General features: G+C 62.6%; 39 protein-coding genes (1 of these 39 cut by a window edge). 29 read left to right on the plus strand and 10 right to left on the minus strand.

From position 1 onward, the window contains the following. From I8J29_RS19260 to I8J29_RS19270, 3 genes are all read left to right on the plus strand, one after another. Positions 1-163, plus strand: the 3' portion of a protein-coding gene (locus I8J29_RS19260; protein WP_208849139.1) for a carbohydrate ABC transporter permease. 743 nt of this gene lie to the left of the window's left edge; the window shows 163 of its 906 coding nt (coding positions 744-906); its start codon lies beyond the left edge, outside the window; it ends in the stop codon at positions 161-163. 69 nt (positions 164-232) lie between these two features. Next, positions 233-1960 carry an extracellular solute-binding protein gene (locus I8J29_RS19265; RefSeq protein ID WP_208849140.1) on the plus strand — a complete coding sequence of 576 codons (1728 nt, stop codon included), beginning with the start codon at positions 233-235 and terminating at the stop codon, positions 1958-1960. Continuing rightward, positions 1948-7593 carry a DUF6528 family protein gene (locus tag I8J29_RS19270; protein WP_208849141.1) on the plus strand — a complete coding sequence of 1882 codons (5646 nt, stop codon included), beginning with the start codon at positions 1948-1950 and terminating at the stop codon, positions 7591-7593. Before I8J29_RS19265 ends, I8J29_RS19270 begins: the two co-directional genes overlap by 13 nt. A 114-nt stretch (positions 7594-7707) precedes the next feature. Here the strand turns inward: I8J29_RS19270 and I8J29_RS19275 are convergent, their stop codons facing one another. Next, positions 7708-7893: a hypothetical protein gene (locus I8J29_RS19275; protein ID WP_208849142.1), complete on the minus strand. Its 186-nt coding sequence runs from the start codon at positions 7891-7893 to the stop codon at positions 7708-7710. A gap of 186 nt (positions 7894-8079) precedes the next feature. Between I8J29_RS19275 and I8J29_RS19280 the strand changes: the two genes are divergently transcribed. Next, positions 8080-9381, plus strand: a complete 1302-nt coding sequence (locus I8J29_RS19280; RefSeq protein WP_208849143.1) for a potassium channel family protein — start codon at positions 8080-8082, stop codon at positions 9379-9381. Positions 9382-9390: 9 nt separating this feature from the next. On the opposite strand, the gene I8J29_RS19285 is transcribed toward I8J29_RS19280, so the two are convergent. Further along, on the minus strand, positions 9391-9969 hold the full coding sequence (locus I8J29_RS19285) for a TetR/AcrR family transcriptional regulator (RefSeq protein WP_208849144.1): 579 nt from the start codon (positions 9967-9969) through the stop codon (positions 9391-9393). Positions 9970-10262: 293 nt separating this feature from the next. On the opposite strand from I8J29_RS19285, the gene I8J29_RS19290 reads away from it, so the two are divergent. From I8J29_RS19290 to I8J29_RS19360, 15 genes are all read left to right on the plus strand, one after another. After that, positions 10263-10742 (plus strand): DUF6530 family protein, encoded by a 480-nt coding sequence (locus I8J29_RS19290; RefSeq protein WP_208849145.1) that lies wholly within the window; start codon positions 10263-10265, stop codon positions 10740-10742. Positions 10743-10993: 251 nt separating this feature from the next. Beyond that, positions 10994-11977: a sugar ABC transporter substrate-binding protein gene (locus tag I8J29_RS19295; protein ID WP_208849146.1), complete on the plus strand. Its 984-nt coding sequence runs from the start codon at positions 10994-10996 to the stop codon at positions 11975-11977. Then, positions 11974-13413: a sensor histidine kinase gene (locus tag I8J29_RS19300; RefSeq protein ID WP_208849147.1), complete on the plus strand. Its 1440-nt coding sequence runs from the start codon at positions 11974-11976 to the stop codon at positions 13411-13413. Before I8J29_RS19295 ends, I8J29_RS19300 begins: the two co-directional genes overlap by 4 nt. Then, on the plus strand, positions 13410-14993 hold the full coding sequence (locus I8J29_RS19305; RefSeq protein WP_208849148.1) for a response regulator: 1584 nt from the start codon (positions 13410-13412) through the stop codon (positions 14991-14993). Before I8J29_RS19300 ends, I8J29_RS19305 begins: the two co-directional genes overlap by 4 nt. Before the next feature lie 28 nt (positions 14994-15021). Beyond that, positions 15022-16152 (plus strand): D-xylose ABC transporter substrate-binding protein, encoded by a 1131-nt coding sequence (gene xylF, locus I8J29_RS19310; RefSeq protein ID WP_208849149.1) that lies wholly within the window; start codon positions 15022-15024, stop codon positions 16150-16152. 407 nt (positions 16153-16559) lie between these two features. Beyond that, positions 16560-17663 (plus strand): sugar ABC transporter substrate-binding protein, encoded by a 1104-nt coding sequence (locus tag I8J29_RS19315; protein ID WP_208849150.1) that lies wholly within the window; start codon positions 16560-16562, stop codon positions 17661-17663. Between the two features lie 49 nt (positions 17664-17712). Then, positions 17713-19233, plus strand: a complete 1521-nt coding sequence (locus I8J29_RS19320; RefSeq protein WP_208849151.1) for a sugar ABC transporter ATP-binding protein — start codon at positions 17713-17715, stop codon at positions 19231-19233. Between the two features lie 12 nt (positions 19234-19245). Next, a complete protein-coding gene (locus tag I8J29_RS19325; RefSeq protein WP_208849152.1) occupies positions 19246-20421 on the plus strand; it encodes a sugar ABC transporter permease in 1176 nt (391 codons plus the stop codon). Positions 20422-20588: 167 nt separating this feature from the next. Further along, positions 20589-22160 (plus strand): histidine kinase N-terminal 7TM domain-containing diguanylate cyclase, encoded by a 1572-nt coding sequence (locus I8J29_RS19330; RefSeq protein WP_208849153.1) that lies wholly within the window; start codon positions 20589-20591, stop codon positions 22158-22160. 202 nt (positions 22161-22362) lie between these two features. Next, a complete protein-coding gene (locus I8J29_RS19335; protein ID WP_208849154.1) occupies positions 22363-22677 on the plus strand; it encodes a phasin family protein in 315 nt (104 codons plus the stop codon). Between the two features lie 13 nt (positions 22678-22690). After that, positions 22691-24358, plus strand: a complete 1668-nt coding sequence (locus I8J29_RS19340; protein ID WP_208849155.1) for an ABC1 kinase family protein — start codon at positions 22691-22693, stop codon at positions 24356-24358. Between the two features lie 254 nt (positions 24359-24612). Next, the gene (locus I8J29_RS19345; RefSeq protein ID WP_420831135.1) at positions 24613-25266 is read left to right on the plus strand and encodes a DUF7002 family protein; all 654 of its coding nucleotides are present in this window, start codon (positions 24613-24615) and stop codon (positions 25264-25266) included. 243 nt (positions 25267-25509) lie between these two features. Next, positions 25510-26523: an ABC transporter substrate-binding protein gene (locus I8J29_RS19350; RefSeq protein ID WP_240546326.1), complete on the plus strand. Its 1014-nt coding sequence runs from the start codon at positions 25510-25512 to the stop codon at positions 26521-26523. 25 nt (positions 26524-26548) lie between these two features. Next, positions 26549-27343 carry an ABC transporter ATP-binding protein gene (locus I8J29_RS19355; protein WP_208849157.1) on the plus strand — a complete coding sequence of 265 codons (795 nt, stop codon included), beginning with the start codon at positions 26549-26551 and terminating at the stop codon, positions 27341-27343. Continuing rightward, the gene (locus I8J29_RS19360) at positions 27324-28124 is read left to right on the plus strand and encodes an ABC transporter permease (protein WP_208849158.1); all 801 of its coding nucleotides are present in this window, start codon (positions 27324-27326) and stop codon (positions 28122-28124) included. Before I8J29_RS19355 ends, I8J29_RS19360 begins: the two co-directional genes overlap by 20 nt. Positions 28125-28556: 432 nt before the next feature. Here the strand turns inward: I8J29_RS19360 and I8J29_RS19365 are convergent, their stop codons facing one another. Next, positions 28557-30248 carry a family 10 glycosylhydrolase gene (locus I8J29_RS19365; RefSeq protein WP_208849159.1) on the minus strand — a complete coding sequence of 564 codons (1692 nt, stop codon included), beginning with the start codon at positions 30246-30248 and terminating at the stop codon, positions 28557-28559. Positions 30249-30600: 352 nt separating this feature from the next. Between I8J29_RS19365 and I8J29_RS19370 the strand changes: the two genes are divergently transcribed. After that, the gene (locus tag I8J29_RS19370; protein WP_208849160.1) at positions 30601-32958 is read left to right on the plus strand and encodes a putative bifunctional diguanylate cyclase/phosphodiesterase; all 2358 of its coding nucleotides are present in this window, start codon (positions 30601-30603) and stop codon (positions 32956-32958) included. A gap of 126 nt (positions 32959-33084) precedes the next feature. Here the strand turns inward: I8J29_RS19370 and ytxJ are convergent, their stop codons facing one another. From ytxJ to I8J29_RS19390, 4 genes are all read right to left on the minus strand, one after another. After that, on the minus strand, positions 33085-33432 hold the full coding sequence (ytxJ, locus tag I8J29_RS19375; RefSeq protein ID WP_208849161.1) for a bacillithiol system redox-active protein YtxJ: 348 nt from the start codon (positions 33430-33432) through the stop codon (positions 33085-33087). A 97-nt stretch (positions 33433-33529) separates the two neighbouring features. After that, positions 33530-35455 (minus strand): glycosyl hydrolase family 18 protein, encoded by a 1926-nt coding sequence (locus I8J29_RS19380; RefSeq protein WP_208849162.1) that lies wholly within the window; start codon positions 35453-35455, stop codon positions 33530-33532. 205 nt (positions 35456-35660) lie between these two features. Continuing rightward, positions 35661-35939 carry a YxcD family protein gene (locus tag I8J29_RS19385; RefSeq protein ID WP_090635962.1) on the minus strand — a complete coding sequence of 93 codons (279 nt, stop codon included), beginning with the start codon at positions 35937-35939 and terminating at the stop codon, positions 35661-35663. A gap of 2 nt (positions 35940-35941) precedes the next feature. Continuing rightward, positions 35942-36367: a hypothetical protein gene (locus I8J29_RS19390; protein ID WP_208849163.1), complete on the minus strand. Its 426-nt coding sequence runs from the start codon at positions 36365-36367 to the stop codon at positions 35942-35944. A 131-nt stretch (positions 36368-36498) separates the two neighbouring features. Here I8J29_RS19390 and I8J29_RS19395 point away from each other — a divergent pair, with 131 nt between their 5' ends. Then, positions 36499-37041, plus strand: coding sequence for a DUF309 domain-containing protein (locus tag I8J29_RS19395; protein ID WP_208849164.1), 543 nt, complete (start codon positions 36499-36501; stop codon positions 37039-37041). A gap of 139 nt (positions 37042-37180) precedes the next feature. Here I8J29_RS19395 and I8J29_RS19400 read toward each other — a convergent pair whose 3' ends face one another. Together I8J29_RS19400 and I8J29_RS19405 are read right to left on the minus strand one after the other, a co-directional pair. Further along, on the minus strand, positions 37181-37744 hold the full coding sequence (locus I8J29_RS19400; RefSeq protein ID WP_208849165.1) for a beta-class carbonic anhydrase: 564 nt from the start codon (positions 37742-37744) through the stop codon (positions 37181-37183). Between the two features lie 63 nt (positions 37745-37807). Then, positions 37808-38125, minus strand: coding sequence for an iron-sulfur cluster biosynthesis family protein (locus I8J29_RS19405; RefSeq protein WP_090635971.1), 318 nt, complete (start codon positions 38123-38125; stop codon positions 37808-37810). A gap of 132 nt (positions 38126-38257) precedes the next feature. Between I8J29_RS19405 and I8J29_RS19410 the strand changes: the two genes are divergently transcribed. Continuing rightward, positions 38258-39775, plus strand: coding sequence for a carboxypeptidase M32 (locus I8J29_RS19410; RefSeq protein WP_208849166.1), 1518 nt, complete (start codon positions 38258-38260; stop codon positions 39773-39775). A 66-nt stretch (positions 39776-39841) separates the two neighbouring features. Here I8J29_RS19410 and I8J29_RS19415 read toward each other — a convergent pair whose 3' ends face one another. Then, positions 39842-40702, minus strand: coding sequence for a helix-turn-helix transcriptional regulator (locus I8J29_RS19415; RefSeq protein ID WP_208849167.1), 861 nt, complete (start codon positions 40700-40702; stop codon positions 39842-39844). A gap of 123 nt (positions 40703-40825) precedes the next feature. Between I8J29_RS19415 and fabF the strand changes: the two genes are divergently transcribed. The 7 genes from fabF to mutL form a co-directional block, all read left to right on the plus strand. Next, complete coding sequence (fabF, locus tag I8J29_RS19420; RefSeq protein WP_208849168.1) at positions 40826-42073, plus strand: beta-ketoacyl-ACP synthase II; 1248 nt, start codon at positions 40826-40828, stop codon at positions 42071-42073. Positions 42074-42143: 70 nt separating this feature from the next. Beyond that, entirely contained in the window at positions 42144-43190 is a 1047-nt protein-coding gene (locus tag I8J29_RS19425) for an aromatic acid exporter family protein (RefSeq protein WP_208849169.1), read from the plus strand. 228 nt (positions 43191-43418) lie between these two features. Beyond that, on the plus strand, positions 43419-44711 hold the full coding sequence (locus tag I8J29_RS19430; RefSeq protein WP_208849170.1) for a beta-propeller fold lactonase family protein: 1293 nt from the start codon (positions 43419-43421) through the stop codon (positions 44709-44711). Positions 44712-45038: 327 nt separating this feature from the next. Beyond that, positions 45039-45593: an outer spore coat protein CotE gene (locus I8J29_RS19435; protein WP_090635978.1), complete on the plus strand. Its 555-nt coding sequence runs from the start codon at positions 45039-45041 to the stop codon at positions 45591-45593. A 125-nt stretch (positions 45594-45718) separates the two neighbouring features. After that, entirely contained in the window at positions 45719-47176 is a 1458-nt protein-coding gene (locus tag I8J29_RS19440; protein ID WP_208849171.1) for a putative amidoligase domain-containing protein, read from the plus strand. 71 nt (positions 47177-47247) lie between these two features. Further along, positions 47248-50040 carry a DNA mismatch repair protein MutS gene (gene mutS, locus I8J29_RS19445; RefSeq protein ID WP_208849172.1) on the plus strand — a complete coding sequence of 931 codons (2793 nt, stop codon included), beginning with the start codon at positions 47248-47250 and terminating at the stop codon, positions 50038-50040. 52 nt (positions 50041-50092) lie between these two features. After that, a partial coding sequence (gene mutL / locus I8J29_RS19450) for a DNA mismatch repair endonuclease MutL (RefSeq protein WP_208849173.1) occupies positions 50093-51339 on the plus strand: 1247 nt, incomplete at its 3' end.

Here is a 51339-nt window from a genome sequence, read left to right on the forward strand (position 1 = left end):
GGGCGACGTGAATGACGGGAATACGATGGCGCGCATGCTGGAAATTGCCGAATCCGTTAAGTATGTCGTAGCGCTCGTGGCTTGTTTGCCTATTATGCTGGTGTTCCCGTTCGTAGATAAATATTTTGTGAGAGGCATTATGGTGGGAGCGATCAAAGGCTAGTCGACGCATGATTTTAAGACAAATTGTCTTGGAATAGAAGTGCCACATTGGGTAGGGAGGAAACGATTCATGAATCCGAGAAGACCGCTAGCCGTCCTTACGTCCGCCGCGGTGCTGGGCATGCTCGCCGCTTGCGCTAACGGGGGCGAAAATACCGGCGCCAGCAACACGGAAACGAGCGCTGCAGCAGCGAACAACAGCGGCCAAACAACCGAAAACGGCAGAACGCTGGAGGGGAATCTGTACCTAGGAGAAGGGCTTCCGATCGTGAAAGAGCCCGTTGACTATTCCATGATGATTTCCTATACGCTGGGGAAAAGAGACCCCAACGATATGGCGCTCTACAAGGAAAGGGATGAAAAAACGGGGGTCCGTATTTCCTATGATTACGTCCTGGCTACGGCTGTCAATGAAAGAAAAGCCACTGCGCTCGCATCCGACGATATGCCGGATATGATCGCAAACATCCTGACGAACGATGATATCAGTACCTACGGCGGGTCAGGCATGCTGGTTGAACTCGATGATTACATGGACAAGTATATGCCGCGCCTTAAGAAAATGTTGGCCGATAATCCCGAGGTGGAAAAGGCATCCCGCACGCCTGACGGCAAATTATACGGGTTCCCGGCTCCCAATGCCTATTCCCTCTGGCCGGGAGACGGAAAATATATTCGCACGTCCCAATTAATCAATAAAAAGTGGCTGGACGAGCTCGGGCTTGCCATGCCGGAAACGACCGACGATCTGGTTAACGTTCTGACGGCATTCCGGGATAAAGACCCTAATCACAACGGGAAGCAAGATGAAATTCCTTATTCTTTCCAATATTCCGATACATGGGCGGGGAATTTCGGCGAAACCGTCTTCGGTCCGTTCGGCGTCATTGGACCGGGAACGAATAAATTCATTCAAGACGGCAAAACGGTATTGGCCATTCAGGCAAACGGCTATAAAGAAGCGATTACTTATGCCAAAAAGCTGTATGCCGACGGGCTGATCGATCCGGAAGCGTTTACGCAGGACGCATCCCGCTACCGGGCGAAAGGAAGCGCCGAGACGCCCGTGTACGGACTGTTGAACGGATGGACCGGAGATTTGGAAGTCGGCCCTACGCGCATCGGCATGGAGACCTCCGACACGGTGGAATACGTTCCGCTGCCTCCGTTGAAAGGCCCGGCCGGTACCCGGCTGTGGAATAACAGCATCTCCGGTCTCAACACAAACCGTTTGGTTATCACGACGTCGGCCAAAAATCCCGAAGTACTGATGCGTTACGTGGATGAAATGTACGAAGCGGACAATTCCATTCAGGAAGTCTATGGCATGTTCGATCATCAGACCAAAAAGTTGGGAGACGGAAAATGGCAGGGAATCCAAAGTCCCGAAGGATGGAATGGAGAAGAATGGCTAAGGGATACGACGACCCGCGTCCTTCCCAGCTATATCTCCAATGAGATGGCGGAGAACTTCCTGGGTCCCGAAACGCCGGCGAAGCCGGATGGCGAAACGAAAAAGGACAGTTTGAAATACCGGTTTGCCGAGGTCTTCGCACCGTACGCGATGGATGCGGGCAACGTGTATCCTCCGGTTATGATGTCCCGGGAGGAAGCCGAAGAGATTGCCCGGATTTTGCCGCAAATCGAAAATGCGATCAAGGAACAGGAAGTGAAATGGATTACGAATAAAGGCGACATTACGACCGAATATGACGGCTTCATGAAGAAGCTGGACGGATTGCAGCTTCCAAGATTGATGGAGATTTACCAAGGCGCGTATGAGAGATGGATCAAATAAACCGCGGACTTGAAGGCGCGACGAAAAGGGAGCGTACCATGCAAAAAATGAATAAAGAAAAATGGGTGAAACCGTTGTTGAGCATCATCATGTTATTTTCATTAATCGTGACGGTTATCCCGCCGGTCACGACGGCATCGGCCGAATCGGCCGAGGAAGCAATAAGCCTTGCTGGTAACGGCACGCCGCAAGATCCGTTTCAAATCGGCAACGAAGAGGAATTATTGTTCGCCGTCGCCAAAATGAATGCCAACGACGCGACTTACAGCAGTTCGAAGGCTTATGCTTTGGTCAATGAAATTACGTTGACTCAAAATTTCCCGATGATTAACGTTTTCAGCGGGATGTTCGACGGCCAAGGCCATAAGATCGTTGGGTTGAATATAGCAGTGCCTAGCGGCGTGACGGGCAATGCCGGGTTTATAAAACAAGCCAAGGGCAGTGCGTTAATAAAAGACCTGATTCTTGAGAATGCTTCGCTTACTCGCAGCTTCTCGTCGTTGGTCAGAACGCAGGACGGGATCCTTGTCGGTTATTTAAGCGAGCAAAGCATGGTATCCGGCGTTCAGGTCACCGGCTCGATTGCCGTGACGGTTAACGGGGCTGCGGGCGATAACGATCATGTGGTCGGCGGCATTGTGGGCTCAGCCTATACCGGCACGGCCAACGGAACGGTCATCGAGGATAGTTTCTTCAACGGGAGCGTTAAGCTGGATGGCGACGTTGCCTTTAAAGTCGCTCAGGTAGGTGGGATCGTCGGGTTTACAACGAATACGGTCGTACGTCGCAACATCGCGATGGGAGACATCTATAATCAGGTCACCCCAACCGCTAACGCGACCTACTTCAACGCAGCGCTGGTTGCGGGATTACTGTCGGCCAACTCGACGCTCCAAAACAACGTGGCCTACGAAGGGACGATTCATTACAAATGGGATGTCTTAACGGGCAGCGCCGCCAATAAAGACATTGGCAGCCTCTACGGCAATACGCTGACGACCGTCATCGGCGGCAACAACCTTGCGAACGAAGACATTCAGATGCAGCGGGACGAGGGAGCGGATCAGAACCCATCCCGGATTACAACGAAGCCTAACGCCGGCAATGTGATCCATGCATCGATTACGCCCAAGACGCTTGCAGAGCTTACGCAGCAAAGCGCCTATGAAGCGACTGGCTGGGACTTCAACACCCGCTGGAAGATGGACGCCGAGAACGGATATCCCGTTTTGACGTTTGAGGAAGATCCATCCGGTTATCAGCTTTTTGGCGACGGCAGCGCAGCCGACCCTTTTCAAATCGAGAATGAACAAGATTTGTTGTTTGCCGTGCAAAAAATGAATGATAACGACATCATTTACAGAAATTCGAAGTCTTACGTCCTGACCGACGATATTGCGCTGAGTCAGACCTTCCCGATGATAGACACCTTCAGCGGCGTTTTCGACGGGCGAGGACATAAACTTACCGGACTGAAGATCGTAGCCGGCGATACGGGGGGCAATGTCGGGTTTATCCGAACAAGCTCCGGCAACGCGCTAATTAAAGACTTGATTATTGAGGATGCATCGGTGACTCGCGTGCTAACGTCGGCGGTAAGATCGCAAGACGGAATCCTTGTGGGGTACTTAAGCCAGACCAGCCGGATATCCGGCGTTCAGATCACCGGCTCGATTGCCGTGACGGTTAACGGGGCTGCGGGAGATCATGATCATGCGGTCGGCGGAATCGTAGGCTCGGCCTATACCACCACGGCCAACGGAACGGTCATCGAGGATAGTTTCTTCAACGGAACCGTTAAGCTGGATGGCGACGCAGCGTTTAAAGTCGCTCAGGCAGGCGGAATTGCCGGGAATACGACCAATACCGTGTTGCGTCGCAACATCGCGATGGGAGACATCTATAACCGGGTCACTCCCGCCGCTAACGCGACCTACTTCAACGCAGCGCTGGTTGCGGGATTCTTGTCGGCCAACTCGACCCTTCAAAACAACGTGGCCTATGAAGGGACGATTCATTACGAATGGGATGTCTTAACGGGCAGCGCCGCCGATAAAGACCTTGGCAGTCTCTATGGCAATACGCTTACGACCGTATTAGGCGGCAATAACCTTGCTAGCGAAGATATTATGATGCAGCGGGAAGAGGGAGCGGATCAGAATCCATCCCGGATTACAACGAAGCCTAACGCCGGCAACGTCATCCATGCATCGATTACGCCCAAGACGCATGCAGAGCTTGCGCAGCAAAGCAACTACGAGGCGATCAACTGGGATTTTGACACCCGGTGGAAGATGGACGCCGAGAAAGGGTATCCCGTCTTGCGGTTTACCAGTGACGGCCAGGAGCATGAAAAGCCGCTGTACACCATCGCGACATTCTCCGATATGCACCTTGACTATGGCTTGCAAGATAAGGATGACACGATCCGGGAGCAGACCCGCAAAGCGATGGCAAAAATCAAAGCGGAAGAAAACCCCGACGTCGTGCTGGTGTCCGGCGATACGATCAGCACCCATGGAGCACCCGTATGGGATACGGAAACGGTAAACAAAGCGACCTCGCAAATCACGCAAGCTTTCGAAGACACAAGCAAAGACGGCAAAGTGCTCTATGTCAATGGAAACCATGATTACGAGGTTGGCCTTACGCAATACAACTCTGGCGCATACATCGACAAAGCGATGCGCGAAGGCGTTGGAGCGTACAAGGACGTTTTGTATGAAGATGCCGACCGGCAGTCCAATCTGTTGGCCTATCATTACGAGATCGACGGCATTCATTTTATCGGGATGAGTACGCCTTATAACGGCGACGGAGCCATAAACGAGTACCTCTACAAGCCGGAGGCGGTTGAATGGGTGGAAACCATTCTGGCTGGCATCGGCCAAGAACAACCCGTCATCCTGTTGGGGCACTATGGGTTCCTGGATTCTCGGGGATTGACGCCCGACTATGGGATCAGCGACAGCAACGGGATGAACACCAAATTGAAAAACGTGCTGCTCAAGTATCCTAATCTGCTTTACGTTTACGGTCATGACCACGGAGGTCCGACGGCGTTTATTGAAAGGGATACCTACGAACGCGTGACGCCTTATAATGCGGACGGCAGCATCGAGGCGACCCGCAACGCCCGCTCGAGCGGTTTTGTATCCGAATTTGGCGGCTCATTGAGCTATTATAACAATCGCTTCAACCCGGGATGGCTTTCGGCCTTACAGCCTCAGGTCGTGCAGTCGCTCATGATTTATGTCTATGCCGATCATTACGAACTGCAAATGAAGAACTACGGCGAACAGACGGGGGCGGTGGAGACGCCGCGATCCTACAAAATTCCGTTCAAGTTTTTCATGACTTCTCCCGAGTACGCCATTGATAGAGTCCGAGGCACGATCACCAACATTGCCCATAAGACGACGGTTGGCGATTTCATTAAAGGGATGGACAATGCCGGCGAAATCAAAGTTTATGACCTTGAAGGTACCGAGATTACGGACGCGAGCCGCTTTATCCGGTCGGACATGACCGTCAAGCGCATCGTGAACGGCACCGAAGGCGATTCCTTGCGGGTGATGGTCAACAAAGCCGCCGCAAACGCCGACGGTCCTAAACCGCTGGATATCGTACCTTCCTCTGCGGACACGGAGATGGTGGCAGGCGTGGACCAGAAAGACAATAAGATTGTGGTCTACAAGCAAAACCGTCCGGACTGGAACGACGGCGATGCCGTTGTATGGAGCTGGAGCCCCACTGCTAAGCTGGGATTCAGAAATATAGACAAATATACAAACGCCAGCGACGCGAAACTGCGCTACAGCGATTTTTACGGCGGGTATGTGGCGATTACCACCGCCTCCGGAGGCTTTGTGGGCATTATAGACTATGAAACGAAAGAGAGTCTGTTTTCCCGTAATACGATTGTAGAAAACAACCCGCATTCCATCGAACTGCTGCCGGATGGCAATATTGCCGTCGCGAGCAGCACGGGCAATACGCTCACCGTATACGCGGCTTCTCAGGGCGACAGCAGCGGCTACTATTCCCAAGTGACCTTGCCCGGCGCTCACGGCGTGACGTGGGATCCGAAGCGGAACGTGCTCTGGGCCATCGGAGATTATCAGGTGGTCGGGTATGCTGTCACCGGGACAGTAGAGCGGCCTGTTTTGACGCCGCGAGAGGACTTAGCGTATGATCTTCCTCCTGCCCAAGGGGATACCGGAGCGTGGGGCCACGATTTGTACCCGGTTTACGGGAACGATGACCTGTATTGGGTAGTCACCGGCGACAATGTATTCCAATTTGATGCGGCCGCGGGCACCGTCACAACGGAATTCGAGGGTTACGATGATCTTTACAGCAGGAACATCAAATCCATCGGCAACCAACCGTTTTCCGGCACCGTTATCCGCGCGGTACCGAACGAGTTGCTGAATCCCAACTGGAACACCGAGAAGGTGGATATCTTCCAGCCGGACGGCCAGGGAGGCTATACGCAAGAACAGCGGATCCAGAACAGGGAGACGTTTTACAAAGCGCGCGTTTGGTATTATGCATATCAGTCAGCCGAACCCGACGGTCCGGTCGTGACTCCGCCGGTCGTGACTCCGCCGGTCGTAACTCGACCGGACGTCGATCTCACCAAGGACAGCGTCGTGAAATCCGCTGTCTTCGCGGAACTCGCGAAGGACAAGAACGCGACGATGACGTTCGCGGGCAACGGCTACAAATGGAACGTCAATGGCTCGGACATCACGAATCCCAACGGTGACGCGGACTTGGGCGTCAATGTCAGAAACCAAGCTCCGATAGGGAAAATATCGACCCCTGTTCAAGTCCATGCAAAGAAAATCGTGCTGGGCTTGTCTCTCAACCAAAACGGAGCCCTTCCGGGGAAAATGACGCTTGAACTCCCGACGGGCAACGAACAAGCGGGCAAAAAGCTGTTCTTCTACGCGGTAAATTCCGCCGATCAAGCGCCTGCATTCGTAGCCGAGCTGACCGCGGACGAAAACGGAACCGTCGCGATTCCGTTCACCTCCTCGACGTCGGCCGAATACCTGCTCATGACGCAAAAGATCTTGGATTTCAAAGACGCCGATGCGCACTGGGCGAAAGCAGACATCTACTATCTGGTGGGTAAAGACATGATCAGCGGAGTTAACGACAGCCAGTTCTTGCCGAATAACGCGATCACGCGCGGCGAATTCGTCAAGCTGATCGCCGGAGCGGCCGGAGCGGACGTGTCCGCGTTCACGAAGAGCTCGTTCGCGGACGTCAAGCCGGCAGACTGGTACTCGCCTTATGTCGAATGGGCGAAGCGGAATAACATCGTGCTCGGGGTTCAACCGGATGCGTTTGCGCCGAACGAGAAGATTACGAGGGAACAAATGGCGGTTATCCTCGTAAGACTGTCGGACTTGCTCGGCTATACCTTGGAGGGCAGCGCGCAGCCGATTCATTTCGCGGACGAAGCCAACATTTCCGCCTATGCGCGCGAAGCCGTGAAAAAGGCTCAGCAAGCCGGGATCATAAGCGGCATGCCTAATCATCAGTTTGCGCCGGCGAAGAGCGCAACAAGAGGCGAAGCGGCCAAGATGCTGGCGACGCTGCTCAAAGCCATGGAAAAGTAAAATCAATATAGTCGTTGCTAGTTCATGCGAAGATGAAACAAAACGATCGCTTTCCGGCATCTTGAATGCCGGGGAGCGATCGTTTTTGGCTTTTATACATGGCCGGAGGCCGCCTTAGCGTTTTTGGACGTTTTTGCCGCCTTTTTTGGCGTTCTGTCCGCCTTCGTTCGCGTACGTGCCGATGTTGCGGTTGATTTGCGCGTTGCCGCTCGCCCGCTGGTACACCGTGATGTGCTTGTTGACGGTGATGAAGTAGACCGAGATATGCTTGCCTTCGCGTTTTACCCGTTTCCTGACCATTCGTCATAACCTCCATGCCCGGACTTCGTACAGCATATGAGCGACGGTCGGACTTGCTTATGCCGATGCCCCGTTCCCGGCAAGATGGGTGCCAAGGCGAGGCGAACGGCGCGGGAGGGCATCCGGTGCGTGCTTTTCGGCGGAATGGGGTAAGTAGTCCTCAAAACCGGAAAAGGAGCACGAGCCATGCGTCTATCCGACCGAATCTCCTCCTGGCGGCATGTCGCGATGACGGCGCTCGTCATCGCGGCGAGCCTGGAATTCGCGCTTGCCCACACCTCTTACCATCTCGGGGTGAAGATCGTCAAGGTCGCCGCTGCGGCCGTTCTCGCTTGGGCGTTCTACTTGGATCAGCGGATCGTGTACGCCAACTGGCAGATGCGGTTATCGCGAAAGATGCTGCTGCACGTGGCGCTGCTGCTGCTCGCGCTGCTCGGCTTTCAGGCGACGGAAGCGCTGATCGCGGTGCTTGTCCGGGAAACGGGCCGGTACGGGCCGGATGCCGCCCAAGAGCTGGAAACCGCGCTGCAGATGGCGGCTTATCCGCTGATGACCGCGGCGCTGTGCTTGGGCACCGACGGCTACGCGCCGTGGCTGAGACGGCATTCGAAGCATTTGACGATGCTGCTCTATTTGTACGTCTGGATCTGGTTCGGCTCGTATTACTATTACATGGCGGACCGGACGATGGGGGACGATTTCGTCTTCTCCGAGCAGGCCGAAATTCAAACGACGCTTCGCGGCATCTACGCCGACGAGCGGTACGACGACGCGGACGAATACCGGCTGAAGGAGATTCTGGAGAAGGGCCAATACAAGAAGGACTACTTGAAGCTGGACGCGGACGCTTACCTGACGCGCGACGAAACGGGCGCCGATTGGGGCGGCATTTATGAGAATCAGTTCGCGAGGGAAGGCTATGCCTATTATACGTTCCGGAAGGCGGCCGAGCCGCTCGTCGTCTCGACCGACAGGCTCGATTTCGACGATTTGCCGGCGTGGCGGACGGAGCTCGGAAAGCGCTACGCGGAGGTCGACGTCGCGCTGTATAAGGGGGACGGGACGGCGGACGGGACGGGGCATGAGGTCCGCTATGCCGAGGAAGCAGGGGACCGCGCGAGCGCCGCGGACGGCGGGCCGGCCAAGACGTTGAAGCTGTATTTCGCGGAGGGCGATTACGAGCGCTATATGCAAATCTTCGCGAACGCCAAACAAGACCGCCGGCTGGGCGATCTCATCGCCGCCTCGCATACGCTGCCGGACGGGAAGTTTCTCGAGCTCTACGTCGGCATGAACGGCTACACGAACTATCGCGTCGAGGACTTCTGGTATTTCAGCGCGATTACGATCACGACGCTCGGCTTCGGCGACATCACGCCGAATTCCGGTCCCGTCAAGGTCGGGGTCATGATCGAAACGCTGCTCGGCGTGCTGCTTGTCGGCATCTACGTGTCGCTGGTCAGCCACAAGAAGCGGGGATCGGATTGAACGGGCCATTCAGAACAGCAGGGAAATCGCGACGTTCGCGCTATCCTGCAGCGTCTGGCGGTCCGGCGCCGTCTTGGCCAGCACGTACAGGCCGCTGCGCACGGTCACGAGGAAGCGGGAGAGCTCCCGGAGGGAATGCTTGCCGCGAAGCTTGTTCTGCGCTTGCGCCTGCAGCAGGAACGTATAGAAACGCGACTCGATGTCGACGGAGTAAGCTTCGATGCGGCTCGAGATCGCCGGATCGACGGCGCCGAGCTCCATGGCCGTATTGGCGACGAAGCAGCCTCTGCGCGAGCCGTTGTTCATGGCGGAGTCGATGACGGCGTCGAAATAGCGGACCAGCATCTCTTTCGGCTCGCCCGGGCCTTCGAGCATCTTGAACCGGGCGCTGGCGCTCTGCCTGAACCGGTCGAGACAGGTCAGGAACAGCTGATTCTTGTCGCCGAACGTATCGTACAAGCTGCCCCGATGGACGCCCGTGTGCTCGACGAGATCCTGGATCGACGTCCGCTCGTAGCCTTGGCTCCAAAAGAGCTCCATCGCCTTGTCGAGCGCGAGCTCCTGATCGAATTCTCTGGGACGCGGCATGAAGAAAACCTCCTTTTCGTCCAGTATAGCGATTGAAGAACGAACAGTCAATAATAGGGCCGGTCCCGATCGAGGACGATAGCTGTAAATTGGAGGGAATTCCGAAGGTCGCGGATGGCGGTTATGACGGAGAGGGGAAGGAATAATCCCCAAATACCTGACTGATCGTTCTTATAAGAAAATTTCGGCCTATTGACTTGGCGCGGACGATGGGCTATGATCGCTATGTCTTTAGTAATTCAGTAAATCAGTAGATATGATTACGCGATCCTGCGACGAATAGGAGCCCCGCCATGAAAATTCCGACGACCTTAAAGCATAAACCCGTCATCGTCTCCGAAAACTACGAGCACATCGACGGCCGCTACGCCAATCATTCCGACGCGAAAGGGCTGTCGCTCGGCCTCGCGCAGTGGAACGACCGCGGGAAGCTCGACATCTCGGCGAAAGTATGGCGCTACACCGGGGAGAAATGGTCCCGCCAATCCGAGGAGCTGCCGCTGCACCGCGTGCTCGACCTCGCGATTCTCGTCAGCCGCAGCCTGCTGCATTTCCGCGAAGCATACCGCTACAAGGAACTGTACGACACGGCCAATCCCGTTATCGACCGGGTCGGCCTGCAGGGGGACGCGATGACGATCTCCGTCGCCACGGACAACGAGAAAATTCTTGAAGACCTGAAGCTGTTCAGCCAGGCGCTCAGCGACGACGACGAACTGATCGGCGAGCGGCTGCGCGCGCTGTCCGGCATGCTGAAGGAGCTCGGGTATTAAACGGGGACGGCGGCGCAAACGAGCGTGCGCCGAATCGATTGCCACCCGCGGGGGCGCGAAGCGCGAAGCAGACCGACTGCGCGATGAATATCCCGGATTTCGGCCGGACGGCCGGAATCCGGGATATTTGCGCGGGGCGGCCCGTACCCCTATCTTGAATACTCCCACCCCTTTCCTAGATTTTTCTCCTATGCAAACGGCCGATTACCGGATAGAATAGGGGCAAAAACGCTTTCATAAAGGGTGCGCGCATGAAAAAGCTGCTGTTGGTTACGGTATTCGCGGGCAGTCTGGCCGCGCTGGCGGTAACGTTGTATTTGATGCTGACGGTCGACCGCGCCGGTCTCGACGCGTCCGTCGGCACGCCTGGCGCCGCGGACGAGGCGTCGGAACGGATCGTCGTCATCTCGCAGGAGCAGGGCAGCTACGTCATGAACGAGCTGCGGAAGGGGGCGCGCGAAGCCGCCGCCATCCACGGCATGCTGATCGACTTCTCCGGCGCGTACCGTTCGAACGTCGAGGAGCTCCTGAAGCAGATCGATATTGCAATCGCTTCCAAAGTAGACGGCATCATCGTCGAGGGCGTCGACCGGCCGGACTTCGCGCGCATGGTGAACAAAGCGACCGAGAAGGGGATTCCCGTCATCACGATCAATTCCGACGCGCCGGGCAGCCTGCGCAAGACGTACATCGGCTCCGACCATTATCAGGAAGGCATCCTGATGGGGCGGTACCTCGCGGAAGCGCTTGACGGCGAGGGCATCGCCGGCGTCGTCATGAACGCGGACAGCTCGGATACCGATCAGCTGCGGCTGCGGGGGCTGCGCGAGGCGCTGCGTGCGCAGCCGGACGTCCGGCTCGTCTTCGCCGCCGGGGAGGCGGCCAAGCAGCAGGCCGGGATGCAGACGGACGACATGCTGAACCGTTATCCCGGCGTCGATGCGTTCATCGGGCTGCCGGCCGATTCCGGCAAAAGCATCGTGGAAGCGGCCGATTCGCGCTCCAAGCGCAATCCGCGCCGGGTGTTCATGTTCGACGACTCGCCGCAGACCGAGGAGCTGATCCGCTCCGGGGCCGTGCAGGCCGGCCTGTCGCAGCATTACGAGGACATGGGGAAGATGAGCGTCGACCTGCTGCAGCGCTGGCTGGACAGCGACCGGCTGCCGCTGTCGGCGAGTTATTTTACGCCGATCAGCGTAGTGACGGCCGCCGAGGCGAAGGAGGCGGCGCCATGAAGACGATCCGCAACAAAATGATGCTGCTGTCGCTGATCATTTGGATCATCATGGCGTTCATCTGGATCTCCATGAGCATCTTCAACCAGCGCACGGTCGAGAAGTACAACGGCATCCTGCAGCGCTACCTGCTGATGAACCAGGCGTCCGAGCTGAGCCGGCAGGCGCTGACCTCGCTGAACGAGTACCGGATCTCGCCGACCGAAGACCGGCTGCGCCGCTACGTCGCGGACAACAATCAGCTGCTCCGCACGAAGCTGGACATGCGCGCGCTGCGCAACGCGGACAACGGGATGCTGCTCGATAACTTCCAAAATATGGTCGAAAGCCAATCGGAAGCGATGGATCTCGCCGTCCGCTTCCAGCGGGAGCACGACGAGGAAGCCGTATCGGCGCAGTTCGACGAAGCCTCGAACATCTCCGCCTACATCGCCGAGACGACGCTGACGCTGATCAGCGGCGAACAGCGCACGTACGACGCGTTTTACCGGCAGATCATCCGGCGCAGCGACGAGATCAAGACGCTGGGCTTCTGGGCGCTGGCGTTCGTCTCCGTGCTGCTGCTGCTGTTCTCGTACCGGTTCGTGAGCGGCGTCACGCGGCCGATCCTGAAGCTGACGCAGTCGGCGCGCGAGCTGTCGCGGGGCAATTTCCAAAATCCGATCGTCGTGCACCGGAACGACGACATGGCGTTCCTGGCCAAGACGCTCGACAGCATGCGGCTGAACATCGGCAGCCTGTTCGACGAGATTCAGAGCAAGGCGCAGCTGGAATACGACCTGCACAAGCACAAGCTCATGCTGAAGGAAAGCGAGCTGAAGAGCCTGCAGAGCCAAATCAACCCGCATTTTCTGTTCAACACGCTCAATATGCTGTCCAAGGAGGCGTATCTGGCCGGCGCCGGCAAGACGAGCGAGCTGATCAGCTCCGTCGCCGGCATGCTGCGGTACAACCTCCGCCGGATGGACAGCCGGGTGACGCTGCGGGAGGAGATCGACGTGCTGGAGGAATATTTGGCGATTCAGCAGGCGCGCTTCGGCGACCGGGTCCGCGTCGTCCGCGAGATCGACGAGGCGGCGCTGGACGTCGAGGTGCCGATCCTGATTTTGCAGCCGCTCGTCGAAAACGCGTTCATCTACGCGATCGAGCCGTCCGAGGACGGCGGAACGCTGACGCTGCGCGTGCGGGGCGAGGCCGGGCGGGTCATCGTCGAGGTGCGGGACGACGGACCGGGCATGGCGCCGGAGAAGCTGGGCGGCCTGCTGGCCGACCCGGATCCGGCCGAACGGCGGGGACACGCGACCGGCATCGGGCTGCGCAACGTGCTCGACCGGCTGCAGCTGTTCTTCGGCGCGGAGAACCTGCTCGCGATCGATTCCGCCATCGGCGCGGGCACGCGCATTACGTTGACATTGCCAAGGGAGGCGAGCGCATGATAACGCTGTTGATCGTGGACGACGAACCGATCGAACGAACGGCTTTGCAGCGGATGATCGAAGAAGGCTTCGACGACGTCGAGATCGTGGGCCAAGCGGCGAACGGGCGCGAGGCGATCGAGCTCGCGGCGCGGCTGAAGCCGGACGTGATCACGATGGATATCAAAATGCCCGGCATCGGCGGGCTGCAGGTGATCGAGCGGATCCGGGAGACCGACAAGGACGCGGCCTTCATCGTCGTGACGGCGTACGACACGTTCGAATTCGCGCAGCAGGCTCTGCGCATGGGCGTGCGGGATTACCTGCTGAAGCCGAGCAAGACGGCGGTCGTGCTGGAGACGATCGGCAAAGTCGCGGGCGACGTCAAGGCGTCGCGCCGCGAGCGGGAGAGCCGCGCGCGCGACAAGGAACGGCTGCGCCGGATGCTCCCCGTCGTGGAAGCGGACATCGTCTCGCAGCTGCTGTTCGACTACGCGCCGTCGGTTCATCTGAACGAGCTGATCGCGCTGCTCGGGGAGCCGGAGATCGGCGGAGGCTTCGTCCTGAACGTGCTCCTGCTCGAGGGAAGCGCCGGCGATGACGCGCCGGCGGAGCCGGAGGAGCTGCAGGCGCGCCTCGCGGAGCTGCTGGAGGCGTCCGGCGTGCCGGGCTGGATCGGCAGGCTGTCGGGCAAGCAGCTGCCGCTCGTCGCGTTCAAGACGCCGGGCGCGTCGTACCGGCAAACCGCGGTCGGACTCGGCCGGCGGTTGGTCCAGGCGCTGCGTCGCGGGGGCGGGCCGGAGCCGTTCATCGGCATCGGCGGGCCGAGCGCGGGCTTGAACGAGCTGCGCCGGTCGTACCACGAGGCGCTGCTCGCCGCCGTGGATCCGTCGCTGCCCGCGCGCTTCTGCCTGTACGAGGACTTGGCGCGGCATGACGCGCCGTCCCCCGGCGACCGGATGCCGGAGTTGGAGAAGGCGGTCCTCGAGGACGTGCGCCGCGGCGGCTGGGAAGCCGCGACGGCCGGCGCCTGGCGGCTCGTCGACCTGCACGAGAGCTCCGGCCAGCCGCTCGGCATCGCGCAGCAGCGGATCTTCGAGGTGCTCGTCATCGTCGCCCGGATGCTGGAGGAGATGGGCTACGAGGTCGGCAAGCCGTACTATTCCCGCCTGGCGTCGAGCTTCGTGCAGCTGAAGGCGGAAACCGGCGCGCTGCTCGGCCGGATGGCCGAGACGACGGCGCTGGCCGCCGGCGAGCCGGAGCCGGGCCTCGTGGCGTCGATGAAGAAGTTCATCAAGGATCACGCGAGCGAGGACCTGTCGCTGGAGCGGGTCGCGGCCGCGGTGGACCGGAACCCGTTTTACGTCAGCAAGCTGTTCAAGTCGCAATTCGGCATGAACTACATCGACTATTTGACGGAATGCCGGATGGAAGCGGCGAAGCAGCTGATGCGCGAAACGGATAAGAGTTTGAAAGAGATCACGTACGACGTCGGCTATCGCGACCCGAATTATTTCAGCCGGGTGTTCAAGAAGATCGTCGGCCATTCCCCGACGGATTATCGGAAGACGCTGCTCCGGCCCGCGGACCGAAACCGATGAAGCCCGGACGGCCGAGAGGAGAGATCACATGAGGCGGCGCACCGGGAAACGCGGTACAGGGGGAATCGTATGCACGGTCGGCGCGATTGCCGCCTTGCTGGGAGTGCTGTCCGCCTGCTCGGCGGGCGGCACGAACGGCACGGCCGCGGCACCGGCGGCGATCGCGGGCGGACAGCGCGCGCCGGCGGACGTCCAGCCGGCGAAGAAGCTGGTCGTCGGCTTGTCGCTCGACACGCTGCTCGAGGAGCGCTGGAAGAAGGACCGCGACCTGTTCAAGGCCGCGGTCGAGAAGCTCGGCGCCGAGGTCGACGTCCAGGCGGCGAACGGCGACGACGCCAAGCAGATCGCGCAGGCGGAGAACATGATTTCGCGGCATGTCGACGTGCTCGTCGTCGTGCCGCACGACGCGGAGGCGTCGGCGGCCATCGTGGCGAAGGCGCATCGCGCGGGCATCCGGGTCATCTCGTACGATCGCCTCATTCTGAACGCGGACGTCGACCTGTACGTCTCGTTCGACAACGAGAAGGTCGGCGCGCTGGCGGCGCAGGCGATCGTGGCGCAGGCGCCGCGCGGCAACTTCGTCCTGATCGAAGGGGCCGATACCGACAACAACGCGCAGATGTTCAAACGCGGGCAGATGAGCGTGCTGCAGCCGCTCGTCGACCGCGGCGACATTCAGATCGTCTACGACCGGTTCACGAAGGAATGGAAGCCGGCGGAGGCGCTCGCGAACATGCGCGCCGCGCTCCAGGCGAACGGCGGCGCGGTCGACGCCGTCCTCGCGGCCAACGACGGCACGGCGGGCGGCGTCGTGTCCGCCTTGGCGGAGCGGGGGCTGGCGGGGAAGATTCCCGTCTCCGGCATGGACGCGGAGCTGGCTGCCGCGCAGCGGATCGTGGAAGGCACGCAGACGATGACCGTGTACAAGCCGATCCGCAAGCTGGCCGAGACCGCGGCCGAGCTCGCCGTCCGGATGGCCAAAGGCGAGCAGGTGAGCACGGACCGGACCGTCTTCAACAAGAAAATCGACGTCCCCGCCATCCTGCTGGAGCCGATCGCGGTGAACCGGTCCAACATCGACGCGACCATCATCGCGGACGGCTTCCACAGCCGCGAGGACGTGTACCGCCACGCGAAGGCGGCGGCGTCCGGGCCGTGACGCCCCATGGCTAGAGGCTTTTTTGGTCGTTTTTCATCCGTCTGTAAGTTATCTGAGGCCGTTTGGCTGTCGTCTTGTAAGCATTCCTGAACGCTATGAACGTCATCGCATTCGCAAGACAACCGGCGCTTCCGCTATTCGCGGAGGCGCCGTTTTATTATGCCGCGTGCCGGCTATCGAACCTCGGTCGCGCACGCAGCCGATCCGCTCGCCCGATTCGGCATCAGTCGCCCGCGTTCCTTGCGAATTCCCGGTCGCCGTCTTCGCGCTTTCGGACAAGCCGACGCCAAAATAGTATAGACGGTCCAAAAAAAGTGCTAGCGGTAAGCGCTTCCCGTCCCCGCCGCCAATGCTATAGTTGCACATGTAAGCGCTTCAGACTTTGCGAATCGAGAGGGGTATCGGGAATGGGAAAAGGATTGAAACGGATTTCGCTGCTGCTGGTCGTCATGATTTTGGCGGTCGCGGTCGCGGCATGCGGCAAGAACGGAAACGGCAAAGTGAGCGTCGGCATCGTGCTGCCGACGAAAGACGAGTCGCGTTGGGTCCAAGACGAGCAGCGTTTCAAGGACGCGCTGGACGGTACGAAATATACGACGGAAATTTTATTCAGCCAAGGTTCTTCCGCGAAAGAGAAAGAAAACGTGGAAACGTTGATCAACAAAGGCATTCAAGTGCTGATCATTTGCCCGCAGGACGGGGATGCGGCCGCGGCCGCCGTCGAATCGGCGAAGAAAGCCGGCGTCAAGGTCATCTCCTACGACCGTCTGATTACCAATACGGACGCGGTCGATTACTACGTCACCTTCGACAGCGTGGCCGTCGGCAAAGCGCAAGCGCAATATTTGGTCGACAACGCCAAAGGAAGCGGCGAACCGCTCTACTTGTACGCCGGTTCCGCTTCCGATAACAACGCGTTCTTGTTCTTCCAAGGTTCTTGGTCCGTCTTGCAGCCGAAAATCGCCGACGGCACGTTCAAGATCGCCAATTCCAGCGAAGCGGCCGCGCTGCAGGACAAAGCCGAACTGTCCCGCGCCGAGATGAGCAAAATCATCGGCCAAGTGACCACGAACTGGGATGCCAACGAAGCCAAAAACAAAGCGCAGACGCATTTGACGGCAGCCGCCGCCGATATGAAAGGCGACGTTGCGATACTGGCGCCGAACGACGATACCGCGCGTTCGATCGCGGACGTCTTCGCATCGGATAAAGCGGTGACCAGCTTCGTGGTGACAGGCCAGGACGCCGTTAAAGCTTCGATTCAATACGTCATCGACGGCAAGCAGTCCATGACGGTATTCAAGGACGTACGCAGCCTCGTCAAGGACGCGATGGGCATGGCGGTCTCCATTCTCGACGGCGGCACGCCGGAAACGACGGGCTCGTACAACAACGGCAAGATCGACGTCAAAGCGAAGCAGACCGAAGTCATCGTCGTCGACAAGTCGAACGCGAAAGAAAAGCTGATCGACTCCGGCTATTACGAAGCCGGCGATTTCACCGGCCTGTAACCGGCCGCCTTCCGGCATCCAGGAACGGTCCCGTAAGGAGCGATGAAACATGGGCGGCACGATATTGGAAATGAAAGACATCTCCAAGACGTTCACGGGCGTCAAGGCGCTCTCGAACGTGAATTTCAAGGTCGAGCAGGGCGAGATCCACTGCCTGATCGGCGAGAACGGCGCGGGCAAGTCCACGCTGATGAAGGTGCTGAGCGGGGTGTATCCGCACGGCGCGTACCAGGGCGACATCGTCTTCGAAGGAAGCGTGCAGCGCTTCGCCAAGATCGGCGACAGCGTCAAGGCGGGCATCGCCATCATCTATCAGGAGCTGGCGCTGTTTCCGGATTTGACGGTGTACGAGAACATTTTCGCCGGCAACGAGATCAAGCAGGGCGCTTTCGTCGACTGGAACCGGACGATCGCGCGGGCGAAGGACATGCTGCGGAAGGTCAAGCTGAACGTGAATCCCGAGACGCCGATCAAGGAGCTCGGCGTCGGCAAGCAGCAGCTCGTGGAAATCGCCAAAGCGCTGAGCAAGGACGTGAAGCTGCTGATCCTCGACGAGCCGACGGCGGCGCTGAACGAGGACGACAGCGAGAACCTGCTGGCGCTGCTGCGCGAGCTGAAGGCGCAGGGCATGACGTGCATCATGATCTCGCACAAGCTGAAGGAGGTCATCGCCATCGCGGACAAGGCGACCGTGCTGCGCGACGGCCGGACGATCTGCACGCTCGACGCCGCCAAGGGCGAAATCAGCGAAAGCGTCATCATCCGGAACATGGTCGGCCGCGAGATCGACGACATCTATCCGAAGCGGCCGCGCAAAAACTTCGGCGGCAACGTGCTCGAGGTCCGCGACTGGACCGCGTACGACCCGAGGCTCGGCAGGGCCGTCGTCAAGAACGTCGACCTGCACGTGAAAAAAGGCGAAATCGTCGGCATTGCCGGCTTGATGGGCTCCGGACGGACGGAATTGGCGCTCAGCCTGTTCGGCAATCCGAAGTCGTATAAATTGCAGGGCGAGCTGCTGGTAGAAGGGCAGCCGCGCGCCTTCAAGCATCCGCGCGACGCCATCAAGGCGGGCATCGCCTACGTGACCGAGGACCGCAAGGGCGACGGGCTGTTCCTCATCCAGGACATCAAAAGCAACCTCTCGGCGGCGAATCTGGGGGCGGTCGCGGCGCGCGGCATCATCAACGCCAACGAGGAAGTGAAGATCGCGAACGGCTACAAGCAGTCGATGAACATCAAGGCGCCGTCCGTGGAGCAGCTCGTCGGGAACCTGAGCGGCGGCAACCAGCAGAAGGTATCGCTCGGCAAATGGCTGTTCGTCGGGCCGAAGCTGCTCATCTTGGACGAACCGACGCGCGGCATCGACGTCGGCGCCAAATTCGAAATTTACACGATCATGAACAAGCTGATCGGCGAAGGCATGAGCATCATCATGATTTCCTCCGAGCTGGGCGAGGTGCTCGGCATGAGCGACCGGATCTACGTCATGGCGGAGGGCCGCATGAAGGGCGAGCTGTCCGCTTCGGAAGCCGATCAGGAGAAAATCATGCATTTCGCGACGCAATAGGAGGAAGGCAGAATGAATTTCATGAAGGAAGCAAGGTCGCTCGTGCGGGTCAACATCCGCGAGTACGGGATGTACATCGCCTTATTCGTCATCATGCTGACGTTCTCGATTCTGACGGACGGCCTGTTCATGTCGTCACGCAACATCAGCAACCTGCTGGACGCGACCGGCTACATCGCCGTGCTGGCCGTCGGCATGACGCTCGTCATCGTGATCCGTCACATCGACCTGTCGGTCGGCTTCGCTGCCGGATTCATGGGGGCCATCGCCGCGATCTTCCTGACGCAGCTCGGCGTTCCGGTCTACCTGACGATCCCGATCATTCTCGTCATGGGCGTCGTCATCGGCATGCTTAACGGTTTCCTGGTCGCGCAGATCGGCATCCCGTCGTTCGTCGCTTCGCTCGCGGGCATGCTCATCTTCCGGGGCGCGCTGCTGCGCGTGACGGAGGACACCGGCACGATCATCGTCAAGGACGAAGGCTTTAACGCGATCGGCAACGGGTTCATTCCGGCGATCGCCAAGGTCGGCGGGCTGAATTTGCTCTCCCTGATTCTCGGCGCCGCCGTCATCGTCCTGTTCCTGTACGGCGAGGCCGCGAAGCGGCGCAACAAGCTGAAGTACAATTTCGAGGTCATCTCGAACCGGATGTTCGCGCTGAAGCTCGTGTTCGTCTCCGCGATCATCGCGTACATCACGTACATCATCGCCGGCTACAACGGATTCTCCTGGACGGTCATCATCATGGTGCTGATCGTGGCCGTGTATCATTTCCTGACGACGCAAACGGTGCTGGGACGGCGCATTTACGCCGTCGGCAGCAATCCGGAAGCGGCGCATCTGAGCGGCATCAGCGTCAAGAAGATCACCTACGTCGTATTCGGCTCGATGGGCATGCTGTCCGCGCTGTCCGGCATTCTGTTCACGGCGCGGCTGCAGTCCGCGACGACGACGGCGGGCACGCTGTTCGAGCTCGACGCCATCGCGGCGGCTTACGTCGGCGGCGTGTCCGCGGCGGGCGGCGTCGGCAAGGTGACGGGCTCCATCATCGGCGCGATCGTCATGGCGTCGCTCTCGAGCGGCATGAACCTGCTCGGCGTCGGCATCTCGTACCAGTACATGATCCGCGGCGCCGTGCTGGCGATCGCCGTCATCTTCGACGTCATGACCCGCAAGAAGAGAGCGTAGACGCATCCCCAGGAAACCGGCGGCCGCCGGAAAGACGGCCGCCGGTTTTTTTGCGCTATTCGCTTGATTATGGACAAATTCGGTCATGACACCCGGGCGGCAATATGGTACCATGAAATCGACTTTTTTCGTGCTAGGCCAACAATATTCGTCATGGGGAGCTGGCTATGGGGTCTTCGCTCACGATGTTCATCTCGCTTATCGCGACCTCGGGCGTGTTCACCGTGTTTTTATGCGTGTACGCGTACTTGAAGCGCGCGGAAATGCCCGGCGCGCGTACCTTCATGCTCTATACGGGCGCGCAGGCGATTTATATTTTCTCCGTCGCGTTCGAGATGGCGGCCGGCTCGCTCGGGGAAGTGATGGGCTGGACGGCCGTTCAGTACGTCGGCATGGCGCCCGCGCCCGCGCTCGGGCTGATCGTCGTGCTGGAATACATCGGCAAGGCCGTGCCGCGCCGGCTCGCTGCCGCGCTGTTCGTCATTCCGGCCATTTCCGTCGTCATGGTGGCGACGAACGGCTTCCACCATCTGTTTTATAAATCGGTGGCGTTTTACCCCGGCGATCCGATGCCGGTGACGGAGATCGCCATCGGACCGTTTTATATCCTGCACGGCATCTTCACGTTCGGCTCCATGCTGGCCGGCGTCGTGCTCTTGCTGCGCCGCTGGCGGCATACGAAGAAGGCGTACCGCATCCAGCTGGCGACGCTGATCGTCGGGCAGTTCATGCCGATGGCCGGCGCGTTCGTGTACCTCGTCGGCCTCATTCCGTACGGCGTCGATCCCGTGCCGCTCATCCTGTGCGTCACGTCCGCCATGTACATCTGGGCGATTCTGTCCACGCGGATGCTGACGATCGTGCCGATCGCGAAGGAGAGCATTTTCGAAAGCATGGGCGACGGGGTCATCGTGCTGGACAACGCCGAGCGGCTCATCGATTTCAACGGCGCCGCGCGGCGCATGCTCCCGGGACTCGGCCCCGCGATGATCGGCCTGACGCTGGACGAAGCGTGGAACGTCCTGAGCGGCGCGGATTTCCCGGCCGCCCGGCTCGCGGACGGCTTGCAGGAGGAGGTGATGTGGCGGGTGACGGGCGGGGAACCGTTCTACTACCAGATCCGGTCGTCGGTCGTGCGCGGCCGCGTCGGCGGCGCGATCGGCAGCCTGCTCATGCTGATCGACGTCACGGAACAGCGGCGGCTGCAGGATCAGCTGCAGCAGCTGGCCTACCACGACGGCTTGACGAAGCTGCTGAACCGGACGGCGTTCATTCACCGGGCGAAGGAGCGGTTGGCCGCGGCCAAGGCGAACGGCGCGCCGGCGTCGATCGTGCTGTTCGACATCGACCACTTCAAGCGCATCAACGATACGTACGGCCACGAGACGGGCGATTACGCCATCCGGCACGTCGCCGCCGTCGTCAAGCGGCAGCTCGGTGCGGACGCGCTGTTCGCCCGCTACGGCGGCGAAGAGTTCGTGGTGTGCCTGCCGGCAGCGCCGCTGGCGGAAGCGGCCGAGACCGCGGAGCGGATCCGCGCCGCGCTGGCCGCCGAACCGCTGCGCGCGGACGGCTTGGCGATCGCCGTGACCGCCAGCTTCGGCGCGGCGGAAGCGGGTCCGGCGGGCGAGCCGCTGCAGGCGCTGCTCAAGCGCGCGGACATGGCGCTGTACGAGGCCAAGCGCGCGGGCCGCAACCGCGTGCGGCTGCACGAGCCGGCCGCCGCGCTGAACGCGTGAGGAAGACATCGGACCGATCGGGGCGATGTCTTTTTTGTTCGTCCGGCGGCCGTTGGCGAGCAAACGCGGCGAACGACGAATCGCGGCTCGGAATTGGTAAGCTTGGGAATCGGCGGGTATAATGGTACATAAGAAAGACCGTCGCATCGCACAAGCACAGCGTGTCTGCAAGCAAATCAATTCCGAAGGAGTCGTGGATGGCATGAAGGATACGATCGGAAAAGCGATCTCGCTGGGCCTCGGCCTGGCGCTCGCCGGCAAGGAGCAAGTGGAGAAAACGTTCGACGAGCTCGTGAAGAAGGGCGAAATCGGCAAAGCGGAATCCAAGGCGCTCGTCGAGGAGCTGCTGGTGAAGGGCGAGGAGCTGCGCCAGCAGGCGGAGACGATGGCGCGCGAACGCGTGCAGGCGATCTTGGGCGAGCGGGAAGGCAAGTACGCCACCAAAGCGGACATCGCGAGAATCGAGATCCGCCTGGACGCGCTGGAGCGGGAGCGGAAGAACCCTACCGAGCCGTGAAGGGAGGCTTCCGATGAGCGCGGGTAAACGGCTGCGGCAATTGCAGCGCTACCGGACGATCGCCTCGGCATTTGCGCGCAGCGGACTGGGCTATGTGTCGCACGAGATGGGCCTGACCGACAAAATCATGTTCTTCCGGAGCGAGGAGCAGAAGGAGCTGCTGGCCAAGAGCGTCGGGGAACGCATCCGGCTGCTGCTGGAGGAACTGGGCCCGACGTTCGTGAAGCTCGGGCAGATCGCGAGCACGCGGCCCGACCTCATCCCGGCCGACGTCGTGTCGGAGCTGGAGCGGCTGCAGGATAGCGTGCCTCCCGTCCCGTTCGCGGACATCGCCAAAATCATCGAGGAGGAGCTGGGCGCGCCGGTCGACCGGCTGTTCCGCTCCTTCTCCCAGGAGCCCCTGGCCGCGGCTTCGATCGGGCAGGTGTACGAGGCGCGCCTCCTGGACGGCACGCGGGTCGCCATCAAGGTGCAGCGTCCGGGCGTTCAGAAGGTCATCGACACGGATCTCGACATCCTGGCGGACTTGGCCCGGCTGGCCGAAGGCGCGCTGGAATGGGCCCGCAATTACCGGCTGGGCGAGATCGTCGACGAGCTGGGACACACGCTGCGCCGGGAGCTGGATTACAACCTCGAGGCGCGCAACGCGGAGCGCTTCCTGGCCCAAGGCCAGCCGAACGTCCAAGTGCCCGAGGTGTATTGGGACTACAGCTCGAAGCGCGTGCTGACGATGGCGTTCGTCGAAGGCATCAAGCTGTCCGACCGCGGCCAGCTGGAACGCGCGGGACTGGACGCAAGCCAGCTGGCGGACCGGTTCGCGACGACGATCCTGCACCAGGTGCTCGTCGCCGGGCTTTACCACGGCGATCCGCATCCCGGCAACGTGCTCGCCTTGCCCGACGGCCGTCTCGCGCTGCTCGACTTCGGCATGGTCGGAAGGCTCAATCCGGGGATGAAGCGGGAGTTCGTCTCGTTCGTCATCGCCATGCGGAACCAAAGCTCGAAGGGCGTCATCCGGGCGATCTCCAACATGGGCGTCATCCCGGATGACGCGGACCTCGACGCGCTCGGCGCCGACGTGGACGAGCTGCGGGAGAAGTACTACAAGGTGCCGCTCAACCGGATCGGCTTCGGCGAAATCGTGGGCGACCTGTTCTCGCTGTCGTTCCGGCACCGGATCCGCATTCCGTCGGAGCTGACGCTGCTCGGCAAGTCGCTGCTGACGATGGAGGGCGTCGTCACGGCGCTCGACCCGAACTTCAGCGTGTTCGACGTGGCGGAGCCTTTCGGCAAGCGGCTCTTCCTGGAGCGGATCGATCCCCGGAACATCTTCAAGGGCTGGCTGGAGGACATTCCGGACCTCTTCGATCTGCTCGGCGAAGTGCCGCTCAGCCTGAAGCAGCTGGCCCGCATCATCCGGCAGGGCAAGCTCCGCGTCGAGGTCGTCTCCCCGCAGGCGGACCTGCTCGCGAAGAAGCTCGACCGGATCAGCAACCGGCTGTCGTTCAGCATCGTGCTCCTGTCGCTCAGCATCCTGATGGTCGGCCTGATCATCGGCTCCGCGCTGACCCATACGCAAGCGCTGATCTGGCGGATCCCGATCATCGACATCGGGTTCATCGCCGCGCTGTTCATGTTTCTGTGGCTGATCTTCGCGATTTTCCGTTCGGGCCGCTTTTGAAGCGAGCGGCTTACAGGACTTTATCCGCTTATGCGACAAGCCCCGAATCCCGTTCGGGGCTTTTTCGATCATTCGCTTGAGAGGCACGGGGCCGGTTTGCGCTTGCAAGCCGCAGCCGCAGGAGACCGCGCGGGAATCAAACGATCGGACTCGAAAAGGAACTATACGATGAAACAAGCAGGAAAGAGGAGGGAAAACGACTGAATACGCACGCCATTATCGCGGCGCTGACGCGGGCGCCGGGCCGCAAGGCGCTGTTTCATTTTACGCGGGCGGACAATCTGCCGGCGATCGCGCACGCCGACGCGATTCGGTCCAGCCTGTCCATCACCGGGGACGAATCCGGGACCCGCCGGCCGTCGCCCGTCGCGACGCTCGAGGACGGACGGGCGGTAATCGTCAACGCGCATTTGCGCATTCCCGCGGCAATGATGGCGCCGGGCTGGACCGTTGAAGCGTTCCGGGCCTGCCTGGACCGGCACGTGTTCTTCTGGCCGACGCGGCGGGACTGCCTCGCGATGTTGGAGACGTACGCGCGGCGGGAGCCGGACGAACGGTTCGCCGTGCTGGAGCTCGATGCCGCTTCGCTTCTCGCGGCGAACCAGGACGCGGTGAAGCTGTCCAAATACGATTCCGGCAGCTCGCCCCGCTTCCCCAAGCGCTGCGGCTACCTGAAGAGCCCGGCGATGCTGCTGCCGCTGGCCGCGTTCGGCGCGCCGTCGGACGCGCCGGTGCCCGCGAAGCCGTCCGAGGTGAAGGAAGTGCTGGTGGAAGGCGCCGTGCGCCAGGCGAGCCGTTACCTCAGGCGGCTGTACGTCGCAAACGCGGCCGACGCGCCGGACCGCTGGTCGGGCCTCGCCGCACCGCTGGGCGAATTCGCCGCGGACGCGCCGGGCCGCCGGCCATGAGACCCGTCCGGCTCTATGACGGCACTGCCATGTCAGCTAGATTGCCGTTTGGGCGCGCAACCCCTTCATGAAAACGCCGCCGGCGATGAACCTCCGCCCAGAGCTTTGAATAGGATATACCCTATTCGAAGCTCTTTTTCGCGTTCCGGGAGAGCTTGCGAATACAATCGGTTCCGGGCGAACCGTTCACATACATCCCGTTACGCGGACATCCGCAGTTCATCAGATGAAGGAGAGAAAGACATGAGCAGAACGATGAAGCCCGTCCTGCTGCTGCTGGCCGCCCTGCTGCTCGTCATGACCGCGGCCTGCGGCCAAAATTCGGGCAAAGGCAAGGACGCATTGACGACGGTGAAATTCTCCGAAGTCATCCGGTCCATCTTTTACGCGCCGCACTACGTGGCGATGTCGCAGGGCTTTTTCGAGAAGCAGGGCCTGAACGTCGACATGAATACCGCGCAGGGATCCGACAAAGGCGCGGCGGCGCTGATCGCCGGCACGGCGGACATTTCGCTCGTCGGTCCGGAAACGACGATTTACATTTACAACCAGAAGGGCGAGAAGACGCTCAAGGCGTTCCATCAGTTGACCGCGAAGGACGGCTCGTTCCTGCTGTCCCGGGAGAAGCTCGACGCCTTCGCGTGGAGCGACCTGGCCGGCAAAACGGTCATCGGCTGGCGTCCCGGCAGCTCGCCGCAGATGGTGCTGAACTCCGTGCTGCTGAAGGAAAAGGTGGAGGGCGTCAACGTCGTCACGAACATCGCCTCGACCGCGATGGCGGGCGCGTTCACGAGCGGCCAGGGCGATTATATTCAAGTGTTCGAGCCGGTCGCCTCGACGCTCGTGAAGGAAGGCAAGGCGTATCTGGTCGCGTCGCTCGGCGATTTCGGGGATTACCCGGAGACGTCGTACGTGGCGACGTCGGACTACATCAAGGCGCATCCGGACATCATCCAAAAGTTCACGGCGGCGGTGGCCGAAGGCGCGAAGTGGCTGAACACCGCGACGGACGACGACATCGTGAAGGCGCTGAAGCCGTTCTTCGACGGCACGCCGGACGATCTCATCCTGCAGTCGGTCAACCGCTACAAGGCGCAGGGCACGTGGCCGACCGAGCCGGTGCTGACGCAGGCGCAGTTCGATATCCTGCAGAACGTCCTCGTGGAGAACGGCGTGCTGAAGGCGGAAGACAAAGTAACGAACATGGACGACGTCGTCGACATGAGCTTCGTGCAAAAGCTCGGAAAGACGGATTGAGCCATGAACGAGGAGGGGGAGCGGCATGCGGGAAACGCATGAGGAGCACATCCGGCTGAGCGGCGTCGGGCTGAGCTATTTCACGCCGAGGGAAGAGACCGAGGCGCTGCGCGGCATCGAGCTCTCGATCGGCAAGGGCGAGTTCATCAGCATCGTGGGGCCGAGCGGCTGCGGCAAAAGCACGCTGCTCTCCCTCATCTCCGGCATGCTGAAGCCGACGCGGGGGAAGGTCGCGATCGACGGCGCCGAAGTGACGGGGCCGTCGGCCAAGGTCGGCTACATGCTGCAGCACGACCATTTGTTCGAATGGCGCGACGTGCTCGGCAACGTCACCGTGGGGGCCGAGATCCGGCGGATGGAGAAGGCGGCCGCGCGGCGGAAGGGGCAGGAGCTGCTGGAGCGGTACGGGCTCGGCGACTTCGTCGGCCATTCGCCGGTTCAATTGAGCGGCGGCATGCGCCAGCGGGTGGCGCTGATCCGGACGCTGGTGGCGGAGCCGGATATTTTGCTGCTGGACGAACCGTTCTCGGCGCTCGATTACCAAACCCGGCTGACGCTGTCGGAGGAAGTGTTCCGCATCATCAAGGATCAGGGCAAGACGGCGGTGCTCGTCACGCACGACCTGTCGGAGGCCATCAGCATGGCGGACCGGGTCATGGTCATGTCCAAGCGGCCGAGCACGATCTCGGCGGTTCACGACATCGACTTAGGCGAAGGCGTGGATCCGTCGCCGTGGAGCAAGCGGCAGGCGGCGAAGTACCACGATTATTTCAACGCGATCTGGAAGGAGCTCGAGGACCATGCCGTCTCCGCTGTATGAACGCTATCTCCGCATCCAGAAGCGCCGGCAGCGGCTGATCTGGCTCGTCCGCCTCGCGCTGCTGGTCGCCTTCCTGGCGGTCTGGGAGCTCGCGGCCCGCGCGGGCTGGGTCGATTCCATGCTCACGAGCAGCCCGTCCCAGATGTGGACGTCGTTCCGCGGGCAGGTCTCGGAGGGGACCGTATTCCATCATCTGCTCGTCACGACGCGGGAGACGCTCGTCGGCATCGTCGTCTCCATGCTCGTCGGCATGGTCGTCGCGACGCTGTTCTGGTGGTCGTCGTTCGCCTCCAAGGTGCTCGATCCGTACATGGTCGTCCTGAACGCGCTGCCCAAGGTGGCGCTCGGCCCGATCTTCTTCATCTGGCTGGGCGACCGGTATTCGGTGTACGGCATGGCGGTCGCGATCTCGATCGTCGTGACGATCATCATGATCGAGAACGGCTTCAAGGACATCAGCCGAACGAAGCTGAAGCTGATGGAATCGTTCGGCGCGACCAAGGCGCAGATGCTCGGCATGGTGCTGCTGCCGGCGAGCGTGCCGCATTTCATCGCGACGCTGAAGGTGAACGTCGGGCTCACGCTCGTCGGCGTCATCATGGGCGAGTTTCTGTCGTCGAAGGCCGGGCTCGGGTACTTGATCATCTACGGCGGCCAGGTGTTCCAGATGAACCTCGTCATGGTGAGCATCGCGATGCTGGCGCTGTTGTCGGTCGTGCTCTACGGGCTGGTGAACGTGCTCGAGCGGTACGCGCGCAAGAGATACCATCACGAGCCGTGATGCCCGGTTATCGCGGATGGAACGGAACGGAAAGCGCGACCGGACGAAACAGCCGCATCGGGATCCCGCGGGGACGATGCGGCTGTTCGATGTTTTTTCCGCCGCCGCTCGCCGATCGGATAGGAGGGGGGAAACCGACCGCGTGCGTAAAGCGGGGACGGTATCGTGCTGCTGCGGCTCTGTCTCTGACGAACCCGTGCAACCTGACCTTCGCGGACATCGGGACCGGCTTCCGCCCGTGACGGAGGAAAATCCGCATGCGGTCGGAAGGGAACGCGGCGCCGGCTCGAAGCGGGCCGGACGCCGAACGGACAGGCGCCGCCGCGGACGCGAACGCCCCGGGCTCCATCCGAAGGATGGAAACCCGGGGCGTTCGCGTTTGTCGCGGGGCCGAGGATCGGCGCCGGCGAGCTGCCGGCCGCCGCCCGGCGGTTAGTTTCCGGCGGCGTAGTAGCCGCGCAGGGCATCCTGGATGCCGAGCGGATTGGCGCGCAAATCCTTGGCGCTGAAGAACACGTCGCCGTCCACTTCCGGACGGGACTTGCCGTAATCCAGCTGGCGGATGATTTCGTTCGCGGACTGCCAGCCGGCCTCCGGCGTGCCGAGCTTATACGGCGAATGGCCGATGTAGAGGTCCACGTCGGTGCCCCTCACTTCGTTCGACCACCAGTCGACCAGCTTGCCGTACGGCGCGGACAGCGTGTCGAAGCTCCAGTACAGCTGCGGCGCGACGTAATCGATCCAGCCGTTCTTGATCCAGGTCCGGACGTCCGCGTACATGTTGTCGTAGTCCGTCACGCCGGCCCGCGTCGGCGAGCCGGTCGGGTCGACGTTGTTGTTGCGCCAGACGCCGAACGGGCTGATACCGAACCGGACGCCCGGCTTCGCGGCGTGCACCGCTTGGCCGAGGTCGCTCACGAACGCGTTGATGTTGGCCCGCCGCCAGTCGGCGAGCTTCAGGTTCAGCGGGTTGTTGGCCGCGTACGCGGCGGCGTCCGGGAACTGGCCGCTCGACGGATAGAAATAATCGTCCAGGTGGACGCCGTCGATGTCGTAGCCTTTCACGGCATCCAGGATCGCGTCGATGATATGGCGGCGCGCGTCGGGCAGGCCCGGATTCAGGTACGGCTTGCCGCCGGACAGGACGATCCATTCCGGATGCTGCAGCATGACGTGGTTCGGGGCGAGCCCGTCGGTCTTGGCGTCGAGGCCGGCCCGGAACGGATTGAACCAAGCGTGGAATTCCATGCCGCGCTTATGCGTCTCCGCGATCATGAACGCCAGCGGATCGTAGGTCGGCCCCTTGCCCTGCGTCCCGGTCAGGTATTTGGACCACGGCGCGAGCGCGGACGGGTAAAAGGCGTCGCCGGCCGCGCGCAGCTGCACGAACACCGCGTTCAGTCCCATGCCCTGCAGGTCGTCCAGCAGCTGTACGAACTCCGCCTTCTGCTTATCCGCGTTGCCGGCCGAAGCCGCGCTCGGCCAATCCAAGTTGTATACCGTGGATATCCAGGCGCCGCGCAGGCCGGCCGTGCCGGAACCCGGGTCCGCGCCGGGATCCCCGGTACCGCCGCCGGGGTTCGTGCCGGGGCCGGAAGGACCGGTGCCGGGATCCGAGCCCGTATCCGGCTCGGCGACGTCCGGATCGTGCAGCGAGATCGATCGCGCGGCCGGATTCCAAGCGACCGTCAGGCCGAGCGATTCGCCGACGAAGCGCAGCGGCACCATGACCCGGCCCGAGACGACCTGCGCCGCGCCGTCCAGCTTGACCTGCGCCCCGTCGACGACGGCGGTCGTTTGGCCGCTTCGCAGCGTAATGAGCGTGTCCGCCTGCCGGATCGTGACGGTGCGCGCGGCGGGCGTCCAATCGACGGCCGCCCCGAGCCCTTCGCCGATGACGCGCAGCGGCACCATGGTCAGGTTCAGCTTCGGCACGATATACGGCGGCACGTCCGAGGTCAAGCGCGCGCCTTCGAGATAGACGGCGATGTCGCCGGGCGCGCTGCCGGAAGCGGCGGCCGCGAAGCGCGGCGGAAGCGCGAGCGAGAGAGCGACGAGCAGGGCGAGCAGCAATCGGCCCGCGCGCGGACGGCGTATCGATGAGCGAAAGATGAGCTGTTTCATAAAGCCTCCTAAAAGTTACTAATCCGTTAGACGTGCCATGGGGAGGCGAAGTTGCGGTCGAACGCGCGAAAAATGCCGGCGGACGCAAGCGGGAAGATGCCCATCGTTATCCGGCCCGTCCGGCGGCGGCCGGCACCGAACGCGAACGCTCCCGAGCGTGACCCGACATAATTGTCGAAACGTGGCGATTTTGTCGCGGGGCCACTAGTTCGATAGGACATAAAGACTAGATTAAATCTCTGAACTTGCATTGAAATGTGACGAATAACAGGTATAATTTAGCACGAAGGCGAAAAACGCCAACGAAAGTTAGGTCGATTGTCTTATTTCGATTACGGCGGGAGGTGAGCGCATGTTTTACGACGGACATCTCCTTCTGATGCTGGTGCCGATCCTGTTCCTGTTCCATGCGTCGGTCGTCATTTTCCGCCGGAACCCGGCGGGGCCGGAGAACCGCGCGGCATGCATGGTCACGCTGCTGCTGCTGCTTTTGTTCATCCTCGATTTCGCCCAGCTCATCGTCCCGCATTCGGCGATCCGGACGCTGACGGCGGCGGCGAAATACCCGGCGATGCTGCTCGCCGCCGGCGCGGGATTCTGCCTGCATGTCGTCTTTACGCGGAACTATCACCGGATCCCGCCGCGAGCCGGCATCGCCGCGGCGCTGCTTCCTTTCGCCGGCTACATGCTCCAGCTCGCCCTCTCTGGGCCGTCGGCCTTCATCGCGCGTGTGGACGAGCACGGACATTGGACCCGGGAAGCGCCGACGGCGGCGCTCGGCGTCTACCTGTCCGCGGGCTGCGCCTTCATGCTGCTGAACGCCGCGCTGGCCATCATGGCATGGCGCCGCTCGGACGCGCGCTTCGACCGAAGCCGGTTTCTCGCCCTGCTGCGGACGGACCTCGTCTATTTGGCGGCCGCGGCCGCGCTGGCGGTCTTCGGGGCGCTGGTCGGCCGGCACGCCTTGATCCCTTCGACGTACATGCTGCTGCCGGGACTTGCCTGGAGCGTCGCGCTCAGCCTGATGATGATCAATTCGGACTTCCTGCCGCGGCTGTCGAGACGGTACGAGGTGCTGTTCCAGATGTCGCCCGCGCCGATCCTCATCGTGGACGCCGCCGCGCGCATCCGGGACGCGAACCCGAAGGCGAGGGAGATGTTCGGCCTCCGCGGGGAACCGGGGCAAGCGGAATACCTCGAGCCGCTCTTCGCGGCCGAGGATCGGGAGCTGTTTCGCGAGATGTACGCGTCCTACCCGGATATCCGGTGGCACAGCAAAGAATTGGCGATGCGCGGGGCCGACGGGCAGCCGCTCAGCGTGCTGCTCGACATGGAGACGATGGCCGAGAACGGCGAGCCGTACGGCATCGCGATTATCCGGGACATCACCCAGCGCAAATCGATCGAGCGCCGCACCGATTATTTGGCGCGGCACGATCTGCTCACGGGGCTGCCGAACCGCTCGGCGTTCAAGCGCTCGCTGGACGAAGCGATGGCTTCGAAGAACGACGCGCCGACGTTTGACGCGGTTTTGCTGGTCGATCTCGACCGGTTCAAGCTGATTAACGACACGCTCGGCCATCAATGCGGAGACGACGTGCTCAAGATCATTTCGGGCCGGTTCCGCGATTGCCTGGGCGAGGAGCATTTGCTGGCGAGAGCGGGCGGCGACGAATTCATGCTTCTCGTCCGCGGAGCCGCCGAATTCGACGAGATCATCCGCGTCGCGGAGCGCATGCAGGGCGCGCTGGAAGCGCCCGTGTTCGTGCTCGGCGGCGAATATTACACGACCGCGAGCATCGGCATCAGCCTGTTTCCCGGCGACGGCGCGACGGCCGACGCGATCATCAAGAACGCGGACATCGCGATGTACCACGCCAAGTCGAACGGCGGCAGCCAGTACCGGTTCTATTCCAAGGAGCTGAACGCGTCCATCAAGCGCATGGTCGACATGGAGGCCAGCCTGCGCAGAGCGCTGGAGGAGAACGAATTTTACGTGGTGTATCAGCCGCAGACCGACATCGCAAGCGGCCGGACGATCGGCGCGGAAGCGCTGGTGCGCTGGAATTCGAAGGCGCACGGCCGCGTGTCGCCGGCGGACTTCATTCCGCTCGCGGAGCAGTCGGGACTTATTCTGAAGCTGGGACAGTGGGTCTTGGAGGAAGCGTGCCGCGAAGCGAAGCGGTGGGAGCAGGCTGGCTGGACGTCGCTGAAAATCTCGGTCAACGTCTCGGCCAAGCAGTTCAAGCAACCGGATTTCGCCGACGTCGTCAAAGACATCCTGAAGGACACGGGGCTCGACCCGCGGAAGCTGTGCATCGAAATTACGGAGAGCGTCGTCATCGACAAGCTGATGTTCACGCTGAAGATGCTCGACGAGCTGGTGGCGCTCGGGGTGGAAATTTCGATCGACGATTTCGGGACGGGCTATTCGTCCCTCAGCTTGCTTCGGCAGCTGCCGATCTCGGTCATCAAGATCGACCAGTCGTTCATCGCGGAGATGGTCGAGGTGCAGTCGGTCCGCTCAGTCGTCGCGGCCATGATCACGATGTCGCATCACCTCGGGAAGACCGTCGTCGCCGAAGGGATCGAATCCGAGCAGCAGATGGCGTGGCTGCGCGAGATGGGCTGCGACAACGGCCAAGGGTATTTCATCGACAAACCGCTGACGGCGGAGCTGATGCGGGCCCGGCTGAAAAACATATCGTAACGCGTCGTAACGCGCGCCGAGCGCGGACGATCCATTACGAAAACGAAAGCCCCGGACCGGCACGTTGCGGGAATCGCAACAAGGCGCCAGTCCGGGGCTTCTTTGCGTTAAAGAGGGGAACCGCGATCAGTTCAGGACCGCTTTAATATGGGCGGCCGTCACGGACCAGTGGGAAGCGGTCCAGTACTTTGCTTGGTCTTTGACCAGGATGATTTGCGGCGACTCGTGCTTGACCGCGGTATCTTCGGCGATTTGGTTGGAAACCGGACGGGATTCGATGACCTTGACGAGCACGTAATCCGTGTCCGCGTCGGCGTCGCCGCTGTTCAAGTAGTTCGTGAATTCGTTATAGGCGTTCGCGCTTACCGGGCACGTGGTGCTGTGCTTGAATACGACGAGCGGGCGGGAAGCGGAGCCCTCCAGCGCGGATTTCCATTCTTCGACCGTTTGAATTTCCTTGTATGCCTGCGGCATGGCGCATTCTCCTAACTGTTATGAAATGAGTTACAGTACCTTCGTCTTCACATCATAGCATAACCGCCGAAGAAGTACCACTCGTCCGCGAACGCCTTTATTTCAGCTGCAGCAGCAACGGCCACAGCTCGGTCTGCTCGAAGCCGAGCCGCCATGCCGCGACCCCGGCAAGGTCGTATTTCTTGGCGATGGCGACGCGCGCCTTGACCGTTTCGGCCGTTTCGGACCAGAACACGTGCGTGTACCCGTCGCTCCCGGCATACCGGTATTTCGTCTGGCCGGACGCGGCGTCGAAGACGCCGCTCGCGCCGGTCGATCGGATCAAGTCGCCGAGGCTCTTCATGAGGAGCGCCTTGCTGTCGACGATGCCGCCGGCGGCATTGACGCGCCATTCGCGCACGTAGAACGGGATGCCGAGCATCAGCTTGCCGCGGGGGATGCCGTAAGCGAGAAATTGGCGCACGCCTTCCTCGGTCCACGCCAGGTCCGCGACGGAGCCGGCCTGGTCGCTGCCTTCCCAATGCTGATCGTACGCCATCAGGACGATCATGTCCGCGATGCCGGCCAACGCGGCTTGGTCGTAAGCGGTCTGCGCGTCCCACAGCACGTCGCCCCGCGGCAGGTCGATCGACACGGTCAGCCCGGCCTTGTGGGCGGCCGACGTCAGCGACCGGACGAATGCCGTATAGCGGGCGCGGTCGCCGCCGGCCAGCCCTTCGAAGTCGACGTTGACGCCGGCGACGTTCAGCCGCGCGAGCCTGGCGACGAGCTTCGCGATGAATTTGGTCTGCGCCGCGGGATCGCGCAGGAACGCGCTGGTAAGCTTGGCGTCGAACCGATTGCTCACGAGCGGCGTCAGCTTGATGCCCGAGGCGCGCACGGAGGCGGCGAGCGCGGGATCGGAATCGTCCGTGAACGAGCCGTCCGCGGCCGCGAGCTCGAACCACGACGGGGAGTCGATGTCCAGGCCTTGCGTGCGGCCGAGCTGCTCCAGTACCGTATCCGTATCGGAAACGCCGTTCCAGCCGAGATACGTCAGCGTCTTGGCGTTGCTCCAGATCGTCCGTCCGTCCGCGGTCACGACGGATGCGTTCTTGTAGCCGGCGGCGTACGCGACGGCGCTCTTGCGGGCATTGAAGGTGCGCAGCAGCGCATTGCCTTGGAACGCGGTCAAGTACGGCACGTTCGTCCACCAGGAGAGGCCATCCTTCATGACGGTGGCGCCGGCGAGCTTCTTGGCGTACGCGATCGCGCCGTCAATGCCGAAGAAGGACGCGACCGCCGGTCCCGACTGCATGACCCTAAACGTCGGCGCGTTGCGGTGCACGACTTGGCCGGTCGCCGTATTGACGACCGTCGCGCCGGCCAATCCGTTCGCGGCGCGCTCCGCGTCGAGCAGGAAGCCGTACGCCTTGGCGCCGACCGGCTCGCCGTCCTTCGCGACGCCGTATATCGGCGCCGACTGCCGCAGCGCGGCGGCGCGGGCGTCCGAGATGTTATCCCAGATCCATTGGTTCGTGGATAAATCGATGATATGCGCGCCGGCGTAAGCGCCGGCCGCTTTTTTGGCTTCGGCGAGCGTCGCGAACGACCAGCTCGCGAAGGTTTTGTCCCCTTGATACACCTGGAAATGCGGAAACTTGCTTTCGACGAAGCCGGGCGCCTCCAGATCGCGGATTTGGGCGAAGCGGGAATTGGCGGCAAACTGCTCCGCTTCCCTTAGCGTCCGGAATTCGCGGCCCGGGGACGAGATGCCGTTTTCGTACACCTTGTAACGCGGGAAGTCGTCCCAGACCCATTGGCGGTCCGTGATGCGCTCGACATGGGCGTAGGCGTATCCTTTGGCAAAGGCGACGGCGCCGCCGCTCGTCTGGAAGTCGCGGAGCGGTTTGTCGTTCTGATAGACCCGGTAATTCTTCGTTCCGTCGACGGCGAGCGCGTCCGGAGCGGCGAACGCCGCCAATCCGGCCTGAACGGCCAGGGTTGCGGCAATCACGGATGTCCATTTGCTGCGATTCTGCATGTGCGAGTCCAACACTCCTCTCCCGATGTATAGCGTTAAACGCGCCAATCGGGACGAGGTTGCGGTCATTCGACAATTTTCGATGAAGAATCCGAGGGCACCGGCGCGCCGGTGCCTGCGCATTCGAACCTCGCGAATCCGGCCGTCGCCGGAACGCGACAAAAAAACGGGGCAGCCATTGGCTGCGCCCGTTCGTTTCGTAACGTCAATCCTCGATGTCCGCCCAAAATTCCTCGTCGGCGTCGAGCGTAATCTGGGAGCGGAACTTGCGCAGGTTGTACTGCTTCAGCAAGTATTGTTCGATCGCTTCCAGCAGGTTCGCTTCGACGAGAAATTGGCTGCGGCCCTTCACCCAGACCTCGGCGGTATAGCCGTACTGCTCCTCCCAGGACAACTGCACTTCGACATCCGTCGGCGGGACGCCCCTGCGTTCCGCCATGTGGAGGCACACGGCGTTAATGATCTCGTCCGTGTAAATCCGCATGATTAGTAGGGTCTCCGGTTGCCGGGATGCGCCGGCTTATTGCGGTTTCGGAAGTAGCGCACGATGCCGGCGATCAGCACGATGACGACGTAGATGGCGAGCACGTTGACCAGCAGGCCGATGATGTTGCCGAAGAAGCCCATGTTGCCGAACAAACCGCCGAACAGCAGGCCGGCGAGACCGCCGATCATCAGGCCCTTCATAAAGCTGCCGCCGCTGAAAAATCCGCGGTTCGCGGTCGTCGCCGCGCCGGACTTCGTCGTGCCCGTCCCGGTCTTGGTCACGTTATCGGCAGGCTTGGCCGGCGTTTGCGTGTAGCTCTGCCGCGGCGACTTGAATCCGCCCCCGCGCGGCTTGGCGTCGGCCGCCGACGCGCTGAACGCGAAGAACAGCGCGAATGCCATGAATACTAATAACCCCTTTTTCATATGCCTATCTCCTCCTGTGTTTTCGGTTCCTATGGACTTATTGCGCTTCGGTACATTTACGTCTAATATAATCAAAGGTTTCAGATTTCATTCTTTCATCGGTCACGACGGCGGAAAAACGGGGGATCGCGATGGAAAAGGAAGAGTATCCGGACGACTATGAGGCCTATTTATACGAGTTTCATGCGACGCGGGACTATTTCGAGTGCCACGAGCTGCTCGAAGCCTATTGGAAGGCGCATCCCGGCGACGGATTCGGGGAGACGTGGGTGGGATTGATCCAGCTCGCGGTCGGCGCGTACCATTACCGGCGGGGGAACTTGCGCGGCGCGGCGAAAATGTTCGCGCAAGCCCGGCGGCGGCTCGCGAAGGAGCGGCTAGACCGCCTTGGCCTCGACGGCGGCGCGCTGACCGGAATGATCGACGAACGGCTCGCGGCGCTCGGACGGGGCGACGCGTTCGCCGATCCGGCGCTGCCGATCGCGGATGCGAGTCTGCTCGCGCGGCTGCGGGAGCGGGCCGCGTCGGCCGGGCTCGGCTGGGCGCTGCCGAGCGGGACGGAGCCGGCGCTCGTCCATCGTCACGCGCTTCGCGACCGCAGCGACGTCGTCGCCGCGCGAGCGGCCGCGGCGGAAGCGAAGCGCGCCCGGGACGCGGAGCCGCGGAACGGTTGACGCGGCCGCCGCATCCGGTCCGCAGGCGCGTCCGCGAGGCCGGAACGCCGCGCATCATGACAAAAAAGCTTCGCGCCGCACGGGTTCGTCCCGGCGGCGCGAAGCTTTTTTCGTATTCATGCGATGCGGCGGCAACGGTTTATTCGCCGTACCCGTCGACGACGAGGTCCAGCTTGCCCGTCGTCGGATCGATGATCATGCCGTGCACCGGCGTGCCGGGCGGCAGGAGCGGATGGTTCTTGATGATGCCGACGCTTCGCTCGACGCTCTCCTGGACGTTGTCGAAGCCGGTGAGCCAGCGGTCCAGTTGAATGCCGGAATTGTTGAGCGTGCGAATCGTGTCCTCGGTGACGCCCCGTTCGTGCATGTGCGAGACCACGACCTTGGAGTTCAGGCCGGTCATGCCGCAGTCGTGGTGGCCGATCACGACGACTTCGCGGGCGCCGAGCTCGTAGACGGCGACCAGGACGCTCCGCATGATGTTGCCGAACGGCTGGGTGACGATCGCGCCGGCGTTCTTGATGATCTTGGCGTCGCCGTTGCGCAGGTTGAGCGCCTTGGGCAGCAGCTCCGTGAGCCGCGCGTCCATGCAGGTGACGATCGCGAGCTTTTTCTCGGGAAACTTGTCGGTCCGGTACTGTTCGTATTCGCGGTTCTCCACGAATTGTTCGTTGAAAGCCAAAATGTTTTGAATCGTGCTCAAGCCGGTTCCTCCTCAATTCGCTGGTCCTGTGCGGTGTCTATTCCTTGGTCGGTGCGGGCGGCGCTACTTCAGCAGCCGCAGGTTGGCCGTGTAGATCTGGCTGTCGCTCTTCAGAACGAACGCGTTGCGCGCCGCGTTGTAGTCGATTTTCAATTCGGGCTCGAAGAACACCTCGTAATTGGGCTCGTACCAGACGGAGTACGGCGCGCCTTCGCCGAGCTTGTCTTGCGGATCCGGCTCCCGGACGAGCGCGAGCGTCGGCACGCCGTTCATGACGCAGCCGCAGCCTTCCGTGTCGTAAAGCAGCTTCAGGCTTTTGCCGGTGTCCGCGAGCGGTCCTTCGAGCTGTCCCACGGCGTCCGGCGTGAAGGTAAATTGCATGATGATGGCTCCTTTCCGCGGAGAATGACGGATAATCGATGTCGTGCGCCCGGATTAAAGTTGATTATACGGCGTGCAAAAAGTATGATCAAGTAGAAACCAAAACGGAACGCAGGAGAGGTGGACGAAAACGTGACGAAGGCGATCGAAAACGAAGCGCTGCAGCGGTTTACGGAACGCATCGCGCTGATCAAGAGCTACGAGGAAGCGCTGGCCCTGCTGTATTGGGATTTGCGCACGGGCGCGCCGCGCAAGGGCATGGAAGTCCGCTCGGAGGCCATCGGCCAACTGTCCGGGCAGTCCTTCAAGCTGTCCACCGCGCCGGAGTTGGGCGAATGGCTCGCCGCGCTGGAAGCGCCGGATACATACAAGACCCTGACGGAGACGCAGCAGCGGCTCGTGACGGAGACCCGCAAGGATTACGACCGCAGCGTCAAAATCCCGCCGAAGCTGTACCAGGAATACGTGGTCCTGACCTCGCAGGCGGAGTCCATGTGGGAAGAGGCGAAGGCGAAGAGCGACTATGCGTCGTTCGAGCCGTACCTCGACAAGATCATCGGCTATACGAACCAATTCATCGAGCTGTGGGGCGTGAAGGGCACGCGCTACGACACGCTGCTCGACATGTACGAGCCGGGCATGACGACGGCGCAGCTCGACCGCGTGTTCGGCGGCCTGCGCGAGAAGCTCGTGCCGCTGTCCGCGGCGATCGCGGCGTCCCCGCATCAGCCGGACACCGGCTTCCTGAAACAGGACTACCCGAAGGATGCGCAGAAGCAGTTCAGCAAATTCATCCTCGAGCAGATGGGCTTCGATTTCGGGGCCGGCCGTCTCGACGAGAGCGTGCATCCGTTCGCGACGGGCCTGAGCCCGGGCGACGTGCGGATCACGACGCGCTACTTGGCGGACGACGTGACGAGCGCGCTCTTCGGCACCATTCACGAAGGCGGCCACGCGCTGTACGAGCAGAACATCGGCAATGACCTGATCGGGACGACGCTCGCGACCGGCACGTCGATGGGCATTCACGAATCGCAGTCCCGCTTCTGGGAGAACGTGATCGGCCGTTCCAAGAGCTTCTGGAGCCGTTATTACGGCGACCTGCAGCGCCAGTTCCCGGGCCAGCTCGAGGTGCCGGCGGAAGACTTCTACCGCGCGACCAACGTCGTCCGGCCGTCGCTCATCCGCATCGAAGCGGACGAACTGACGTACAACCTGCACATCATCATTCGTTACGAGATCGAGAAGCTGATCTTCAACGAGGGCGTGAAGGCGTCCGAGCTGCCGGCGTTGTGGAACGCGAAATACAAGGAGTACCTCGGCATCGAGCCGGAGCATGACGGCGAAGGCGTGCTGCAGGACGTCCACTGGTCGGGCGGCGCGTTCGGGTACTTCCCGTCGTACTCCCTCGGCAACATGTACGCGGCGCAGTTCACGGATACGCTGGAGCGCGCGCTGCCGAACGTCTGGGAGCTTGTCGAGGCCGGCAACCTGATTCCGATCAAGGATTGGCTGACGGACAAAATCTACCGCTTCGGCAAGCTGAGAACGCCGTCCGAGCTGATCGAGGGCATTACGGGCAAGCCGCTCGACCCCGATTACCTCGTGGCGTACCTGAAGAAGAAATACACCGACATTTACAAGCTGTAGCCATCGCGCCGCAGCCCGAAGAAGGCCGCTTTCGCCTCGCGCAAAAGCGGCCTTCTTCATTTAAAATCAAGGCGCCGCGCCCGGCCGCTCCTTGGCCATCAGCTGCCGGAGCTTCGTCTCGGTCGGGGAATCCGGGTCCGGCGTATAGATGCTGGCGCGCAGATCGGTATCGCCCTGCAGCTGCAGCGACGTGAGATGGAACAGCATCTTCCCGGCTTTGGCGTGCCGGAATTCGACCAGCACCTCCGGCGCCGCGCTCACCCGGCTTTGTTCCCACAGCGGCTGGAAGTCGGGGTACGTCTCGGTCATGTCGCGTAGGAACGTATCGTACCAGTCGTCGTCGACGTACTGTCCGTAATAGGCGCGGAAGATCGCGAGGTAGCCGCTGATGAAATGCTCCCAGTTGCCGGCGAGCCGGCGGAACTCCTTGCGCTCGAACAGCAGCGCGATCATGTTGCGCCTCGCCTCCGGGATGCGCTCGAAGTCCATGAAGACGTGGGAGGCCGCCTCGTTCCAGCCGACGATATGGCAGTGCCGGTCGGAGACGATCGTCGGGCAAGCCTGCAGCTCGTCGAGAATGCGGCGGAGCGGCGGACCGATGCGGGCCGTCTCCGCGCGCAGGGCGGCGGCTCCGGCGGCGGGCGACTCCAGCGCGAGCGCGAACAGGTATTTGCGCTCGTCGGTATTGAGCCGCAGCGCGGAGGCGACGGCTTCCAGCACGGACGCCGACACCTTGATGTCGCGGCCCTGCTCCAGCCACGTGTACCAGGTCGGGCTCACCCCGGCGAGCTGGGCCACTTCTTCGCGGCGCAAGCCCGGCGTTCTGCGGCGCGTGCCGGGGGTCAAGCCGGCTTCCTCCGGCGACAGCTTGGCCCGCTGCGCCGTGAGGAAGCTCGAGAGCGCCTTCAGTCTCGTAGGCTGATTCATGCGCGACTCTCCTTCGGTTCATAGAGTAGTGGTGGTTATACTAGCATAAACGACAACTTGTAATAGGATAACATATATGTCAACATAGCACCACAAGGCAGCATTTCAAGGAGGAAGAGAGCAATGGAGAAAGTTTATATTACGGGCATGGGCATCGTGTCGCCGCTCGGCAACGACGTGAACGCCTATTGGGAAGCGCTGAAACGGGGCGCGTCCGGCATCGGGCCGATCGATCGCTTCGACGTCTCGGGCCACCGGGCGCGGATCGGGGGACTCGTCCGCGACTTCGACGCCGAAGCGCTGTTCGGCCGGAAGGAGGCGCGGCGGATGGACCGCTTCTGCCAATTCGCGCTCGCGGCCGCGGATCAAGCGTGGCGCGACGCGGGGCTGGAAGGCGCGGAGGTCGACGCCGAACGGGTCGGCGTATACGTCGGCTCCGGCATCGGCGGCCTCGAGACGCTGCTCGCGCAGGACGGCGTGCTCCGCGAACGCGGTCCCGACCGCGTCAGCCCGACGCTCGTTCCGATGATGATCGCCAACATGGCCGCGGCGATGATCAGCATCCGCTTCGGGCTGCACGGCCCTACGATGGCGCCGGTGACGGCCTGCTCCATCGGCAACACGTCGATCGGCGAGGCGTACCGCCTGATCCGCGGCGGCTACGCCGATCTCGTCATCGCCGGCGGCTCGGAAGCGGCGGTGACCGAAATTTCGCTCGCGAGCTTCGGCAACGCGACGGCGTTGTCCGGCCGCAACGACGAACCGGCCAAGGCGAGCCGGCCGTTCGACAAGGGCCGCGACGGGTTCGTCATGGCGGAGGGGGCGGGCATCGTCGTGCTGGAGTCCGAGGCGCACGCCAGGAAGCGCGGCGCGCGTCCGCACGCGGAAGTCGTCGGCTACGGCGCCAGCTCCGACGCGTACCATATGGTGGCGACGCATCCCGAAGGCTACGGGCCGTACTTGGCCATGAAGGCCGCGCTGAAGGAAGCGGGCATCGCGCCGGAGCAGGCGGACGTCGTCTTCGCGCACGCCACGAGCACGGAAATCGGCGACTTGTCCGAGACGCGGGCGATCAAGCGGCTGTTCGGCGATAAGGCGTATGACGTTCCCGTGTCGGCGGTGAAGTCGATGACCGGCCACATGCTCGGCGCGGCCGGCGGCGCGCAGGCGATCGCGCTGGCGAAAAGCCTGCAGGACGGCGTCATTCCGCCGACGATCAACCTGGACGAGCCCGATCCCGAATGCGATCTCGACTATGTGCCGAACAAGGCGAGAGAAGCGAAGTTGAACGTCGGCGTGAGCAATTCCTTCGGCTTCGGAGGCCACAATGCCGTCATTGTCCTGAAGGCGGTTGACGCGGCTCGGGCGTGAAGGGTACCATAGAAGACATAACGGAGCCGTGGCGATGAGCCCACGGCTTTTTACGCGAGGAGCACGCGCTATGGGAATTCGAGTCATCAAGACCGCGGTCGCCGCGCTCGGCGCCTTGTACACCGCCAGCTATTTGGGCTTGAATCCGGCGCTGTCCGCCGGCCTGCTCGCCATTCTCGGCGTCGAAGTGACCCGTCAGCGGGGACTGAAGAGCGCCTTCGTCCGGCTGGCCGCTTCCGCGGTCGGGCTTTTTTTCGCGTCGTTCCTGTTTCTTACGCTCGGCTTTCATCTATGGACGATCTCCTTCTTCATTTTGCTCGCCTTTCCGATCCTGTCCCGGGCGGGGCTGAAGGACGGCATCGCCACGAGCGCCGTCATCGTCTTTCACGTGTACGCGCGCGAGGAAGTGACCGTTTCGCTCATGGTCAACGAATTGCTGCTCCTCGTCTCGGGGCTAGGCTGGGCGACGGTCATCAACTTGATCTACATGCCGAAGGACGACGACAAGCTGCGGGAGCTGCGGCATGACGCGGAGGAGAGCTTCGCCGTCATCTTCCGGGCGATGGCCCGTACGCTCCGGTCGCCGACCTATGTCTGGGACGGCAAGGAGCTGCTGGATGCCGGGCGCGCGATCGAGGAAGGCATCCGCCGGGCGGAGCGCAACCGCGAGAACCGGATATGGGCGCAGGGCCGGTCGGGCGAGGAGGGGCGGTATTGGACCCGCTATTTCGCGATGCGCCAGCAGCAGCTGGAGACGATCGGGCAGATGCTGTCGCACCTGTCGTTCGTGTTCGAGTCGCTGCCGCAGGGCGAGCTGGCCGCGGAGCTGTTCGAGCTGCTCTCGGGCGACGTGAAGTCGGCCGTCTACGAAGGCGGCGTGGAGGAGCGGATCCGGCTGCTGGAAGCGCGGTTCAAAACGATGGCGCTGCCGGTCACCCGCGAGGAATTCGAGATCCGGGCCGCGCTGTTTCTGCTGCTGCAGGAGCTGAAGCGGTACTTGAGCATCGCCAAGCGGCTGAAGCGCCGCAAGAGCGGCTTTGAAGAAGCGGCGGGGGAAGCCGATGCGGTTGCCGCGGTATCGGCCGCGTCGGACGACGCGCCCGTTGCCCGAAAATAACCATCCGAACGCCTAACGCGCGGCGGTCCGACCGGACCGCCGCGCGTTTCTTTATTATAGAAGGCGAACCGCCAAATAGACGTCGCGAAGGGACTTCATGGCTCGTGCGAAGGGTTCGCGCCCGGACGCGGACCGGCGCGCCGGTTCGATCGCGGATAACGCTGTCCATACCTATCCGAAGATAAATGCATATATTTGGAAATATACTGAGGAAATGGAGGTGAAAACATGCCCATCTACGATACCGGCCCGATCGAAAACCGTTCGCCGCGAACGACGCGGCTCTCGGTGCGGCTGATCAACGACGGACGGACCGACGCCATCGCCTCGATCCAGGCGTACGAGGTCATTCCGGCCGAAGCGGGCTTCGCCGGGACGGTTTTGTTCGCGCTGCATCTGGTGCGCTTGACGCCGTTCGGCACGGAGGGCAGCGTGTTTTCCGTCACCGACGTCCCCGCCGACTTCGACGTCTTCGGCGTGCGGATCGTCGCGAGCGGCCTCGGCGGCGCCAACGTCGCGGTCGCGCTGACCCAGTTCGGCGGGGAGGGCGAAACCGTCGCCGTTCGAAGCAGCTCCACGGGCGAGTTTTCGCGCGTCGAACGGCTGCTTTCGGCCTTCAACGCGAACGTCGGCAACGACACGGTGACGGTCGTCGATACGTCCGCGAATACCGTTGCCGCCACCGTCGCTTTGCCCGCGGGCAGCAGCCCGATCGCGGTGGACGTCATGCCCGACGGCACGCGGGCGTACGTCGCCAACTTCGGCGGCGACTCCGTCTCGGTGCTCGATACCGCGTCCAATACGGTCGTCGGGACGATTCCGCTTGCGCCTGGCAGCACGCCGGCGTCGATCGCGATCGCGCCCGGCGGCATGCTCGCGTATACGGGCAATCTCGGGAACGACACGGTCTCGGTCATCGATACCGTCACGAACACGTCGCAGCTTGCCGTGCCGATGCCGGCCGGAAGCCGGCCGTTCGGCGTGGCCGTCACGCCCGACGGCGCGCGCGTCTACGTCGCGAACAGCGGCAACGATACCGTCGCCGTCATCAATGCGCTGACGAACGCGGTCGAGGACACGATCGACCTGCCGGCCGGCAGCCTGCCGATCGCGGTCGCCATCGGTCCCGACGGCAGCCGCGCGTACGTGGTGAACCAAAACGCCGATTCCGTAAGCATCGTCGACATGTCGGACAATTCCATCGTCACGACGGTGTTGGCCGGGACGCTTCCGTTCGGCGCCGCCGTGTCGCCGGACGGCTCGCGGGTATTCGTCGCCGGCAATCTATCGAATTCCGTCGTGGTGTTGAACGCGGCCACGAATGCCGTCCTGGCCGAATTCCCGACCCCGGGACGCCCGGTCTCGGTGGCGTTCACCCCGGACGGCGCCGTCGCGTACGTATCCACGCAGGTGAACGACGCCATCGCCGTCCTCGACGCCGCGAGCGGCGAAGTGACCGGCACGCTGCCGGCGGGAACGTCCTCGCGCGCGGTCGCGGTGACGCCGATTCTGTTATTTTAACGCCGGACGAATGCAACGGGGAGTCATGGAACCCACCGCCCGCCCATATAATGAAAGCAGGCGAACAACGAAAACGGCGGTTCGCGAACGACCGCCGTTTCGTCTTCATAATCCGGAATGAAGCCGCCGATCGCGTCAGCCTGGATACGACCGCTTGCCGACCGAAAGCTGCTTTCCCTCCATACCCGACGCGCCAAGCCGGCGCCCTCCCAAGCGTGCTCCGGCAGTTGTACAACAATATCTGTTTGTTCTTCTTCGTATTAATCAACAAACGCCTATGTCCTGCATACACTTTAATTGAATGATTGTATGGAGGAGGTTAAATCGATGGCTTATGCAGATAAACAGCTTAAGGCTAGAGAGATTATTACCAAAGCTGTCTGCGGGAAAGGTCGTAAGTTTTCCACGGTAACCCACAACGTTACGCCGCCTAACCACCCCACGAGCATCCTGGGCGCTTGGATCATCAATCACCAATACGAGGCGGTCCGTTCCGGAGACGGGATCGAGGTAATCGGTACTTACGATGTGAATATTTGGTATTCTTACAACAAAAACTCGCAAACCGACGTTGCCAAAGAAACGCTCTCTTACGTCGAGCACGTGCCGCTCTCTTACCTCGATCCGAAGCACCGGGCTTCGACCGAGGAAGTGACGGCCGAGTCGACGCAAGAGCCGAACTGCATCGAAGCGAACATCTCCTCGAGCGGCGCCGGCGTCGTGATTCGCGTGGAGCGCGAATTCGCGGTCGAGCTGGTGGCCGAGACGAAGATTTGGGTCGCGACGCTGCCGGGCGGTTCCGAGGACGGCAAGGAATTCGAGTACGGGGACGACGGGGATTTCGAAGATCTGGATCCGGAACTGCTCGACGACGAACTGTAATTTTCGCGGGTTACAGGTCTGCTGTATCGTATGCGCGGGCAGGGAAAGATTCGAGGGCGAGAGCCCTCTTTTTTTTCCAAAAAATCGCGGCTGGCGCCGGGAAAACGGAAGCGGAGCGTGGACGAGTGGCGGGCATCGTGTGGCTGTGGAACGGATCGGGATACCGCGCGTGCGCGGACCCGCGCGGGACGGGCAGGGAGGCGGGGCCACCGGACGAATACGACGCCGTCATCGTCGAAGCGGGCGAGATCGGCGAGGCGGACGCGGCCGGACGGCACGGAGGGGGGACGCTCGTTCTGAACGCGGGAGCGCCGGCGTTCGCGGGCTGGAGCGCCGCCGAGATTCACCGCCGGCTGCGGCGGTCGGGCGCGGCCGCGCGGGAAGCGGAGGACGTGCAAGACGCGGCGCGGACGTACGCGGTGTCGCTGTTTCAGCTGCGGCCGGTCGCGGCGGCGGCGCATCGGACGGCGGCGATGCCGCGCCGGGAGGCGGGACGAGCTCTCCCCGGCGCCGGGACGTCGATCCGGGAAGCGGCCGCGCGGCCGCTCTCCGAACAGGACGGCCGCTACCGGCCGCTCGCGCGGCTCGCGGCGCGCGCGCTGTACGCGTGCGGGCTCGACAACGGGATCGTCGAGCTGGCCGAGGACGAGGCCGGCGCCTGCTTCGTGACCGGCGTCCGGCTGCCGGGCGGCGGCGCGTACGCCCGCGGCGTCTGGCAGGCGGCGGCGGCCGGTCTCGCGCGGGAGCTCGCCGCCGCGGCGGACGCGGGCGAAGCCGGAGAGCGGCCCCGGATTCTGCTTGGCGCCGATCCCGAGTTCCTGCTGCTGTCGGACGCCGGCAAGGTCGTGTCGGCCGCGCGGTACTTGGCGAACGGCCACGGGGCGGGCTGCGACGCGGTCGTCGTCGGCGGCGAGGTCCGCTACCCGGTCGCCGAGCTGCGTCCGGCGCCGTCGCCGACGCCGGACGGCCTGGCGCGCAACGTGCGGCTGCTGCTGCGCCAAGCCGCGCGGCGCATCCCGGACCGGCCGCCGCTGCGCTGGGCGGCCGGGGGCATGCCGGCCGCCGGGTTCTCGCTCGGCGGCCATCTCCACCTGAGCGGCGTGCCGCTGACCGGCCGGCTGCTGCGCCAGCTCGACAGCTGCGTCGCGTTCCCGCTCGCGATGGTCGAATCGCCCGCGGAGCAGGCGCGGCGCCCGCGCTACGGCGCCCTCGGCGATTTCCGGCAGCAGCCGCACGGCGGCTTCGAATACCGGACGCCGCCGAGCTGGCTCGTCTCCCCGCTCGCGGCGAAGGCCGCGTTCGCGCTGGCGCTGCTGTGCGCGCGGGAGACCGCTTCGCTGTCCTACGTGCCGGCCGAGGAGGAGCGCTACGTCGAGGCCTACTACGCCGGCGACCGCCGCGCGCTGGCCGGCTGCCTCGACCGGCTCGCCGCGTCGATGCGGGCGACGCGGTCGTACGCGGAACTCGGCAAGTGGATCGAGCCGCTCCTCGCCGCGATCCGCGCCGGCCGGACATGGGACGCCGCGGCCGATATCCGCGACAAATGGCGCGTCGCTTCGACGCCAATCGCAAGCGCTCCATGAGGGGGCGCTTTTCTGCTATAATGGAGACCTGGTGTTGAACGCACGACATTTTCGATTTTAGGAGGGGCCCCATGTCCGGCTACACCCCCATGATGCAGCAATATTTGGCGATCAAGGAGACCGCCCGGGACGCGATTCTTTTTTTTCGCCTCGGCGACTTCTATGAAATGTTTTTCGACGACGCGATCACCGCGTCGCGCGAGCTCGAGATTACGTTGACCGGCCGCGAGGGCGGCGCCGACAAGAAGATTCCGATGTGCGGCGTGCCCTATCATTCCGCGGAAGGATACATAGCAAGACTGATCGAGAAAGGCTTCAAGGTCGCGATCTGCGAGCAGGTCGAGGACCCGTCCGCGGCCAAGGGCGTCGTCCGCCGCGAAATCATCCGCGTCGTCACGCCCGGTACCGTCATGGAGACGAAATCGCTTGCCGAGAAGGCGAACAACTTCATCGTGTCCGTGTCGGAAGCGGGCGGCGCCTGCGGCGTCGCGGCCTGCGACCTGACGACGGGCGAACTGTACGTGACCTCGTTCTCCGCGGCGTCGGAGTCGCTGACCGACGAAATCAACGTCTACCATCCCTCGGAAATCGTCGGCGACGCGGCCGTGCTCGAACGGCTGCGCGCGGCTGCCGCGGGCTGGAACCGGCCCGTCCTGTTCACGGACCGGGAGCCGATGGCGGACGAGCCGCTCCGCCGGCAGTTCGGCCAGCTGGAGCTGGACGCCCTGCAGCCCGCGCGGCGGCGGGCGGTCAGCCTGCTCACGGGCTATCTCGACGAGACGCAGAAGCGCTCGCTCGCCCACGTTCGCCGGATATCGGAGTACGAGCCGAACCAGTTCATGATTTTGGATCCGTTCACGCGGCGCAACCTGGAGCTGACGGAGACGGTGCGCGACCGCAGCAAGAAAGGCTCGCTCCTCTGGCTGCTCGACCGCACGCGCACGTCCATGGGCGCGCGGTTGCTGCGGCGCTGGATCGACAAGCCGCTGCTCTCGAAGGCGATGATCGACGAACGGCTGGAAGCGGTGGAGAAGCTGTACCTGAACTTCATTTTGCGCGACGAGCTCCGGCGGGAGCTGAACGAGATCTACGATCTCGAGCGCCTCGTCGGCCGCGTCGCCTACGGCAGCGCGAACGGGCGCGACCTGAACGCGCTCAAGACGTCCCTGCAGCACGTGCCGGCGCTGATCGCGCTGTGCGGGGAATCGGAATCGGCGACGCTGCGCAAGCTGACGGCCGGCACCGACGACTGCGCGGACCTCGCCGCGACGATCGAGACGGTCATCGTGGACGAGCCTCCGGTGTCCGTGCGCGAAGGCGGCTTGATCCGCGCGGGCTACGACGCCTACCTCGACGAGCTGCGGGAAGCGAGCGTGAACGGCAAGAAGTGGCTGGCCGAGCTGGAGCGCAAGGAGCGCGAAGCGACGGGCATCAAGTCGCTGAAGATCGGCTACAACAAGGTGTTCGGGTACTATCTGGAAGTGTCCAAGGCGAACATCGGCAGCCTGCCGGAAGGCCGGTACGAGCGCAAGCAGACGCTGACGAACGCGGAACGGTACGTGACGCCGGAGCTGAAAGAGAAGGAGACGCTCATTCTCGAAGCGGAAGAGAAAATGGTCGATCTCGAATACGCCAAGTTCGTCGAGCTGCGCGAGCATCTGACCGCGCATCTGCATCGGCTGCAGAAGCTGGCCGGGACGATCGCCGCGCTCGACGTCTTCCAATCGTTCGCCGCGGTCGGCGCCGAGCAGCGCTACGTAAAGCCGAACGTGACGGAACGCTTTGATTTCGCCGTCGCCGAGGGCCGCCATCCCGTCGTGGAAGCGGTGATGGAGGGGACGTCGTTCATCGCGAACGAGACGAAGCTCGAGCGGGACGCCGCGTCTATGCTCCTCATCACCGGGCCGAACATGGCCGGCAAGAGCACGTATATGCGCCAGGTGGCGCTCATCGGCATCATGGCGCAGATCGGCTGCTTCGTGCCCGCGAAGCAGGCGGAGGTGCCGCTGATCGACCGGATCTTCACGCGCATCGGCGCGGCCGACGACCTGATCGGCGGACAGAGCACGTTCATGGTGGAGATGAAGGATATCCAGACGATGACGGAGAAAGCGACGGCCCGAAGCCTCGTCATCATCGACGAGCTCGGCCGCGGGACTTCCACGGGCGAGGGCATGGCGATCGCGCAGGCGGTCATCGAGTTCGTCCATCACGAAGTCGGCTGCAAGGCGCTCGTCTCGACGCATTTCCACGAGCTGGCGCATCTCGAAGACACGCTGCCGCATTTGGCGAACGCGTGCATGGCCGTGCAGGAGACGGGCGACAACGTCACGTTTCTGCGGAAACTGGTGCCGGGCGCGGCGGGCAGCAGCTACGGCATCTACTGCGCGCAGCTCGCGGGGCTGCCGGGCAGCATCATCGAGCGGGCGTACGCGCTGCTCGATCTGCACGAGGCGCGCGAGGAGACGGCGGCCGCGGCCGAGGCGCCGTACGCCGGAAGCCCGGCGGGCGGCCGCGGCGTCGATGCCGCGCGGCCCGCGCCGGGCGCGGCGCATGGGCATGGCGCCGCGTCTGCGTCCGCGTCTGCCGCCGCGGCCTTTGCTGCCGAGTCGGCCGCTTCCTACGCGGCTCCCGCGCTGGAATCGGCGGACGAATCGCCGAACGCCGGGGGCGTCGTGCAGCTCTCGATCTTCGAGGAGCCCGCGCCCGTCGCCGCCGCATCGGCCGATTCCGGCAAAACGCGCAAGGCCAATCCGCGCGCCGAGCAGCTGGCCGACCAGCTGCGCAAGCTCGACCTGTTCAACATGACGCCGATGCAGGCGATGCAGTGGCTGAACGACATGAAGCTGAAACTGAACGACTAGCGCCGGCTTCGGCCGGCGCGATTACGATACCCATGCAAGGAGGTACGGCGGCATGAGCAAAATCCGCATATTGGACGAGCAGCTGGCCAACCAGATCGCCGCGGGCGAGGTCGTGGAGCGGCCTTCCTCCGTCGTGAAGGAGCTGGTCGAGAACGCCGTCGACGCCGGCAGCTCGACGATCGACATCGCCGTCGAGGAAGGCGGCCTGTCGCTGATCCGGGTAACGGACAACGGCTCCGGCATCGAAGGCGACGACATCGAGACGGCGTTTTTCCGCCACGCGACGAGCAAGATTTCGTCCGGCAAGGACCTGTTCCGCATCGCCAGCCTCGGCTTCCGCGGCGAGGCGCTGCCGAGCATCGCGGCCGTCGCGAAGGTGGAGTGCGTCTCCTCCCCGGACGGCAGCGGCCTCGGCCGCCGGCTCGTCATCGAAGGCGGCGCGATCGCGGCGAACGAAGCGGCGAACGCGCCGCAGGGCACCGACATCAGCGTGCGCGAGCTGTTCTACAACACGCCGGCGCGGCTGAAATACATGAAATCGATCCAGACCGAGATCGGCCATATCGCCGACTACGTGAACCGTCTGGCGCTGGCGCATCCCGGCATCGCCTTCACGCTGAAGCATAACGGCAGCACGCTGCTGCGCACGCTCGGCAGCGGCGACCGGCTGCAGACGTTCGCGGCCATCTACGGCACGGCGACCGCCAAGGCGATGCTGCCGGTCGAGGGCGACCATCCCGATTACGAGCTGCGCGGCTGCATCTCGAAGCCCGAGCAGACGCGCTCGAACCGTAACGGCATCACGATCGTCGTGAACGGGCGCTACATCAAGAGCTTCGTGCTGAACCAGGCGATGCTGCAGGCGTACCATACGCTGCTGCCGATCAACCGGTTCCCGCTCGCGGTGCTGGAGCTCGGCATGCATCCGTCGCTGCTCGACGTGAACGTGCATCCGTCGAAGATGGAAGTCCGCTTCAGCAAGGAAACGGAGCTGCGCGAATTCGTCGAGGACGCGATCCGGCGCGCGCTCGGCAAGCAGCGCCACATTCCCGGTCCCGCGGAACCGGCCGAACGGTCGAAGCCGGCCTTCGTGCAGGACCGGATTTCGTTCCATCAGCCGGAGCCGCCCGGCGTGAACGAAGCGGAGCTGAACGCCGCGAAGCGGCTGCTTCGCGAGGAAACGGGCATTCAGCGCGACCGGGGCTTGTCCGGACCGGCGCCGGCGGACGCGTTCTCGCCGTCCCGGCCGGGAGGCGCGGCTTCGCTGCAAGGCCGGCCGCCGGCCGCCGCGGAGATCGC

The organism is Paenibacillus artemisiicola, assembly GCF_017652985.1.
GTDB classification, from domain to species: Bacteria; Bacillota; Bacilli; order Paenibacillales; family Paenibacillaceae; genus Paenibacillus_Z; species Paenibacillus_Z artemisiicola.

What these genes read in the sequence shown, in the direction of transcription:
- I8J29_RS19265 (WP_208849140.1), top strand. Translation starts at nt 233, where the DNA reads ATGAATCCGAGAAGACCGCTAGCCGTCCTTACGTCCGCCGCGGTGCTG.
- I8J29_RS19270 (WP_208849141.1), top strand. Translation starts at nt 1,948, where the DNA reads ATGGATCAAATAAACCGCGGACTTGAAGGCGCGACGAAAAGGGAGCGT.
- I8J29_RS19275 (WP_208849142.1), bottom strand. Translation starts at nt 7,893, where the DNA reads ATGGTCAGGAAACGGGTAAAACGCGAAGGCAAGCATATCTCGGTCTAC.
- I8J29_RS19280 (WP_208849143.1), top strand. Translation starts at nt 8,080, where the DNA reads ATGCGTCTATCCGACCGAATCTCCTCCTGGCGGCATGTCGCGATGACG.
- I8J29_RS19285 (WP_208849144.1), bottom strand. Translation starts at nt 9,969, where the DNA reads ATGCCGCGTCCCAGAGAATTCGATCAGGAGCTCGCGCTCGACAAGGCG.
- I8J29_RS19290 (WP_208849145.1), top strand. Translation starts at nt 10,263, where the DNA reads ATGAAAATTCCGACGACCTTAAAGCATAAACCCGTCATCGTCTCCGAA.
- I8J29_RS19295 (WP_208849146.1), top strand. Translation starts at nt 10,994, where the DNA reads ATGAAAAAGCTGCTGTTGGTTACGGTATTCGCGGGCAGTCTGGCCGCG.
- I8J29_RS19300 (WP_208849147.1), top strand. Translation starts at nt 11,974, where the DNA reads ATGAAGACGATCCGCAACAAAATGATGCTGCTGTCGCTGATCATTTGG.
- I8J29_RS19305 (WP_208849148.1), top strand. Translation starts at nt 13,410, where the DNA reads ATGATAACGCTGTTGATCGTGGACGACGAACCGATCGAACGAACGGCT.
- xylF (WP_208849149.1), top strand. Translation starts at nt 15,022, where the DNA reads ATGAGGCGGCGCACCGGGAAACGCGGTACAGGGGGAATCGTATGCACG.
- I8J29_RS19315 (WP_208849150.1), top strand. Translation starts at nt 16,560, where the DNA reads ATGGGAAAAGGATTGAAACGGATTTCGCTGCTGCTGGTCGTCATGATT.
- I8J29_RS19320 (WP_208849151.1), top strand. Translation starts at nt 17,713, where the DNA reads ATGGGCGGCACGATATTGGAAATGAAAGACATCTCCAAGACGTTCACG.
- I8J29_RS19325 (WP_208849152.1), top strand. Translation starts at nt 19,246, where the DNA reads ATGAATTTCATGAAGGAAGCAAGGTCGCTCGTGCGGGTCAACATCCGC.
- I8J29_RS19330 (WP_208849153.1), top strand. Translation starts at nt 20,589, where the DNA reads ATGGGGTCTTCGCTCACGATGTTCATCTCGCTTATCGCGACCTCGGGC.
- I8J29_RS19335 (WP_208849154.1), top strand. Translation starts at nt 22,363, where the DNA reads ATGAAGGATACGATCGGAAAAGCGATCTCGCTGGGCCTCGGCCTGGCG.
- I8J29_RS19340 (WP_208849155.1), top strand. Translation starts at nt 22,691, where the DNA reads ATGAGCGCGGGTAAACGGCTGCGGCAATTGCAGCGCTACCGGACGATC.
- I8J29_RS19350 (WP_240546326.1), top strand. Translation starts at nt 25,510, where the DNA reads ATGAGCAGAACGATGAAGCCCGTCCTGCTGCTGCTGGCCGCCCTGCTG.
- I8J29_RS19355 (WP_208849157.1), top strand. Translation starts at nt 26,549, where the DNA reads ATGCGGGAAACGCATGAGGAGCACATCCGGCTGAGCGGCGTCGGGCTG.
- I8J29_RS19360 (WP_208849158.1), top strand. Translation starts at nt 27,324, where the DNA reads ATGCCGTCTCCGCTGTATGAACGCTATCTCCGCATCCAGAAGCGCCGG.
- I8J29_RS19365 (WP_208849159.1), bottom strand. Translation starts at nt 30,248, where the DNA reads ATGAAACAGCTCATCTTTCGCTCATCGATACGCCGTCCGCGCGCGGGC.
- I8J29_RS19370 (WP_208849160.1), top strand. Translation starts at nt 30,601, where the DNA reads ATGTTTTACGACGGACATCTCCTTCTGATGCTGGTGCCGATCCTGTTC.
- ytxJ (WP_208849161.1), bottom strand. Translation starts at nt 33,432, where the DNA reads ATGCCGCAGGCATACAAGGAAATTCAAACGGTCGAAGAATGGAAATCC.
- I8J29_RS19380 (WP_208849162.1), bottom strand. Translation starts at nt 35,455, where the DNA reads ATGCAGAATCGCAGCAAATGGACATCCGTGATTGCCGCAACCCTGGCC.
- I8J29_RS19385 (WP_090635962.1), bottom strand. Translation starts at nt 35,939, where the DNA reads ATGCGGATTTACACGGACGAGATCATTAACGCCGTGTGCCTCCACATG.
- I8J29_RS19390 (WP_208849163.1), bottom strand. Translation starts at nt 36,367, where the DNA reads ATGAAAAAGGGGTTATTAGTATTCATGGCATTCGCGCTGTTCTTCGCG.
- I8J29_RS19395 (WP_208849164.1), top strand. Translation starts at nt 36,499, where the DNA reads ATGGAAAAGGAAGAGTATCCGGACGACTATGAGGCCTATTTATACGAG.
- I8J29_RS19405 (WP_090635971.1), bottom strand. Translation starts at nt 38,125, where the DNA reads ATGCAATTTACCTTCACGCCGGACGCCGTGGGACAGCTCGAAGGACCG.
- I8J29_RS19415 (WP_208849167.1), bottom strand. Translation starts at nt 40,702, where the DNA reads ATGAATCAGCCTACGAGACTGAAGGCGCTCTCGAGCTTCCTCACGGCG.
- fabF (WP_208849168.1), top strand. Translation starts at nt 40,826, where the DNA reads ATGGAGAAAGTTTATATTACGGGCATGGGCATCGTGTCGCCGCTCGGC.
- I8J29_RS19425 (WP_208849169.1), top strand. Translation starts at nt 42,144, where the DNA reads ATGGGAATTCGAGTCATCAAGACCGCGGTCGCCGCGCTCGGCGCCTTG.
- I8J29_RS19430 (WP_208849170.1), top strand. Translation starts at nt 43,419, where the DNA reads ATGCCCATCTACGATACCGGCCCGATCGAAAACCGTTCGCCGCGAACG.
- I8J29_RS19435 (WP_090635978.1), top strand. Translation starts at nt 45,039, where the DNA reads ATGGCTTATGCAGATAAACAGCTTAAGGCTAGAGAGATTATTACCAAA.
- mutS (WP_208849172.1), top strand. Translation starts at nt 47,248, where the DNA reads ATGTCCGGCTACACCCCCATGATGCAGCAATATTTGGCGATCAAGGAG.